General features: G+C 66.1%; 56 protein-coding genes (2 of these 56 cut by a window edge). 27 read left to right on the forward strand and 29 right to left on the reverse strand.

The window, feature by feature from the left end:
* Positions 1-371 carry the 3' portion of a phosphatidylglycerol lysyltransferase domain-containing protein gene (locus tag GUI70_RS25020; protein WP_272952876.1) on the forward strand. It extends 268 nt beyond the left edge of the window, so only the last 371 of its 639 coding nucleotides appear in the window; the start codon falls outside the window, past its left edge; it ends in the stop codon at positions 369-371.
* A gap of 333 nt (positions 372-704) precedes the next feature.
* Here GUI70_RS25020 and GUI70_RS12535 read toward each other — a convergent pair whose 3' ends face one another.
* The 3 genes from GUI70_RS12535 to GUI70_RS12545 form a co-directional block, all read right to left on the reverse strand.
* On the reverse strand, positions 705-1,508 hold the full coding sequence (locus GUI70_RS12535; protein ID WP_161882650.1) for a polyphosphate kinase 2 family protein: 804 nt from the start codon (positions 1,506-1,508) through the stop codon (positions 705-707).
* A 147-nt stretch (positions 1,509-1,655) separates the two neighbouring features.
* Entirely contained in the window at positions 1,656-2,297 is a 642-nt protein-coding gene (gene abxC / locus GUI70_RS12540) for a monothiol bacilliredoxin AbxC (RefSeq protein ID WP_161882651.1), read from the reverse strand.
* Positions 2,298-2,370: 73 nt separating this feature from the next.
* Positions 2,371-3,384 carry an NAD-dependent epimerase/dehydratase family protein gene (locus tag GUI70_RS12545; protein WP_161882652.1) on the reverse strand — a complete coding sequence of 338 codons (1,014 nt, stop codon included), beginning with the start codon at positions 3,382-3,384 and terminating at the stop codon, positions 2,371-2,373.
* Between the two features lie 105 nt (positions 3,385-3,489).
* On the opposite strand from GUI70_RS12545, the gene GUI70_RS12550 reads away from it, so the two are divergent.
* Positions 3,490-4,158 (forward strand): TetR/AcrR family transcriptional regulator, encoded by a 669-nt coding sequence (locus tag GUI70_RS12550; protein ID WP_161882653.1) that lies wholly within the window; start codon positions 3,490-3,492, stop codon positions 4,156-4,158.
* A gap of 12 nt (positions 4,159-4,170) precedes the next feature.
* Here the strand turns inward: GUI70_RS12550 and hslO are convergent, their stop codons facing one another.
* Together hslO and hpt are read right to left on the reverse strand one after the other, a co-directional pair.
* Entirely contained in the window at positions 4,171-5,082 is a 912-nt protein-coding gene (gene hslO, locus GUI70_RS12555) for an Hsp33 family molecular chaperone HslO (protein ID WP_161882654.1), read from the reverse strand.
* Positions 5,083-5,183: 101 nt separating this feature from the next.
* Positions 5,184-5,729 carry a hypoxanthine phosphoribosyltransferase gene (gene hpt / locus GUI70_RS12560; protein WP_161882655.1) on the reverse strand — a complete coding sequence of 182 codons (546 nt, stop codon included), beginning with the start codon at positions 5,727-5,729 and terminating at the stop codon, positions 5,184-5,186.
* A gap of 221 nt (positions 5,730-5,950) precedes the next feature.
* On the opposite strand from hpt, the gene trpC reads away from it, so the two are divergent.
* Together trpC and GUI70_RS12570 are read left to right on the forward strand one after the other, a co-directional pair.
* On the forward strand, positions 5,951-6,772 hold the full coding sequence (trpC, locus tag GUI70_RS12565; RefSeq protein WP_161882656.1) for an indole-3-glycerol phosphate synthase TrpC: 822 nt from the start codon (positions 5,951-5,953) through the stop codon (positions 6,770-6,772).
* A 161-nt stretch (positions 6,773-6,933) separates the two neighbouring features.
* Positions 6,934-7,761, forward strand: coding sequence for a GGDEF domain-containing protein (locus tag GUI70_RS12570; RefSeq protein WP_161882657.1), 828 nt, complete (start codon positions 6,934-6,936; stop codon positions 7,759-7,761).
* 316 nt (positions 7,762-8,077) lie between these two features.
* Here the strand turns inward: GUI70_RS12570 and GUI70_RS12575 are convergent, their stop codons facing one another.
* Positions 8,078-8,902: a helix-turn-helix domain-containing protein gene (locus GUI70_RS12575; protein ID WP_161882658.1), complete on the reverse strand. Its 825-nt coding sequence runs from the start codon at positions 8,900-8,902 to the stop codon at positions 8,078-8,080.
* A gap of 98 nt (positions 8,903-9,000) precedes the next feature.
* On the opposite strand from GUI70_RS12575, the gene GUI70_RS12580 reads away from it, so the two are divergent.
* The 4 genes from GUI70_RS12580 (at position 9,001) to GUI70_RS12595 (ending at position 13,265) form a co-directional block, all read left to right on the forward strand.
* Entirely contained in the window at positions 9,001-9,957 is a 957-nt protein-coding gene (locus GUI70_RS12580; RefSeq protein WP_161882659.1) for a phytanoyl-CoA dioxygenase family protein, read from the forward strand.
* Between the two features lie 66 nt (positions 9,958-10,023).
* On the forward strand, positions 10,024-10,818 hold the full coding sequence (locus GUI70_RS12585; protein WP_161882660.1) for an SDR family NAD(P)-dependent oxidoreductase: 795 nt from the start codon (positions 10,024-10,026) through the stop codon (positions 10,816-10,818).
* A gap of 55 nt (positions 10,819-10,873) precedes the next feature.
* A complete protein-coding gene (gene gatA, locus GUI70_RS12590; protein ID WP_161882661.1) occupies positions 10,874-12,337 on the forward strand; it encodes an Asp-tRNA(Asn)/Glu-tRNA(Gln) amidotransferase subunit GatA in 1,464 nt (487 codons plus the stop codon).
* Entirely contained in the window at positions 12,324-13,265 is a 942-nt protein-coding gene (locus GUI70_RS12595) for a GNAT family N-acetyltransferase (protein WP_202630471.1), read from the forward strand. Before gatA ends, GUI70_RS12595 begins: the two co-directional genes overlap by 14 nt.
* A gap of 74 nt (positions 13,266-13,339) precedes the next feature.
* Here the strand turns inward: GUI70_RS12595 and GUI70_RS12600 are convergent, their stop codons facing one another.
* The 4 genes from GUI70_RS12600 to GUI70_RS24350 all read right to left on the reverse strand — a co-directional run bounded on the left by GUI70_RS12600 (position 13,340) and on the right by GUI70_RS24350 (position 16,896).
* Positions 13,340-14,062: an alpha/beta fold hydrolase gene (locus tag GUI70_RS12600; protein WP_161882662.1), complete on the reverse strand. Its 723-nt coding sequence runs from the start codon at positions 14,060-14,062 to the stop codon at positions 13,340-13,342.
* Entirely contained in the window at positions 14,059-15,621 is a 1,563-nt protein-coding gene (locus GUI70_RS12605) for a GMC family oxidoreductase (RefSeq protein ID WP_161882663.1), read from the reverse strand. The genes GUI70_RS12600 and GUI70_RS12605 overlap by 4 nt, the downstream gene beginning before the upstream one ends.
* Positions 15,611-16,138 (reverse strand): hypothetical protein, encoded by a 528-nt coding sequence (locus GUI70_RS24015; protein WP_202630474.1) that lies wholly within the window; start codon positions 16,136-16,138, stop codon positions 15,611-15,613. Before GUI70_RS24015 ends, GUI70_RS12605 begins: the two co-directional genes overlap by 11 nt.
* 362 nt (positions 16,139-16,500) lie before the next feature.
* On the reverse strand, positions 16,501-16,896 hold the full coding sequence (locus GUI70_RS24350; RefSeq protein WP_237724880.1) for an LEM-3-like GIY-YIG domain-containing protein: 396 nt from the start codon (positions 16,894-16,896) through the stop codon (positions 16,501-16,503).
* A 260-nt stretch (positions 16,897-17,156) separates the two neighbouring features.
* On the opposite strand from GUI70_RS24350, the gene rpmH reads away from it, so the two are divergent.
* The 8 genes from rpmH to GUI70_RS12650 all read left to right on the forward strand — a co-directional run bounded on the left by rpmH (position 17,157) and on the right by GUI70_RS12650 (position 21,843).
* Positions 17,157-17,303 (forward strand): 50S ribosomal protein L34, encoded by a 147-nt coding sequence (gene rpmH / locus GUI70_RS12615; RefSeq protein WP_161882664.1) that lies wholly within the window; start codon positions 17,157-17,159, stop codon positions 17,301-17,303.
* Positions 17,304-17,393: 90 nt separating this feature from the next.
* Positions 17,394-17,780: a ribonuclease P protein component gene (gene rnpA, locus GUI70_RS12620; protein ID WP_161882726.1), complete on the forward strand. Its 387-nt coding sequence runs from the start codon at positions 17,394-17,396 to the stop codon at positions 17,778-17,780.
* The gene (yidD, locus tag GUI70_RS12625) at positions 17,777-18,058 is read left to right on the forward strand and encodes a membrane protein insertion efficiency factor YidD (protein WP_161882665.1); all 282 of its coding nucleotides are present in this window, start codon (positions 17,777-17,779) and stop codon (positions 18,056-18,058) included. The genes rnpA and yidD overlap by 4 nt, the downstream gene beginning before the upstream one ends.
* Before the next feature lie 55 nt (positions 18,059-18,113).
* Complete coding sequence (gene yidC / locus GUI70_RS12630) at positions 18,114-19,919, forward strand: membrane protein insertase YidC (RefSeq protein WP_161882666.1); 1,806 nt, start codon at positions 18,114-18,116, stop codon at positions 19,917-19,919.
* A 137-nt stretch (positions 19,920-20,056) separates the two neighbouring features.
* Complete coding sequence (locus tag GUI70_RS12635; protein WP_161882667.1) at positions 20,057-20,758, forward strand: S4 domain-containing protein; 702 nt, start codon at positions 20,057-20,059, stop codon at positions 20,756-20,758.
* A 3-nt stretch (positions 20,759-20,761) separates the two neighbouring features.
* Positions 20,762-21,163: a GNAT family N-acetyltransferase gene (locus GUI70_RS12640; protein WP_161882668.1), complete on the forward strand. Its 402-nt coding sequence runs from the start codon at positions 20,762-20,764 to the stop codon at positions 21,161-21,163.
* Positions 21,164-21,219: 56 nt separating this feature from the next.
* Positions 21,220-21,378 (forward strand): hypothetical protein, encoded by a 159-nt coding sequence (locus GUI70_RS12645; protein WP_161882669.1) that lies wholly within the window; start codon positions 21,220-21,222, stop codon positions 21,376-21,378.
* 54 nt (positions 21,379-21,432) lie between these two features.
* Complete coding sequence (locus tag GUI70_RS12650; RefSeq protein WP_161882670.1) at positions 21,433-21,843, forward strand: hypothetical protein; 411 nt, start codon at positions 21,433-21,435, stop codon at positions 21,841-21,843.
* Between the two features lie 8 nt (positions 21,844-21,851).
* On the opposite strand, the gene GUI70_RS12655 is transcribed toward GUI70_RS12650, so the two are convergent.
* The 7 genes from GUI70_RS12655 to GUI70_RS12685 form a co-directional block, all read right to left on the reverse strand.
* Entirely contained in the window at positions 21,852-22,349 is a 498-nt protein-coding gene (locus GUI70_RS12655) for an endonuclease dU (RefSeq protein WP_237724882.1), read from the reverse strand.
* 70 nt (positions 22,350-22,419) lie between these two features.
* On the reverse strand, positions 22,420-22,818 hold the full coding sequence (locus tag GUI70_RS12660) for an acyl-CoA thioesterase (RefSeq protein WP_161882671.1): 399 nt from the start codon (positions 22,816-22,818) through the stop codon (positions 22,420-22,422).
* A gap of 4 nt (positions 22,819-22,822) precedes the next feature.
* A complete protein-coding gene (rbfA, locus tag GUI70_RS12665; protein WP_161882672.1) occupies positions 22,823-23,107 on the reverse strand; it encodes a 30S ribosome-binding factor RbfA in 285 nt (94 codons plus the stop codon).
* A gap of 141 nt (positions 23,108-23,248) precedes the next feature.
* Positions 23,249-24,643, reverse strand: a complete 1,395-nt coding sequence (locus GUI70_RS12670; RefSeq protein WP_161882673.1) for a superoxide dismutase family protein — start codon at positions 24,641-24,643, stop codon at positions 23,249-23,251.
* Between the two features lie 11 nt (positions 24,644-24,654).
* A complete protein-coding gene (locus GUI70_RS12675; protein WP_161882674.1) occupies positions 24,655-25,920 on the reverse strand; it encodes a PQQ-dependent sugar dehydrogenase in 1,266 nt (421 codons plus the stop codon).
* 119 nt (positions 25,921-26,039) lie between these two features.
* The gene (locus tag GUI70_RS12680) at positions 26,040-26,903 is read right to left on the reverse strand and encodes a 1,4-dihydroxy-6-naphtoate synthase (RefSeq protein WP_161882675.1); all 864 of its coding nucleotides are present in this window, start codon (positions 26,901-26,903) and stop codon (positions 26,040-26,042) included.
* A 59-nt stretch (positions 26,904-26,962) separates the two neighbouring features.
* On the reverse strand, positions 26,963-28,165 hold the full coding sequence (locus GUI70_RS12685; protein ID WP_161882676.1) for a DUF885 domain-containing protein: 1,203 nt from the start codon (positions 28,163-28,165) through the stop codon (positions 26,963-26,965).
* Positions 28,166-28,209: 44 nt separating this feature from the next.
* Here GUI70_RS12685 and GUI70_RS12690 point away from each other — a divergent pair, with 44 nt between their 5' ends.
* The 3 genes from GUI70_RS12690 to glmM all read left to right on the forward strand — a co-directional run bounded on the left by GUI70_RS12690 (position 28,210) and on the right by glmM (position 34,794).
* Positions 28,210-29,493, forward strand: coding sequence for a replication-associated recombination protein A (locus tag GUI70_RS12690; RefSeq protein ID WP_161882677.1), 1,284 nt, complete (start codon positions 28,210-28,212; stop codon positions 29,491-29,493).
* A 399-nt stretch (positions 29,494-29,892) separates the two neighbouring features.
* Entirely contained in the window at positions 29,893-33,345 is a 3,453-nt protein-coding gene (locus tag GUI70_RS12695; RefSeq protein WP_161882678.1) for a hypothetical protein, read from the forward strand.
* A gap of 108 nt (positions 33,346-33,453) precedes the next feature.
* Entirely contained in the window at positions 33,454-34,794 is a 1,341-nt protein-coding gene (gene glmM, locus GUI70_RS12700; RefSeq protein WP_161882679.1) for a phosphoglucosamine mutase, read from the forward strand.
* Here glmM and aroA read toward each other — a convergent pair.
* The 7 genes from aroA to GUI70_RS12735 form a co-directional block, all read right to left on the reverse strand.
* Positions 34,791-36,152 carry a 3-phosphoshikimate 1-carboxyvinyltransferase gene (gene aroA, locus GUI70_RS12705; protein ID WP_161882680.1) on the reverse strand — a complete coding sequence of 454 codons (1,362 nt, stop codon included), beginning with the start codon at positions 36,150-36,152 and terminating at the stop codon, positions 34,791-34,793. The two genes, glmM and aroA, sit on opposite strands and share 4 nt — an antisense overlap.
* A gap of 54 nt (positions 36,153-36,206) precedes the next feature.
* Positions 36,207-36,767 (reverse strand): DUF1572 family protein, encoded by a 561-nt coding sequence (locus GUI70_RS12710; RefSeq protein ID WP_161882681.1) that lies wholly within the window; start codon positions 36,765-36,767, stop codon positions 36,207-36,209.
* Positions 36,768-36,824: 57 nt separating this feature from the next.
* Positions 36,825-37,928, reverse strand: a complete 1,104-nt coding sequence (locus GUI70_RS12715) for a glycosyltransferase family 2 protein (RefSeq protein ID WP_161882682.1) — start codon at positions 37,926-37,928, stop codon at positions 36,825-36,827.
* Between the two features lie 77 nt (positions 37,929-38,005).
* Entirely contained in the window at positions 38,006-38,998 is a 993-nt protein-coding gene (locus GUI70_RS12720) for a 3-oxoacyl-[acyl-carrier-protein] synthase III C-terminal domain-containing protein (protein ID WP_161882683.1), read from the reverse strand.
* A gap of 38 nt (positions 38,999-39,036) precedes the next feature.
* Entirely contained in the window at positions 39,037-40,326 is a 1,290-nt protein-coding gene (locus GUI70_RS12725; RefSeq protein ID WP_161882684.1) for a F390 synthetase-related protein, read from the reverse strand.
* Positions 40,319-41,167, reverse strand: a complete 849-nt coding sequence (locus tag GUI70_RS12730) for an MBL fold metallo-hydrolase (protein ID WP_161882685.1) — start codon at positions 41,165-41,167, stop codon at positions 40,319-40,321. The genes GUI70_RS12725 and GUI70_RS12730 overlap by 8 nt, the downstream gene beginning before the upstream one ends.
* The gene (locus tag GUI70_RS12735; RefSeq protein WP_161882686.1) at positions 41,164-42,117 is read right to left on the reverse strand and encodes an NAD-dependent epimerase/dehydratase family protein; all 954 of its coding nucleotides are present in this window, start codon (positions 42,115-42,117) and stop codon (positions 41,164-41,166) included. The genes GUI70_RS12730 and GUI70_RS12735 overlap by 4 nt, the downstream gene beginning before the upstream one ends.
* An 84-nt stretch (positions 42,118-42,201) precedes the next feature.
* On the opposite strand from GUI70_RS12735, the gene GUI70_RS12740 reads away from it, so the two are divergent.
* Complete coding sequence (locus tag GUI70_RS12740) at positions 42,202-43,758, forward strand: DUF4153 domain-containing protein (RefSeq protein WP_161882687.1); 1,557 nt, start codon at positions 42,202-42,204, stop codon at positions 43,756-43,758.
* Between the two features lie 119 nt (positions 43,759-43,877).
* Here the strand turns inward: GUI70_RS12740 and GUI70_RS12745 are convergent, their stop codons facing one another.
* The 5 genes from GUI70_RS12745 to GUI70_RS12765 all read right to left on the reverse strand — a co-directional run bounded on the left by GUI70_RS12745 (position 43,878) and on the right by GUI70_RS12765 (position 47,440).
* Positions 43,878-44,729 carry an SDR family oxidoreductase gene (locus GUI70_RS12745; protein WP_161882688.1) on the reverse strand — a complete coding sequence of 284 codons (852 nt, stop codon included), beginning with the start codon at positions 44,727-44,729 and terminating at the stop codon, positions 43,878-43,880.
* Between the two features lie 93 nt (positions 44,730-44,822).
* Positions 44,823-45,233 carry an Rrf2 family transcriptional regulator gene (locus GUI70_RS12750; RefSeq protein WP_161882689.1) on the reverse strand — a complete coding sequence of 137 codons (411 nt, stop codon included), beginning with the start codon at positions 45,231-45,233 and terminating at the stop codon, positions 44,823-44,825.
* Positions 45,234-45,380: 147 nt separating this feature from the next.
* Positions 45,381-46,655, reverse strand: a complete 1,275-nt coding sequence (locus tag GUI70_RS12755; RefSeq protein ID WP_161882690.1) for a DUF4384 domain-containing protein — start codon at positions 46,653-46,655, stop codon at positions 45,381-45,383.
* 92 nt (positions 46,656-46,747) lie between these two features.
* Positions 46,748-47,188 carry a GNAT family N-acetyltransferase gene (locus tag GUI70_RS12760; RefSeq protein WP_161882691.1) on the reverse strand — a complete coding sequence of 147 codons (441 nt, stop codon included), beginning with the start codon at positions 47,186-47,188 and terminating at the stop codon, positions 46,748-46,750.
* A gap of 57 nt (positions 47,189-47,245) precedes the next feature.
* Positions 47,246-47,440, reverse strand: coding sequence for a hypothetical protein (locus GUI70_RS12765; RefSeq protein ID WP_237724883.1), 195 nt, complete (start codon positions 47,438-47,440; stop codon positions 47,246-47,248).
* A gap of 299 nt (positions 47,441-47,739) precedes the next feature.
* Here GUI70_RS12765 and GUI70_RS12770 point away from each other — a divergent pair, with 299 nt between their 5' ends.
* From GUI70_RS12770 to GUI70_RS12800, 7 genes are all read left to right on the forward strand, one after another.
* The gene (locus tag GUI70_RS12770; protein WP_237724884.1) at positions 47,740-48,270 is read left to right on the forward strand and encodes a hypothetical protein; all 531 of its coding nucleotides are present in this window, start codon (positions 47,740-47,742) and stop codon (positions 48,268-48,270) included.
* A 133-nt stretch (positions 48,271-48,403) separates the two neighbouring features.
* On the forward strand, positions 48,404-49,429 hold the full coding sequence (locus GUI70_RS12775) for a DNA double-strand break repair nuclease NurA (RefSeq protein WP_161882693.1): 1,026 nt from the start codon (positions 48,404-48,406) through the stop codon (positions 49,427-49,429).
* A 64-nt stretch (positions 49,430-49,493) separates the two neighbouring features.
* Complete coding sequence (locus GUI70_RS12780) at positions 49,494-51,353, forward strand: ATP-binding protein (RefSeq protein ID WP_237724885.1); 1,860 nt, start codon at positions 49,494-49,496, stop codon at positions 51,351-51,353.
* 73 nt (positions 51,354-51,426) lie between these two features.
* Positions 51,427-51,720: a hypothetical protein gene (locus GUI70_RS12785; RefSeq protein WP_161882694.1), complete on the forward strand. Its 294-nt coding sequence runs from the start codon at positions 51,427-51,429 to the stop codon at positions 51,718-51,720.
* A gap of 27 nt (positions 51,721-51,747) precedes the next feature.
* The gene (locus GUI70_RS12790; protein ID WP_161882695.1) at positions 51,748-52,269 is read left to right on the forward strand and encodes a class I SAM-dependent methyltransferase; all 522 of its coding nucleotides are present in this window, start codon (positions 51,748-51,750) and stop codon (positions 52,267-52,269) included.
* 301 nt (positions 52,270-52,570) lie between these two features.
* Positions 52,571-54,922, forward strand: coding sequence for an ATP-dependent DNA helicase RecG (gene recG / locus GUI70_RS12795; protein WP_161882696.1), 2,352 nt, complete (start codon positions 52,571-52,573; stop codon positions 54,920-54,922).
* A gap of 302 nt (positions 54,923-55,224) precedes the next feature.
* Positions 55,225-55,358: the 5' end (the start) of a PQQ-dependent sugar dehydrogenase gene (locus GUI70_RS12800; RefSeq protein WP_161882697.1), read on the forward strand. The gene runs 1,015 nt beyond the window's last position; the window shows 134 of its 1,149 coding nt (coding positions 1-134); the start codon lies at positions 55,225-55,227; its stop codon lies off the right edge, out of view.

Genomic DNA, 55,358 nt, shown 5'->3' on the forward strand with positions numbered 1-55,358 from the left:
AAGACGTCATCCGCCGCCCCGACGCCCCGGACGGCGCGGCGGCAGCGCTGGTGGCTTACGCGCTGGGGGAGTTGCGCGCGGAGGGTGCGCGGCTCGCCACCCTGGGGGCCGTGCCGCTGTGCTCGCCGCGCCGTAGTGACCCCGCTGTCCAGGAGTCCAGACCGCTTGAAGCGCTGCTCTACGCCGCCCGCCCGCTCCTCTCGCACTGGTACAACTTCGACGGTCTGCGACAGTTCAAAAACCAGTTCGTACCGAGCTTCTGGGAAAACGAGTACCTGCTGTTGCCGGGCTGCCGTTCTCTGCCCAGCGCGGCGCTGGGGTTGCTGAGCGCCTTGCTGCCTGGCGGATTGAGGAGCCTGAAACTGCTGTGACGCTGCGGGCACTGGGTTGCTGCGGGCATTGAATCAAGCCGATACGGATCGGTAGTTGGAATCGGCTTGATAGAACCGGCAAACGCTAACCTAGCGGGCAGCTCCCTAAGGAATTTGAAAAGCTCCGCAGCAGAGGAATGGCTGTCCGCGCGAGGACTCATAGCGCGGCGCAGCAGGGGCATCAATTTATACGGGTGCTGCTCACGCCGACTATCTGCTCACGATGAAACTGCCGTTCTGCCCAAGGTGCGGGAAAGCGAAAAATACGAATTTCGCGCTATAGGCGTGCGGGCGGTGATTTCCCGACGATGTGGGAATGGACCAGAATCCGTATCAGATCGCGCCGACGGCCACGTTGGTCAAATCGAATTCCGGCTCCGGGTACTGGGGGTTCATCTCGCGCAGGGTGTCGAGCAGCAGAGTGGCGATCACTCGGTTGCGGTACCACTTGTGGTCGGCCGGAATGACGTACCAGGGCGCGGCGTCAGTGCTGGTGGCGCTGAGGGCATCCTCGTAGGCGCTGGTGTATTCCGGCCAGCGGGCGCGCTCCTTGAGATCGGAAGGGTTGAATTTCCAGTTCTTCTCCGGATCGTCGAGACGCTCTTGCAGCCGCTCGCGCTGCTCCTCGGAGCTGATGTGCAGGTACAGCTTGAGAATGCGGGTGCCCCGGCTGGCCAGCAAATCCTCGAAGTGGCGGATGTGCTTGAAGCGCTGCTCGGCTTCCTTGTCGCTGATCAGATCGTGGACCCGCGTCACCAGCACGTCCTCGTAGTACGAGCGGTTGAAGACGGCAATCATGCCTGCCGCTGGCGTGTGTGGATGAATGCGCCACAGAAAGTCGTGCTTGAGGTCTTCCTCGTTCGGCACCTTGAAATTGGTGACGATCACACCCTGCGGATTGATCAGCTCGAAGACGTGCTTGACGGTGCCGTCCTTGCCGCCCGCATCACGGGCCTGCAACACGACCAGGAGGCTCTGCTTGCTCTCGGCGTAGAGCCGGTCCTGAAGTTTGGCGAGTTCCAGGCCAATTTCCAGGGTCTCGGCCTCGCTGTCCTCGCGGCTGAGCTTGCCGGTGTCGTCGGTGGGCAGTTTGCTGAGATTGACTTTCTTGCCCACCCGGTAACGTTTGGAATCCATACACGATCTTACGGGAGGCGCGGCGCGGCGGCAGCCAAGCCCCAAGAAAGGGCGAAGGTCCAGAGGACTGGGGCGGGGAGCGCACAAGTCAAGAGCGCCGCCGCTCGCGGTGAAGGCGAGCGGCGGCGCGAGAAGCGTGTTGGGGAGTTAGAGCTGGCTGAGCAGTTCCTCGACGCGGGCCTTGAGGTCGCCCCTGGCCTGCGGCTGACCGAGCTGGTGCAGCCCGCCGTGGTAGGCGTCGGGGTCGCCGAACAGCTTGGAGAGCAGCTCGAACTCGCGCTGGCTGCGCAGGCTGGCGTCGTCGCGGAACATGTTGACGTAGCGCTCCTGGAATTCCCAATCGGGAAGCTGGCCGCCGACGTAGGCCTGCATCAGCTGCTTGTAGGGGGCGACGTTGCCTTCACCGGCAACCTGGGCCGTGTCCTGACGGCTGGGCACCTGGGCCTCGAACACCGGGCCGAGCGCTTCAGGCGTGATGTCCCAGTTGTTGACCTCGAAGGTGGGCTGGCCGTTCTTGAAGATGATGAACTGCGGCGACTGGTGCTGGAGGCCGCTCAGCTCGGCCACGTGGTTGCTGGCCGGACGCCAGTCGACGACCCGGATAAAGCCCACCGGCAGCTCGTGCTTGGCCAGGAACGTCTCCAGCACGCCGAAGCCCTGCATGGTCTTGTGGCAGGTTCCGGCCTTGAAGACGGCGGCCTGGGGGTACTGCGCCAGGAAGGTATCGACTTCCTCGGGGGTGGTCAGCGGAATCAGGACCTGCTGGGCAGTGGAATCAGTCTGGGTCATGCTGAAATTGTACTCCCCGCTTTATTAAATGAAGTGATAGCCACCACGGTTGCAGCGGTTTGGGTGCACAAATTCAAGCGAAGAGGCGCACGGCGGCCTGAGCCTGCTTGGGCAGTTGCCCGGCAAACCACTGGGCGGTGAGCCTCAGGGCCGTTTCCAGGGGCGTGTGAATGTCACCATACGCGGCCACAAACCGCTCACTGCTGACCAGATACGGATGCTGGGACTTCGGCAGCATTTCCCTGATCTCGCGCAGGGGCGGCGCGGCCAGGCTGAGTACGGGAAGCAGCCACCCCGGCAAGGCGGTGAAGCGCAGCGGCTGCTGGCTGATCTGGGCGATGAGATGCAGGACTTCGCGCTGGGTCATTGCGGGCGCGTTGGGAATATGCCAGGCTTTGCCGAACGCGCTGTCGGAGGCGGCCAGTATCGCCATCGCCTCACCGAAATCTTCGATGAAGGTCAGGGTGGTGGGCATGTCGGGATCCCCCAGAATCTGCGCGGTTTTGCCCTGCAAGACCGGCTCAAATACCCGCCGACCCAGCACCGATTGTTCGGCAGTATGCGGCCCGAAAAAATTGGAAGCGCGGGCGAAGGTGACCCGGACCCGTCCGGTTTGATGGGCGGCCAGCATCTGCTCGGTCACCCGAATGCGCGCCTGGCCTTTGCGGGTGCGGCTGTGCATCGGCAAGTCTTCGTGAATGACCTGCCCCGGCGACCCGATGCCCACCTCGTCGTACATGTAGAGGTTGTCGCCGATCACCAGTCTGGCCTGCTGGGTGGCCGCGCCCTCAAGGATGTTGCCCCACAGCACGGGGAGCTGGGTTTCCCAGGCGTGGGCGCTGTAAATGGGAGCGGCACAGTTGTAGATGACCTGTGCGCCGACGCTGACGGCTTGAGCACTTTCCAGGTCGTAGGCGTCGGCCCGCACGATCTCGAACTGCGCCTTGCCTGCAGACGGGCCGAGCGGCTCCGGCAGGCCGGACAGGTGGCCGCTGCGGTTGACGAGCCGCACCTGCTCGCCGCGCCGCAGCAGGGCCTTGAGGGTGGCGCGTCCGAGCGGGCCGGAACCGAAAATCACGTGCTTCATGGCGACTCCTTGAGGACGAAATGGGCAGCGAGCAGATTGGGAAGACCAAGCATCTGAGCAACGTTTAGTTTCTAAACGCTGTTAAGTTACGTTAGAATCTGAGCAATGTCAAGTTCTCCCCGCCTGTCGTCCCCCGCGCCTGCCAAATCGGAGCGCTACCATCACGGCGATCTGCGCCGCGCCCTGCTGGACGCTGCCCGTGCGCTGGCCGCCGCGGGCGGCGTCGAGGCGCTGACCCTGCGCGAAGTGGCGCGGCAGGCTGGGGTGTCTCCCGCCGCGCCCTACCACCACTTCAGCGACAAAAACGATCTGCTGCGGGCCGTGGCCACCGAAGCCTTTGAATTGCTAACCCGAGCGATGGCAGTAGCGGCGGAGAGCACCGACGACCCGGTGCAGCGTCTGAAAGCCATCGGCGCGGCGTATCTGGCGTTTGCCTTCGCGCACCCGGCAGAATTCCGGTTCATGTTTCGCCATGAATTGTGCCTGCCACCGGGCGTTCCCGATCCGCTGGAGCAAGCGGGTACGGCATCGTACGGGGTGTTACTGACTGCTGTCGAGGCCGCCCAGAAGAGCACTCAGGTGCGCTCAGGCTCCCCGGATACGGAGCTGTCAACGCTGGGGCTGACCCTCTGGAGCGCCGTCCACGGCCTGAGTTCTATTCTGCTGGAAAGCCCGATGTCCAAAACCAGCACACCTGAAATCGGCCAGCACCTCGCCCGCAGCGTGATCGGAAACGTGCTGCGGGGGGTGCTGACCGAAGAACAGCGGGATTGAGTGGGGTGAGGCTTAGGCCTGCGCCCGCACGTCCGGCGCGCCCAGGGCGGCGATCTCGCCAGGGGTGATCTGGTAATGCTCGTTGCACCAGTGGCACACTACTTCCTGCCCGCCGTCCTCCATCATGCTCTGGCGCTCCTGCATGCCGAAGTAGGTCAGCGAGGCCACCGCCCGCTCGCGGGAGCAGCGGCACTGAAACTGAGCACTCTGGGCCTGCGGGGCCGCCACGAAGTCGAGCCCTTTGGTCGCCCGCTCCATGACTTCCAGCAGCGACACGTTGCGCAGGTTCTCGGTAAAGCTGCCCATGGCCTTGATGTTGGCTTCCAGCGCCGCCAGGGTCTCGTCACTGGCGCCGGGCATGGCCTGCACGATCAGCCCGCCCGCGCGCGCCACCCGGCCGCCTTCCTCGTAGACGCCGAGCTGCACCGCGCTGGGAATCTGCTCGCTGGAGGCCAGATAGTAGGCCACGTCCTCGGCCAGTTCGCCGCTGACGAGTTCCACACTGCCGGTCCAGGGTTCGGCGTTGTCGAGGAGCCGGGTCACGGCCAGTTCGCCGGTGCTGCCGATCAGCCCGCTCACGTCGAGCTTGCCGTCGGTGGTTCGCAGCGGCAAATCGGCGTCCGGCTCGCGCACGTAGCCGCGCACCCAACCCTCGGCGCTGCCCTCGGCCACCAGCCAGCCCAGCGGTCCGTCGCCCTGCACCCGCAAATTCACCCGGCTGTCGACCTTCTTGCCGAGGATGATCGCCAGCAGCGCGGCGGCGCTCAGCGCCCGGCCCAGCGCGGCGGTGGCGGTCTTGCTGAGCTCATGGCGCACGCGGGCTTCCTCGACGATCTGCGTGGCGTCGATGGCCACCACCCGCAAGGTGTTGCCTGCCGCCGTGCCGCGCAGGATGTAGGAGCTTGAAGTCTGTATGTCTTGCATTACAAAATCTTATATAAGCAGACTCAGATTTAAAGTAGGAAAAGTGGGAATTGGAGAGGGGGCACGGTAGAGGCGAAGAGGCCTGTCCCGACGCCCGCCCCCTACTTCTGCGAAGTGATGAAACTCAGATTGCGGTCCTGCTGCGCCCGGTCCAGGCCGTAACCGAACACGAAGGCGTCGGGGATGGTAAAGCCGAGGTAATCAACCGGCACCTCCACCTTGCGCCGCGAGGGTTTGCTCAGTAGTGAGGCGACCTTCAAGCTGGCCGGGCCGCGCTCGGAGAGGTAGCGCAGGATGTAGTTCATGGTGATGCCGGTGTCGATGATGTCCTCGACCAGCAGCACGTGGCGGCCCGAGAGCGGGAAGCTGAGGTCCTTGACCAGCTTGACCTCGCCGCTGGTCTGCTTGGCATCGCCGTAACTGCTGGTCTGCATGAAGTCGATGGTCAGCGGAATGTCGAGTGAGCGCACCAGGTCGGCGTGAAAGAGAAACGCGCCGTTGAGCAGGCAGATCAGGTGTGGGTTGAGCCCCACGTAGTCCTGACGGATCTGGTGGGCCAGCTCATGCACGCGGGCCATCAGTTGCGCTTCGCTGATCTGTACCGGGCCGTCACTGGGGCGCAGTTGTTTTTGCTGGAACACGGTCATGCGAATCAGCCTAGAGCATTTGTTCGTTCCGTGTGCGGGGAAATGGACTCCACCCACTCCACTTCCATATGCTCTGGCACGGCTCCTGATCGCTCTGCCCAGTCATAAAAACAGACATATTTTTATGACGAATCCGCTCACGACCAGCCGCCGGACGCGAATCGGAAAACATCACCGAAACGCCGACCCCACCGGCACTTGGCGGCACTATACTCAGGCGTATGACGCCCGCTCTTTCCCCGGTCACGGCTTCCGGTATCACGCTCCCTCCGACCCGGACGTATACCGCTCCCGGCGTGCTGGGGCGCATCGTGGCCGAGCGCGGCCAGGATTACGCCGGGGCCGCCTGCGAGCTGGGCGAAGCTAGAGTGCGCGCCCGGCGCTTTCACGCGGCGCTGGCCCGACCCGGCTTGCAACTCATCGCCGAAATCAAGCGGGCCAGTCCCAGCCAGGGCCAGATCGCCCCGATTGATCCGGCAGCAGCGGCCCTGAGCTACCTGCGCGGCGGCGCGGCCTGCCTGAGCGTGCTGACCGAGCTGAGGCACTTCGACGGTTCGCCGGAAGCGCTGCACGCGGTGGTCGCCGCCGTAACGATACCGGTGCTGCGTAAGGACTTCGTCGTGCATCCGAAGATGCTTCAGGAGGCCGCCGACTGGGGAGCCAGCGCAGCCCTGCTGATGGTCAGCGTGCTGGGCGAGGACGTGGGCGCGTACCTGAGACTGGCCCACCACTTCGGCTTGGACGCCCTGGTGGAAGTGCACGACGAGGCTGAGCTGGACGTGGCGCTCGCGGCAGGCGCGGAGATCATCGGGGTCAACAACCGCGACCTGACCACCCTGGCGATTAGCCTCGCCAACAGCCCGCGCCTGATCGCCCACGCCCGCGCCGCCGGGTACGAAGGCCTGCTGGTGGCCGAGAGCGGCTACCGTACGCCCGGTGACATCGTCAGCATCCGCGCGGTGGCCGACGCCGTGTTGGTGGGTAGCAGCCTGGCCGGAAGCGGCGATCTGGAGGGCGCGGCGCGGGCATTGTTGAGCCGCTGAAGGTGGGTCTTCTGCCAGCCGGGGTAGGCGGACTTTACCGGGCCTTCAACCGCTCCCGTCTTCCGACTGAAGCTGTTGCGGATGATTTGCCCTACACCTTTACTTCATGGAGATTACGAGCCACCTATCCAGGCGGGCGAGCAGCAACGTAAGATCGGTGGATGTGGAGCCAGGCCGACCACGAGACGCTGTTGTTGACTTTGGCGGTCGCCGAGTCCCAGCAACGTCTTCTGGACCAGCTGGTGCAAGGTTCTGTCAAAACATTGACGGGGTTGACCTTGTGGCGTCAGGAGAACGGAACGCTGACGTTGCAGGGATGGTCCGGCACGTCGCACGAAGAGGGCAAGCCCGTTCCCTTGCCGGGTGCGCCGAACTATCTGCTGGGCTGGACGCCAGCCGCACCATTGCCAACTTCGGTGCAGGCCATGCTCGGTCTGCGCCTGCTGTATCTGGACGTCCTGAACGAGAAGCGCCAGTTGAGTGATCAGCTGTCGATGCTTCATCACGCGGCCCTGACCGACCCGTTGACGGGGCTGGGCAATCGACGTGCTTTTGACGCCGCTGTGGAAGCGGCGGAAGTGGCGCAAGAGGACTTTGCCGTGGTCTTCATCGACCTGAATGGATTCAAAGCGCTGAACGACAAGTTCGGTCACGCGCTGGGCGACTCGCTCCTGAGGGGGTACGGGGTTTGGCTCTCGCGCGTGACCCATAAGCGGGCCCAGGTCTACCGCCTAGGCGGTGATGAGTTCGTTGTCCTGATGCGCCGCACCGTGCTGTCGCCGGAAGCGTTCTCCGTCTGGGCAATGGACCGTCTGCAAATTCCCTTTGTCGACAATGTGAGCGCAGCGATTGGGATTGCGTGGCGCCATGAGTGTGAGGATGTTCAGGCGGTGTTGAGCCTGGCAGATGAGCGGATGTACGCGGTCAAGAAAGCGGAGCTTCCTACGACCGCCACCCACGAACGTCGGCGTTTTCGTACTTCAAATTGAACCGCAACGCCTCTGCAGAGGGTTTCGTGCTGAGGCGTTACGACACTTCAAACTCAGCAGATGAGTCTGTGGGTCTTATCGACCACTGGAAACGAACAGCAGAGGGTCGGACTTACTGACGTTTTGGCCATCCAAGCTGATTCTCCAAACGGCGAGATCTTTACTAGCCAGGGCGAGTAGCTCTCTTTGCTGATCAGCCTTTTCAGATAATGGTTCTCGTCAGCCGGAAGACAAACCTTCAATGGCTGGCCCATAATTGACTAATTGACTATAGGATTCTTGGGTCTTTAAGTGAATAAGCCACTAGCGTCACGACTCAGCCGCTGACTCCTTCGCCCCGCCGGTACGCCAATGGCGTCACTCCGCAAGCCTTCCCGAAGGCGGCGTAAAAGCGGCTGACCGAACCGAAGCCCGCTTCCAGAGCGGTCTCCAGCACCGGGCGGCGGGTGGTCAGCAGCAGGCGCTGGGCGTGGGCCAGGCGGTGTTGCAGCACGTACTCGCCGAGACTCAGGCCGAAGACCTCGCGAAACAGCGTGGAGGCGTAGTTGACGTGCAGGCCCGAAGCAGCGGAGATCTGGCTGACTGACAGCGGCGCGCTCGCGTGCGCGGCGGCGTACCGGGCGAGTTCGGCGGCGCGGCTGAGGCGGCCAGACGCCTGGACCGGCCTGCCCGTCAGTGGTCCGGCCAGCGCCAAGCGCTTGAGGCGGGCTTCGAGTTCCAGTTCGGCGATCTCCAGGCGGACCCGCTCACCCGACGCGGCGTCTGCCTCCCAGCGCGCCAGCAGGGCCGCGTCACCCACGTCTGCCGCCGAGAGCCGCACCCCACCGCGCAGCACCCCCTCGCTGAACGTTGGGGGCAGCCCGAAGCGCAGAAAGCTGAGCAGCGGCAGGGTCAGCCCAGCCATCCGGCTCCCCGGTTCGGCAGCGCTCAGCCGGTGCGGAAAGCTGCCCCAGAACAGTGCCAGTTGCCCGGTTTCCAGGGTCAGCCACTGGCCGCCGAACAGGTAAGTGATCTGGCCGTGAAGCAGCAAATTGAGTTCGATTTCGCCGTGCTGATGGGCACGCGCCATCGGCGCAGGCGAGCTGTTCCAGACGCCGAAGCCGAACTCGTTCCAGGTGGCGGGCAGCTCGGGCGGGGCCATGGGCTGAGAATACAAGAATTTTTGCGGTGAGAAGCGGAAGATCTTCCCGCGGACTCGGGTTAAGCTTGTTTGACCCCACCGCCCCACAAGGAGCCAGCATGTCCAGCCCCGCCGTGTCGTTTGAACTCTCTGCCCAGCCGCCGCAGCCGCGTCCCCTTCCGGCGGTCTCACCCTTTCATCTGACGCCCCAGCAGGTGCAGTTCTTCGACGACAGCGGCTATCTGGTGTTGCGGCAGTGGGTGACCGGCGAGCTGCTGCTTCGCCTGCAGGGTGCCGCCTCGCGCTGGATAACCGACGGCAACGCCTTCAGCGCGGCGGGGGGGCGCAGCGAGGATTACAACCTGGCCCGGCGGCAGGGTGGCGAGGCGCTGTTCAGAATCAACTACCTGCACAACAAGGGCGAGGCCGCCTCGCTGGCCCTGCTGGGCAGCCCGGCGGTGCTGGGCGTGGCCGAGAGCCTTTGCGGCCCCAACTTCGTGCCGACCTACGAGAGCCTGGTATTCAAGGCCGAGGGCGACGGCGAGCAGATTCCCTGGCACCAGGACGCCGTGCATCCACGCCAGCACCGCATCTTCAATTTCGATTTGTACCTCGACGCCTCGCGGATCGGGGCCGGGGCACTGCGGGTGGTGCCGGGCACCCAGCGCCGCCTGCTCGATCCCTGCGAGATCCGCGGCGAGTACGGCTGGGACGCGCCGGGCGTGTTGCAAGTCGAGATGGAGCCGGGCGACGTGCTGCTGCATGACGTGATGGTCCTGCACGGCAGTGAACCCACCGTCGGAAACGCGCTCAGACGCACCATCTACCTGGAGTTCCGTGCGGCCGAGCAGATCGTGGCTGAGGGTCCCTGGGACCGGCAGTGGATAGACCGTCGCCTGCGGTTGTTGCCGCTGGCGCTGGAGGCCCGCAAAGCCCTGAATCTGGGCGCTGAGTTTGCCTGGAACGTCGCGCCGGAATACCGACTCCTTCCGCTCGGCGACGGCCAGGCCGAGCTGAAGGTCGTCCACGAGGTTCACACTCCCGGCGCTTGGTGCAGTGCGGGCAGCGTGAAGTAATCGGAAAGCCGCTGAACAGCCGAGTGCGCGATTGACGCCCGCTTCCGGCAGCCTTACAGTCCAGCCATGTCCAATTCGACGAGTCAGCCAGCCAGCGGCGTGCTTTCCAGATTCCGGCTTGACGGCAAAACTGCTGTCGTTACCGGAGCCACACGGGGCATTGGCCGCGCCCTGACCCGTGCGCTGGCTGAGGCGGGGGCCAACATCGTCATCGTGGGCCGCGACGAGCAGGCCGCTCGCGAGGTGGAAGCCGAACTGGCCGAACTCGGTACCCAGACCCTGACGGTGATGGCCGAGATCACCGAGCGCAGTGCGGTGGAGCGCTTGCTGGCCGAGACGCTGGAGCGCTTCGGGCGCGCCGACATTCTGGTCAACAACGCTGGAACCTGCGTTCACCGCCCGGCCCTGGACGTGACCGACGACGAGTGGCGGCAGGTCATGGGCGTCAACGTGGACGCCCTGTGGCTGGCCTCGCAGGTCTTCGGGCGGCAGATGGCGGTGCAGGGCGGCGGCAACATCGTCAACATCGGCTCGATCTCGGCGCAGATCGTCAACCGGCCGCAGTGGCAGCCCGCCTACAACGCGTCCAAAGCAGCGGTGCATCAGCTCACCAAGAGCCTGGCTGCCGAGTGGGCACCGCTGAATATCCGGGTCAACGCGCTGGCTCCCGGTTATGTCAAGACCGACATGGCTCCGGTAGATGATCCCCAGTTCAAGTCGCGCTGGATCGACGATGCGCCGCAGCAGCGGGCCGCCCTGCCGGAAGAGCTGGGGCCAGCCGTGGTGTTTCTGGCGAGTGACGCCTCCTCATTCATGACCGGCTCGGTGCTGGTGATGGACGGGGGCTACACGCTGTTTTGAGCGCTGATCTGGGGGCTGGCCCGTCTGAACACGCTGAGGCTCTAAACTGCGGCCCATGTCTTCCGATCTCCTCCCCGAAACCCAGCTCGCCGCCCAAATCGCCGCTGCCGTGCAGGGCGGCCAGGACCCCGGGCAAGCCGCCCTGGCTGCCCGCACCCGCGCCGAGGCCGATCCATCCAACGCCCTGATCAGCTTGCTGAGCGCCGAGCAGATCGGTCAGCAGGCCGACGAGGTGTCGCGCCGTCTGGGTGCTGGCGAAACGCTGCCGCTGGCGGGCGTGCCCGTCGTTATCAAGGACAACCTGAACCTGATCGGCACCGCCACCACCTGCGGCAGCCGGATGCTGGCGAACTACGTCAGTCCCTACACCGCCACCGCTGTGACGCGCTTGCAGCGAGCCGGGGCCATTGTTGTCGGCAAGGCCAACATGGACGAGTTCGCCATGGGATCGAGCACCGAGACCGGCGCGTTCGGGGCCACCCTCAACCCCTGGGACCCGGCCCGCGTGCCGGGCGGCACCTCGGGTGGCAGCGCGGCGGCGGTGGCCTCGGGGATGGTGGCACTCTCGCTTGGCTCGGACACCGGCGGCTCGGTGCGCCAGCCCGCCGGATTTACCGGGGTCTACGGCTTCAAGCCGACCTACGGGCGGGTCAGCCGCTACGGGCTGGTGTCGCACGCCAGCAGCCTCGATCAGATCGGGCCGTTCGCGACCTCTGCCCGCGATCTGGCGCTGATTCTGGACGCCGTTAGTGGTCATGACCCGATGGACGCCACCAGTCTGGACGCCGCGCCGCAGTTCATGTCTGCTTTGGGTCAGGACATCAAAGGCCTGCGGGTGGGCGTCATCAGCGAGTCGCTGGGCGGCAACACGCCGGGCGTGGCGGCGGCGCTGGACAAGATGTTGGACGCTCTCAAGGGCCTGGGCGCAAGTGTCGGCGAGATCAGCCTGCCCACCCTTCAGCACGCCGTCGCCGCCTACTATCTGATCTCCACGCCGGAAGCCAGCAGCAACCTGGCCCGCTACGACGGCATGGTCTACGGCACCCGGGTCGATGCGGGCGACGTGAACACGTCCATGAGCGTGGCACGTGGGCAGAATTTCGGGCGCGAGGTCAAACGCCGCATCCTGATCGGCACCTACGCCCTGTCGAGCGGCTACTACGACGCCTACTACAGCAAGGCCATGAAGGTGCGCCGCTTAATCGCCGACGACTTCAACCGTGCCTTCGGGCAGTTCGACATCCTGGTGACGCCCACCAGTCCCTTTCCGGCTTTCAGGCGCGGCGAAAAGGTCAGCGACCCGGTGGCCATGTACGCCGCCGACGTGGACACGGTGGGGGTCAGTCTGGCGGGGTTGCCTGCGCTGAGCGTGCCCGCCGGATTCGAGACGGTGGATGGTGTACGCCTGCCGGTGGGAATTCAACTGATTGCTCCGGCGCTGGGCGACGAGAAACTGCTGACGGTGGCCGACGCCCTCGAGCGCAGCGGCGCGGTGAAGGTGGAACTTGCTCCGTGCTGAGTTGCCGGGCCTGAGTCAGCTTGCCGAATTCAGCTTGGCCGCCCAGCACCCTCTGACCCGCCAATGGCAAGATGATCAGACCCGGCTGGAGCGCCTCGCGGCGATTCACGGGTTCGATTTGCAACTCGCCACTGACCTTGAACTGGCGGGGCAGCGGGCTGAATTTTTGAATGTGGGTCAGGACGCGCAAGCTTTCCTCAACCGCTGGGTCAGGGTGCCGCCCGACCTTCACGCCATGCTCAGCATCCGCTTTCAGGGACTGGACGTGACCAAGCCCTTCGTGGACGCCTCGCTGCTCAGCCGCCCGCTGACCGGGCTGGACTTGCCCGCGCTGGCGGAAGTCGCCCGCGAGGTCTACGGCGCGTTCAAACCGCTTTACCTGCGGCTGTGGAGTGCCGCACCCGCCGGACACTTTGCCGGAACCCGGCCCGACAAGCGCTTTCTGGCCGCGCCGATCTCGCAGCTCATCGGGGCTCATGTGCCGCCCGAACTCGGCACCCGGCCTGCCCAGGACCTCAGCCGCTACGACGAGGCCCAGGCGGCTTACGCCGATGTGGACGCTCAGCACCCGCAGCATACTGAGCAGGCGGCCTTGCAGGACCAGGCAGATTTGCAGGAGAGCACTGAGGCTGGAACGCTCTTCGACGTGCTGGTGTGGGGCGAGTGGGCCGGGTACGTGGCTGCTACCGAAAACGCCGAGGGCGACACGCTGGGCCTGAGTGCCTACGTCGTGCAGGAGATCATTCTCGCGCCCGCCTTCCGGGGATACGGCTACGGCGCGGCCCTCAGCACCCTACTGGCCCGCTCACTGCCCGATCAAAGCCGCGTCCTGATCGGCACCGTTCACGCCGAGAACCGGGGGGCGGTCACGGCGGCGATTCGGGCCGGACGGGTGGACGTGGGCGGCTGGATTCAAGTGGCATTGTAAAGATGCCCAGTTCTGGCGTCGTTAGCAAGAATGTCTACGAGCCGCTGCCGGTGCGTCCGGGCAACTGAAGCGGGTCATTTTGTCAGGGCGTCCACCACCCGCTGGGGCAACTCCAGCGGAATCAGGTGGCCGCTGCCGTCAACTGGCTCGCCCTGCGCTCCAGGCAGTTTCGCCAGCACCCCGTCGCGGATGGTCTGCGGACCGATGGCCGGGTCGTCCTCCGAGAACAGCACCGTGATCGGCACCGTCAGCGCTCCCAGCTCGCCGCTGAGGTCCTCGCGGCTGCCCACATCGGTCCAGGCTTGCCAGGCGGCGCGGCTGGCCCGCAGGCCGTCGCTGACAAGCTGGCGCAGGTCATGCTCTGGCAGCGGCTGAAGCGCGATGTGGTGGTACTGCTTTTCCAGTGAGGCCACGTCGTTCCAGGCGGCGCGCAAGTTGGCGCGGTCCTCGTCCGACATCGGCTCGGGACCGGGCGGCGAGGGCGCGATCAGGAGCAGTTCGGTCACCAGCGCCGGGTGCCGGGCGGCCAGCAGCAGCGCCACCTTGCCGCCCATCGAGTGCGCCGCCAGTCGGTACGGCCCAGCCCTCGAGGCCCGCAGCACCTCCGCCAGATGCTCGGCCATGTCGCCGGTCGTCTGGCCTGCCCGGCCCAGGTCGGCAGCGTCGCCGAAGCCCAGCAGGTCGGGGGTCAGCACCCCGGCACGTAAGGCCAGCTGGCCCAGCACCCGCCGCCACAGCCGCCCGGAGGTGCCGAAGCCGTGAACCAGCGCTAGCGGGGCGGCAGTCGGCCCGCTCACGCGCCCACGCGCACCCAGTCTGTCACCAGGTCGCCGATCAGCGCGTCGGCGGTGCGTAGGCTCAGCGCCATCTGGGTCAGGCTGGGGTTGACGCTCAGCGAGCTGGGAAAGGTGGAGTTGTCGCAGATCCACAATCCCGGCTCGTCGTGCACCCGTCCGAAGGGGTCGGTGACGCTGCTGACCGGGTCGTGGCCCATCCGTGCCGTGCCGAGGGTGTGGGCCGCCCTCGGCAGTGCCCAGACCTCGCGCGCGCCAATCCTGGCCCACAGCTCACGCATCAGCGCCTCGGCGTGGGCGCTCATGCGGCGCTCGTTGTCGCCGAAACTGAAATGAATGCGCGGCTTGGGCAGCCCGCGCCCGTCCAGCTCGTTCGAGAGTTCGAGAAAGTTGTGTTCATACGGCAGGCACTCGCCCAGCACGTTGATTCCGGCGACATGGTTGTAGTGGCTCAGGTGCTCGGTGAGCGCCGCGCCCCACGCCCCACCGCCGCGCGCATACTGGGTGGCGTAGGTCACCGGCATGACGCCCAGCGACTGGAGCAGGTAGCCGCCGACCAGCCCCGGCACTCGGTGGGTGTCCTCGCTGATCAGGCCGCCGGGAATGCCCTTGTAGGGGCGCAGATCATCATCCATCAGCCCCCAGACCTGCACGCCCACATGGGCCATGAAGTTGCGGCCCACCTGCCCGCTGCCGCTGGCCAGTCCGCCGAGCAGCAGCAAGCGGGGCGTTTCGATGGCTCCGGCGGCCAGCACCACCCGCTCGGCCCGCACGCTCAGCATCTGGTCGCCTTGTCGGTAGTGCGCGCCGACCACCCGGCCCCCCTCGCGAATCAGATTCGTGACCTGCGCCCCGCTGACGATGACGGCCCCGCGTGCCTCGGCCAGCGCCAGATACGTCACGTCGAGGCTGGCCTTGGCTCCCGTCGAGCACCCTGCCTGACAAAAGCCCCGGTTGGAGCAGGCAGGGCGCAGACCGTAGCCTTCCTGCTGCTGCGGGCGGCTCAGCGCGGCGTTGGCCGCTGGGAAGGTGCGCAGACCCAGTTCATGGCAGGCCCGCTCCATCAGGAGGGCTGCGCCGTTGAGCGGGAGTGCCGGGTGAGGGTACGGCTGGTTCCGGGGCGGTCCCCAGGGGTAGTCTGCCGGGCCGGACACGCCCAGGAACGCCTCCACCTCGTCGTAGTACGGCGCGAGGTCGGCGTACTCCAGCGGCCAGTCCACGCCCTCTCCGAACTCCTGAAACAGCTGGAAGTCGTCGGGCTGGGCACGTGGGGTGTAGGCGGTGTAATGCAGGGTCGAGCCGCCCACCCCGCGCCCGGAGTTGTTGCGCCCGAAGGCCAGCGGGTCTTTGCCCGCCGAGAGCCGCTCGTCCATCCAGAAGAGGCTGGCCTGCGCCACCTCGTCGGTGGGCATCTCGGCAGGCTTGTGGCGTACCCCGGCTTCGAGTGCAGCCACTCGCAGCCCCGCCGAGGCCAGCCGGGCCAACAGCGGCGCGCCGCCCGCTCTGGTGCCGATCACCAGCACGTCAAGGTCGGTGAGCGACGCCCTCAGGTCATTTGCCATAACGGATCTCACGCGCTTCCAGCTCGTTCGGCCCCACCTGTGGCCAGCCGGGCGCATCCATGAAGCCTGCGTAGCCGAAGCGGTACTGGGTCAGCGGGTGGGCCATGAAACCCTCGGTCAGCTCAGCGAGCAGGTCTTCGAAAGTGTGCGGGTGGCGGCGCTGAAGATCGTGCAGGGTGGCGTCCTGCGCTTCAGGAGCCAGGATCTCGAAGTTGGTGGGCAGGGCGGCCAGCAGTTCCCTGTAGGCCTGGCCGTCGGGCGGGGTGTCGGCGAAGCGCCAACCGTCGGTCTGCCGCAATTGAAGGCGGTGGTCGATCAGGCCACTGAGATCCAGCTCTGCCGGGTCGTGAGGGACCAGCCGGACGGCCACCGCACGCAGACGGTCGAACTCGGCCTCGGTGAAGTGCTGGCGCTCGTAGCGGGCATCCAAGCGGGCCAGCAAGGCGGCGCGGGTGGGAGCCGTCACCGCCGGGGAAGCCAGCGCCGCCAGAATCTCGTCGCGCTCGGTGGCGCTCACTGCAGGCCGCTGGGGAGGGTCATGGCGTTCATTCCTGCCAATCTGCCAAACCCCGCCGCGCTGCTCGGTAGGGTTTGATGCTTTGTCTCGGGATTCAATTCAGGCGTTGACGTACAGCACAGGATTCTGGACATTCCGGCTCAGGTAGGTCCGCACCGAGTGTCCCCGAGAGCGGCGGCGAATTTCACCGGCGCGACGTGGCCGGAAAATTCCAGCCGCCCCGGCGCATTCATGTCCTCGGCTGAGCGCACCACGCTCTCGAACACGGCGAGAGCGAACCGGACGGTGCTGGACCTGACGGCGGCCACCTTCCAGCCGCCGCGCATCGCCTCGTAGAGTTCCAGGGCACTCAGCTGATGTCGTTACTGCTGATTGATCCGGATCAACAGCACCGGATCGGCGGCGTAGTAAGCGCTCAACTCGCTCAGGGGCATCCGACCTAGCCCGGCGCTTTTCCAGCCGTGTACTGCATTGGTCAGGAGGCCGAGGCCCAGCAGATCGATCACGGCGGCCTCGATTCGTAGGGTCGTTTCCTTGTCTAGCAGGTGGTGGGCCAGAATGTCGATCTGCGGCGCGAGATTCAGGTCACGCAACTCGCGCCGCACCTGAACGTTGCGTGACTCGCCCGCTTCGCTGAGGTGCACCAGCACCCGCTCGCCCTGACCCTCGCCAACGTAGAAGACGGCACCCGTGCGAGGATTGAGGTAGACGTAAAAGCCGAGCTGAGTGGCGACTTCGGGAGGGAGGAAGGGAGCCATAGCGGCCACGGTAGGACGAAAGGGAAAACAGAGAACTGAACGGCGGCCTTTCGATTGATGACCCTCTGACGTTCCCGCAGAGTTCGCTTCCGTGACCCTCAGCCGGAGTGGAGAGCAGGTTGCCCAGGCACAGTAGCGCTGGCACCCCTGCACGCCGCTGTGCTACACTCTCCGAGTTTGCCCGAAAACTGGGCGAGTTGCCATGTCTGGCTGGCCCCTGCTCCAAGCGGCGGGCCGCGCCGTGAGAAAGGAGAAGTTTCATGAAGCGTACCTACCAACCCAACAACCGCAAACGCGCCAAGACCCACGGCTTTCGCGCCCGCATGAAGACCACCGCTGGCCGCGCCGTGCTGGCCCGCCGCCGGGCCAAGGGCCGTCAGCAGCTGACCGTCGCCGACGAGAAGTAAGCCGCGAGTCTTCGCCGCTGAGGTGATTCACTGATGCCCCCTTCCAGCGCCACTGCCCCGGCCCCGCGCCCAGCAGTGGCGCTGGTTTCGTTGCGTGGCGAGCGTGAGTTCCGCAAGGTGCGCCAGCACGGGCAGGTCATCCGCCACGCGCTGTTTACCCTGCGGGTCACCGATTATCGTCCCCGCTACGGTGAAACCTGGCAGCCGCGCGCCATCATTGGCATTGTGGTGCCCAAAAAAACCCTCAAGCTGGCGGTCAAGCGCAACCGGGTGCGCCGCCGTGTCCGCGAGGCGTTGCGGACCTTGCCGACGCTGCCGCCCTGCCGGGCCACCATTCATCCTAATGTGGCGGCGCTGAGCGTGCCGTTCGGGGAGCTTCAGGCGGCGCTCGGCGAAGCGCTGGCGGGCGACTTCAAGAACCCAAAGAAGAAGCCCGCCCAGAAGCCCGCCCAGAAGCCCGCCGGACCCGCTTCGTGAGCGCCCCCGCCAGAGTGATGGTGCGGGCGGTGCGCGGGTACCAGCGCCACCTCTCGCCGCTCAAGGCCGCGCCCACCTGCCGCTTTACACCCACCTGTAGTCAGTATGCTGCCGAGGCTATCGAGCGTCACGGCGCAGTCAAGGGCGGGTGGTTGGCCCTGTGGCGCATCGCCCGCTGCCAGCCGTTCAACTCCGGCGGCGTCGATCTGGTGCCGGAGGTGTTTCCCCGCAGGGGGCCACCGACGCCAGCCCGCGCCCACGACCCGTCCGCCGACTGAGCCGAACTCAGCCAATCCAGACCCATCCGCTTCCACCAAATGAGAGAGTGAGACTATGACAACGCCCCCGCGCTCCGGCGCTCGCAACTGGCTCTACGGCACCGCGCTGACGGCGCTGGTCCTGGTCCTGACCGGCTGTGGGGTCGGGCAGCCGGGATCGTTCGGTCACGTCTTGCAGTCCGGCTGGATCCAGGCCGACATCGACGGCAACGGCACCAAGGATCTGATTGCCCAGACCAACTTGGCCGACGTGGTGTTCAACCCCGAGGGCGAGATCGTCGGCTGGTTCGTGAAGGTCAACCCCGGCTCGCAGCTCATCAAGACCAACAACGACGGCAGCTACAACCTCGATCAGCTCAAAGGCGGGCTGTCGATCAATCTGGTGGGCGGGCGCAACGGCAGCGACAACAAGCCGCTGCTGATCAGCGGGCGCAAGGCGCTGGAAGTCGGGCTGGCGGGCAACACGGCCAAGCCGGTGGCGCAGGCTCCCAAGACCGATACCGACCTCAAGCAAAACCGCCTGAGCGCCACCTTCGTCTACACCCAGGGCGGAACCACCGTCACCAAGACCGTGGTGCTGCACCCCCGGCAGTTCAGCATTCAGGCTGACGTGAACGTGACCGGCGCGGGGGCGGGCGCGTATACCCTCAATTTCCCCGGTTTGGGCACCACGGCCAATCCCGAGGTCAAGGCGCTGGCTGCGGGTACGGCAACTCCCACCACCACGGCGGGCACCGTACCGAATGCCAGCTACGCCGCACTGCAAACGTCCATCGCGGGTCTGCTGCACAACTCGCAGACGGCGGCGGCGCTCCTCATCCGCCCGCAGCAGGGCGGTCAGGGCGGCACGCCAGTTCAGGGACCGCTGAACGTGACCACCGCTGGCGGCACCGACGCCCGGCTGACCGTCAACGCGGCGGGGCCGCTGGCCCTCGACATCTACGGCGGCAAGAACGAACTCGTCCATTTGTATCAGGGCGGCTACACTGAGCTGCCGGGTGTCTTCAGCCCCAATGTCTTCGGCTACATCAGCCTCTACATCGCCAAGTTCATGGTCTGGCTCTACAGCTTCTTCGGCAACTGGGGCCTGACCATCCTGGTGCTCACGGTCACGCTGCGGCTGCTGATCTGGCCCCTGATGCAGTCGCAGGGCCGCACCACCGCCAAGATGCAGATGGTACAGCCGCTGATGAAGGAAGTGCAGGAAAAGTACAAGGACGACCCGGCCAAGGTGCAGGCCGAAACCATGCGGCTTTACCGCGAGTACGACGTGAACCCGGTGGGCTGCCTGAGCATGTTCATTCCGCTGCCGATTTTGTTCGTCCTCTACGGCACCATCCGCAACTTCGAGTTCGACCAGGGCCTGTGGTGGCTGCCTGACCTGTCGATTCCCGATCCGTTCTGGATTCTGGGCATTCTGTACGTCTGCGCCAACCTGCTGCAACTCTACGTCTCGACCCGCAAGGCCCCGCAGATGTTCAAGCAGCAGGCCGTGATGTACCTGTTCTTCGCCTACTTCGCCCTGACCTTCCCGGCGGGCGTGACCCTCTACTGGATCATCGGCACCCTGATCGGCACCGGCCAGCAGTACCTGATCAACAAGCAGGTCGAGGCACACATGTCCACGGGGCTCCAGAAAGCGGAGAAGAAGATGGCCACCAGCGGCGCGAATACCGTCAATCTCGGTAAGGGCGCTCCGGTCAAGGTAACCCCCGTCAAGACCGTCACGGTGGAGCAGAGCGGCAAGCCGTCGAGCAGCAGCGCTCCGGCCAAGCCCAGCGGCTTCCGTGCTGTTCTGGAGCAGGCTGCCCGCCAGGCCGCCGAGCAGCAGCGCCAGCAGCAGGAAAAGAAAAAGAGCTGAGCTGCCCTGTCCCGAAAAGTCCCCGCCTGGAAATTCCGGCGGGGCTTTTTCAGTCGGTCGTGGGAAGGCCTGATCTTTCTCCACGGACCATTTCCCACCCAACAGTTCCGGCTTGCCACTTCCCGTATCCTGCTTCAATGACTGCCAAACCCTTCAAGCTCCAGACCCTGATCGCCCAGGCGGCGGGCGGGCGCGTGGTTCGCACCGCCTTTATCGAAGCCGACGAGATCGACCGCCGCATGCTGCACAACGACGAGATCAAATCGGTGATGGCGGGCGGCTTTCCCGATGCCCGGCGGGTGGTGCTGACCTTGCATCCGGCGCACATTCCCTCGGTCGACAGCGGTGTGACGGTGTACCGCGTGACCCCGCAGACGCCCGGCTGGGATGCCCAGGACTTCGGCGTGGCGTTGCGGCGCGCGGGACTGCCCGAAGACGCCCTGGGCGACGTGCGCGAGGACCGCAGCTCGTTTCTGGTCGCTGCGACCGGCAAGGCGGCCAAAACGCTGGCCGAACTGACGGCGTTGGGCGGGCGCGAGGTGGACATTGAGGAAGTGGGGGAGAGTGCCGGGCGCGGCGCGAAGGTACGGGAAGTGGTCGTGCCGTCCATGCGCATCGACGTGGTGGGTGCAAAAGGCTTCGGGGTCAGCCGGGCCTACTTCCAGCAGGGTGTGGAAACCGGCAAGGTGCGCCTCAACGGACAGGTGGCCCGTGCCAGTGCCGAGATTCGGGAGGGTGACAGCCTCGCCGCCGAGGGGCTGGGCCGCATCGACTTCCGGCGGGTGGTGAATGAGACGCGGCGCGGGAATTACAAGGTGGAGCTGAATGTCGAGAAGTGAGCGGTGATTGCGTACAGCGCTGATCCCCACGCCCTCACGCCCGAGCAATTGACGGGCTTTTTCGTCGGCTGGCCCAACCCGCCGCGTCCTGAAACCTTGCTGCGCTTATTGCAGTCGAGCTTCCGCGTCAGCCTCGCCCACGACGGCGAACGGGTGGTGGGCTTTGCCAACGCCATCAGCGACGGCGTACTGAGCGCTTACATTCCGCTGCTGGAAGTCTTGCCTGAATACCAGGGGCGCGGCATCGGCAGCGAAATCACCCGGCGGCTTCTGGCCGAACTCAGTCACCTCTACATGGTAGACGTGATGTGTGACGATGAGGTGGCTCCCTTCTACGAGCGCCTGGGGTTGCAGCGGGCCGGAGGGCTCATTCGGCGCAACTATGCCCGGCAGTCTGGGGAGTGATTTTTTCAGCGCTTTTCACCGAGATCAGAGACCGAAAACGCTGGGCGAGTGCCGCCATGAACCTCTTCTTCGGGCTGGAGCTGGGCACTCTGTCGGTGGGCGCTGTCCTGGGTGCGCTGGCACTGGCAGGCTTGTTTCGGTGGCGCGGCCTTCAAGCCATGCCCGAAGGTGTGACACTTTCTCATTTTCCGTACTTCATGCGTCAGTTGGGGTAGCAATTCGCCCTGTCGCCGGCGGAGGTCGGTCTCTTCTTCACCCTGCCTCTCTGGTTGCTTCGGCGCTGGCTGCCACTGTGGGCAACGGTCTTGCTGATAGTGGGGCTGTTCGGCGCGGCCCATGACGCCAGACCACACGTTACCCCGCTGCTGTTTCTCGCCATCGTGGTGGTGGTTGGTGTGCCCACCGTGACCCTTTCTCTGGTGAGGGGCTTCTGGGCCGCTGTCGGCTGGCACTTCGCCTGGAATCTGCTGCTCGGTCCTGTCTTTGGTCTGATCGTCGCCGGACAGGAGATTTTCGGCTGGTTGGACTCCTCTACATCGGGCGCGGCGCTCTGGACGGGCGGCTTATATGGCCCGGAAGGCAGCTTGACCGCCTGCCTCGTCAATGGGGGTCTGTTCGGCTGGATGCTCTGGCAGGTCTTGCGAAAACGCCTCAGTCTGGAGCTATACGAGCGCGCTTAAAAGTCCACTCACGCCCGGCCCCGACTGTGCCCCGTGCCCACACCGCCCGCGATCAGGTGTGCCGAGCGCAGCGGTTCGGGGATATTCCCGGTCAGCGTCAGGTGGTGCAGCGCCACGCCCGCATCCTTGAGACTCAGGTTGACGCGCTGCACCCACACGCCGCGCAGCTCTTCCATCGGCCCCAGCTTCTCGATCAAGCGCCACTTGCGCTGTCCGCCTGGCACCTTGTCCAGCAGCGCGGCGCGGATCCGCTCCATGTCCGGCTCGCGGCGGGCGACGACCATCACCGGCAGGTCCGTTTCGCGGCTGAGCTTGTGGGCGTCCACGACATTGAAGCCCGCCAGTGCCACACCCTGAAGCAAGATCAGGTGCAGGTGGGGCCGGAACAGCGACGTGTCGACCAGCCGGGTCAGCTCGGTGGTGCTGTTGCGCCCGTCGCGCCGCACCTTGCCCGACACGACGCCGTGCAGGGTGGTCTGGGCATAGATGGTCCCGATGATTCGCACGTCGCCGCGCCACTCGCGCTCAAATGGCAGGTCTCGAAGCCGATGGCGTGGGTGAAGGCGGGCAAGCGCGCTAGCCTCCGCGCAGGTGCGGCAGGATATCGTCCGGAATGCGGACGATTCTGTACTGCCGGTCGGTCGTGATGTGCTGCGTCTTGCCCGTCGCCACCAGCGTCTCGCCGCGCCGCAGGGTGTAAGCGAACGTCACGGCCCGCGACTGCACCGCTTCCACTGTGGTGGTCAGCGTCAGCAGGTCGTCATAGCGGGCGGCGGCGCGGTAGTGCACTTCCAGACTGGAGAGCATAAAATACAGGCCCCGCGCCTCAATCTCGCTGTAGGGCACGCCGAGCGCGCGCATTAGCTCGCTGCGCCCCACTTCGAACCAGATGGGGTAGTTGGCATGGTGGGCCACCGCCATCGCGTCGGTCTCGGCGTAGCGCACCCGGATGGGGGTGAGCTGCTCTACCGCCATACCTTCACCACTTGCGGTCGTCCGCCGCGAAGAATTCCAGAAGCGGTGTGCGGCGCATCTTGACCGCCTGGGCGACCTGGCGCTGCAAGTGGCCGCGTGCGTTGTGCAGCGCGTCAAGCAGCACGTCCATATCGCCCATCGACGACACGTACACGCGGGCCTGCACGAAGTCCGGCGTCAGGCTGACCGCCTCCACCGTCACGATCAGCGGCACGCGTGGGTCGCTGAGGCTGCCGATGGCGTCAGTCAGCACCCGCACCAGCTGGGATTCCACCTGCTGCGGCTTCACGGCCGGTCCTGGCGAGCGGGGAAGAGAACAGGAGACACAGAAGAAACAAAAATCATTTCGTCATGCTAGCCCATTGCGGCGCACGGAAAAGGGCCGGAAGCCAGCCATCAGCGGCGTCCCGGCCCATACATTGCCCGGCGACTAGAACTTCTTGAAGCGCGTCAGCTTGAAGGGCGTTTCCGGCGTGCCGTCCGTCAGTTTGTCGAGCTGGCTCTGGGTGCTGACCAGATCGCCACCCACCATAATCAGGGTGCTGGGGTAGCGCAGGCCCCGCGCTGGTTCCTCGAGCGTCAGCTGACCGCTGGCGTAGTCGGCGCTGAGCTGCACCTTGCTCACCACCTGGTCGGCGTTGCGGGCCACATACAGGGTGCGTCCGTCGAGCAGCAGGCCGTCACCGTGCACCAGCCCGCCCATGACCTTCTTTACCGCCTTGCTGCGGGTGTCGATGCGCCACAACTCGCCGGTATTGAGCTGCACCGTCAGCAGGTAGCGCCCGTCCGGGGTCGCCACGATGCCGTTGAGGTTGATGCCGGGGCCGTACTTGATCGGTGTCTGGCCCAAATCGAGCCAGGGTTCGATCTTCATGTCCCTGACGCGCCACAGCATGGGCCGAGTCGAGTCGGTCACGTAGACGCTGCCATCGGGTGTGGGAATCAGGTCGTTGAGGTACGGATCGGGGCTGGGCGGCGTCATCAGGGTGGCGACGGGCGCACCGTCGAGGGAGAGAATACTGACCGCGCCGGTCGCACCGCCCGCCACCCACAGGCGTCCCTGGGCGTCCACCTTGAGGCCCAGCGCTGAAGCCCGGCCCAGCGCGCCGCCCCTGGAAAAGAGGCTGGTTTCTCCACTCTGGGCATTGATAGCGTAGATGTCGCCGGTGGCGGCGCTGCCGGTAAAGATCAGGCCGCGCGCCGCGTCGTAGGCCACGCCCTCGGGGAAATCCTGGGCGCCCGGCAGCGGGTAATCGCGGGCAGCGAAATTGTCACGCGTGATGATCCCGCAGCGCTCGCGCGCCCCGCTCATGCCAGAGGGGTCGGTGTTGTAATCGTCGGGCTTGGCGTGAATGACGATGGAGCGGTTCAGTATCCCCGTCATGCCGGTCAGGCTCACTTTCTGGGTCATGAAGCTGGCCGAGCCTTTGCCGTCCGCGCCCACGGTGATTACCGGCAGATCGCCGCCGTGACCGTACTTGTCGTCCGCTGTGGGGCTGTCATGGTTGTGGCTCATGCCGGGGTCAAAGTGCCCGCCCGCGCCCCCAAACGGCACGACCATGTTCACGGCGGGGTCAATGCCAGGAGTGCAGCGCCCGTACTCGTGAATGTGCATGCCGTGCTGGCCTGGCGTCAACCCGCTCACCGTCACCGTCACCTGCACGCCCATCCCCATCTGCTTGAAGGTGGCTTGCCCCAGAACCTGCCCCGCCGAATCACGCAGCGCGGCGGCGGCACTGAGCGGCGCGGGCGGCATAGTCATCCCAGCTCCACCCGCCGAGGCGAGACCGATCGCCAGCAGGCCGATCAGGGCGGCGCGCTTCATCGCTGTGCTCCTCATTTCTGGCCTCCGGTATAGAGCACGCGGTAAAGAACGCCGCTCTGGTCGTCAGTAAACAGCAGCGAGCCGTCGGTGTACTGCGCCACGCCTGCCACCCGCCCGAACTGCTTCCAGGTGTCGCCTTCTTGGTACACGAAACCAGAGATGAAAGGGGTGATGGTGGTGGGTTGATTGTTACTGAATGTGACGTGGGCGATCTGGTAGCCGCTCGGCTCGCTGCGGTTCCAGGATCCCCGGTAAGCCACGAACATGCTGTTCTTGTAATCGGCGGGAAACTGATTGCCGGTATAAAACGCCGCGTCGATGGCCGCCGCATGGGCGGTGTAGTTGAGCAGGCTGCCCTGGGTCTGGGCGCAGTACTCGGCCTTGGTCACCTTGCCGGGCATGCTGCTGAGGTTCACGTAGGGATCAGGGTTCTTGTCGCCGTAACAAAATGGCCAGCCGTAGTTCTTGCCGCGCTCGATGACATTCATCTCTTCCGGCGGGATGTTGTCGCCGTGCCAGTCGCTGCCCTGATCGAAGCCGTAAAGCACGCCCGTCACTGGATGCCAGCCGAAGCCGATGGTGTGGCGCAGGCCGCTGGAGTAGATCTCGCGGCTCTTGCCGTCGGGGCTGATGCGCAGCATGGTTGCCTCCTCGGGGTTGGGCGTGCGCGAATCGTTGTTGGTACTGCCGAAGGCCGCGTAGAGGTAGCCGTCTGGCCCCCAATGCATGCCGCGCGCGCCGTGCTGCCCGGCGTCGGGAAAGCCGTCGGCGAAGACACGCGGCACGCTCAGGCTGCCGTCTTTGGCCATGTCCATCACCCAGATGGTCTTCTCGGCGGCCACGTACAGCTTGCCGCCGCGCACCGACATCCCGTGCGCCGAACTCATGTTCTGGGCCACCCGCTTACGCTCCACATTCTCGATCTGGCCGTCGCCGTTCACGTCCTTGAGGTACCACACGTCGCCCTGCTTCATGCGGCTGAGGTAGATGCCACCGTCCGGCATGACCAGCAGGCTGCGGGCGTTGCCCAGGCCTGTCGCCATTACCTTGAGCTGGAATCCGGCGGGCACCTTGAGACGGCTGAGTTTGTCGGGCGTGAATTCCAGCGCCACTGGCTCCAGACGGGTCGCGGTGACTGTGGCGGCGGGTTCTGGGGGGATGATCGGCTGGGGCGTGGGGGGCGTCTTGGGCGTGGTCTGGGCTGGCAGCGTCTGGGCCAAGCCTATGCTCAGCGTCAGCGCCGCACCGAGGGCCAGCAAACAGCGTCGGGAAGTCATGCTGAGCAGCATGCGGGAGGGGCAGGAGTAAAAATTGACGAAACCTCACCTTATTGGGAAAAACTCAAGGTCAGATGGAATCGTCTTGAGGTAATCCTGGCACTTGTCTGAGTCGAAAATTAAGCTGGATTCACAAACAGCGGCAAGTCGCTGGCCCTTGCCGCGCCTGCCGCCACCGCCCGGCGGTGCAGTTCCTGTACGGCTCGCACCCCTTCTGCACCCACATCAAGGCTGAAGTCGTTCACATACAGATCAATGTGCGCCTGCATCACCTCGTCGGCCATTTCCAGGGCGTGTTGCCGGATGTAGGCTTTGGGTTCCTGCGGGTGGGCATACGCATATTCCAAGCTGGACCGCACCGCCTGATTCAGTGCCCACTGCATCTGGGCGGGCAGATCACGGCGCACCAGAATCGCACCGAGCGGCAGCGGCAGCCCGGTGTCTTTTTCCCACCACGCCCCCAAATCGAGCAGTTTGGTCAGCCCGTGCTGCGGGTAGGTAAAGCGCGATTCGTGGATGATCAGCCCGGCGTCCACCGGAACGCCGCCGAGTTCGCCGCGCTCGACGGCGGGCATGACCTCGTCGTAGCGCACCCGCAGCACCTTCACCTCCGGGTAGACGATTTTCAGCAGCAACTCGGCGGTGGTCAGCGCGCCGGGCGACAGCACCGTCTTGCCGTTGAGGTCGCCGAGTTCTTCCCGCGCCACCACCAGTGGCCCCACGCCGCGTCCCAGCGCGCCGCCGCTCCTGAGGGCCACGTACTCGTCCATGACCTCGAAGTAGGCCCGGTAACTGATCTTGGTGATGGGCAATCTTCCCGCGCTGGCCCAGTCGTTGAGCGTCTGCACGTCTTCGAGCACCTCGCGCACCGGGGCCGGGGTGGCGACCTTGCCGTGCGAGAGGGCGTAGAAGATGAAGGTGTCGTTGGGACAAAACGAGTAACCGAGATCGAGGGGTGCGGGCGTTGGATCGGCGCTGGTCATGCCTCCAGGCTACGCCGGGCAGAGTGGGGCAAATGGGCTGGGCGCGGGAGTGGGTTCGTTCAGCTGCGCAAAGCTCCCGGTGTCAGCGGCTCGGTCAGCAGTTGCCCGAACGTCACCGTGCCGCGCTTCACGGCTTCCCGTACCAGGGTGCCGCCCACGCTGTAGGTGAAGATGTAGGCCCGGAAGGTCGGCTGCGCGATGAACTCCAGGCTCTTTTGCGCCCGCTGCGGCGTGGCGGCGTTGTAGTGCCGGAATAAGTCCAGCACTTCCTTCTCGGGTGCGCCGTCCGCGTGAAGCAGCATCGCGGCGTGGCCCGAGACGCCCTTGAACTTCTCCTTGAGCTGAGCCAGGCGCAACGCTTCTCGCACGGCGTCGGGATCGATTCCCGCCACGCTTGCCAGGTCGCCGGTCAGCCACGCGGCCACCTCGTCCGGCGTCATCACGGCGTCCAGCGCGTTTACGGCAATGCCCTCGCTGACCACGCACTCCGGCGCGTTGATGAGCTGAATGCCGTGCTCGAACCAGCCCTTCTCGCGCACCAGCCGGGCCTCCTTGGCGGCGTGCTCGGTGTGGTGGCCGGGGTAGCCTTCGTGGGCCAGCAGATCGGGCAGGCCAGTCAGCGTCACTGGCAGGTCAGTGTTGATGTCGATGCGGCTTTGCAAATTGCCCAGCGGCCAGTTGTAGCCGCTCCAGGGCTGATTCTTCACCAGCCCGATGCTGAAATTCTCACCGTCCGGCAACCCGAACTGCTGGGCCGTGCGCCGCCGCAGCTCACTCAAGATGGGTTCGGCCACCCGCAGCAGCTCGCCCGGCGACACCGTCACCCGTGAGCGCACCGCTTCCTCGCGCTCCTCCAGGCTGCCCTTGCCCGGCAGGGCGGCGTCGAGTTCCTTGAGGGCCGTGTCGAGTTCGCTCAGGTCGGCCCGCACCGGGTCGATGTCGTAGAGACCGCGCACCTCGTCGGCGTACGGCAGCCGCTCTCCGGCCAGCATCCGTGCCAGGGTATGCATCGCCCGTGTCTGTGCGACTAGAAAGGCGCGGCGGCTGGGGTCGGGCTCGGCCTGCACATCATGGTGCAGCGCCCCGGCCTCGCTCGCCAGGTCGGTGGTCGGGCGCAGCGTGCGGTCGGCCAGATCGTCGGGGCCGCCGTAGCCGTCGATGAAGCCGGGCGAGTGGGCGTCGAGCGCGTGCGCCAGACGGATGTAGCGGCGGGCGAGGTCGTCAGGAACCGGGGCGAGGGCAGCGGAAGCAGGCTTAGTCATGTTCGGCAGGATAGCCCCGGTCCGCCTCCCGTATCCTGCCGGGCGTGACCCTTTTCGATCCGCCCGCTCCGCTGGCCGAGCGCCTGCGCCCCCGCAGCCTGGCGGAAGTGGTGGGCCAGCACCACCTGCTCGGCCCCGGCAAACCGCTGACCCGCACCCTGGCCTCCGGACGGCTGGGGTCGTTCATTCTGTGGGGGCCGCCGGGGGTAGGTAAGACCACCCTGGCCCGCTTGATGGCCCGCGAGGTCAGCGCACACTTCATCCCCCTCTCGGCGGTCTCAGCGGGTGTCAAGGATGTGCGTGAGGCCACTGCCGAGGCCGAACGCCTCAAGGGACGCGGCATGCGGACCATCCTCTTTCTCGACGAGATCCACCGCTTCAACAAAGCCCAGCAAGACGCCCTGCTGCCGCACGTGGAGTCGGGCCTGCTGACCCTGATCGGCGCGACCACTGAGAATCCCAGCTTCGAGGTCAACCCGGCGCTCCGTTCACGCGCCAGGACATTGGTGCTCGAAGCGCTCAGTCAGGAGGATGTGCGCGGCCTGCTGGAGCGCGCCCTGAGCGATCCGCGCGGTTTGCCCGGTGTCGCAGCCCAGCCGGAAGCGCTCGACCTGCTCGCCCGCTTGGCTGACGGCGATGCCCGCCGGGCGCTGAGTACCCTGGAAGTCGCCTCGACGCTGGCTGACCCCATCACGCCCGAAGCCGTCACCGAGGCATTTGGCCGCCACCTGCCGCAGATGGACAAGGGCGGCGAGGATTTCTACAACCTGATTTCCGCTCTGCACAAATCGGTGCGCGGCAGCCATCCCGACGCCGCGCTCTACTGGCTGGCCCGCATGGTGGAGGGCGGGGCCGACAGCTTGTACGTGGCCCGCCGGATCGTGCGGATGGCCGCCGAGGACATCGGACTGGCCGATCCGCAGGCGCTGCGGCTGGCGATTGCCGCGCGCGACACCGCCGAGTTTCTGGGCAGTCCCGAGGGCGACCTGGCGCTGGCACAGGCGGTGGTCTACCTTGCGCTCGCGCCCAAGAGCAATAGTGTCTACACTGCTTGGAAAGCGGCCCTCAACGCCGTGCGTGAGGGGGAGCACCTGCCGGTGCCGTTGCACCTGAGAAATGCCCCCACTGCCCTGATGCGCTCGCAGGGTTACGGTCAGGGCTACGCCTACTACTTCGACGATCCCGAAGGCAGCTTCGCCCAGACCTATTTGCCGGAAGGCCATGACCTTACCCTCTACCGCCCGGATGGGGAAGGCTGGGAAACAAAGGTCAGAGAACGCTGGCGCAAGTTACAAGCCGCACATCGGGGCGAGCCGGAAAGTGAATGAGAAAAACTTGAACTGTTCTTTAGGTGTTTATGGTAAATCGGTCAGACAACGCTCAGGTTGAGAAAATCATATTCAGCTTCTCGGACAGCCGGAAGATGATTCTAACGCGAGAGACACTCGCGCGCCTCTTAGAAATCCCATTTCTTGCTGCTTCTCATGAGCTATACGGTACTGAAATCCGTGCTGCGGCGAGTTTTTTGTGTTGACACTGCTCATCCCCCTTCGTATACTCTCCTACAGGATTCACATTCTTGCCGGAGATGTGGAGTGGGTGAGTGCAGCGGGGGATACAAGAAAGCAGGAAACTCGGCAACTGCTTTTGGACGCCTCTCAGTGTACAATCACACTCGGCATGAACAGAGCAACAATGAGAAACCGCCTTTTCCACGGGAGGAAAGCATGAAGAAGAAATTTGGCCTTTTGGCCCTCACTGGCGTCATCGCATTGGCGTCCTGCTCACAGGGAACTACGCCTGGCGTAAGTTCCTACGATCTCACGGTCAACCTGACCGGCGACCTGACCTCAGGTAACTTTGCTGTGACGGGTACGGACACCGCCACTGTCAGCGTTGCTGGTGGTACCGGCAAGGTCAACCTCAAGAAGGGTACCTACACGGTCACTGCCCCGACCGTGGCCGGTTACACCTTCTCGCCGACCAGCAGGTCGGTCGACCTGACCACCACCAACCAGACGGTAACTTTTACTAGCACGAAAGATGCCGTGGTAGTAACACCGCCTGGGCAGACCACCGCGGTGTTGACCATTGACCTGGAAGGCGTGAGCAAAGCGCCCGTGACCATCAAGGATTCCAAGGGCGCTGTGGTGGCGGGTTACAACAACGTTCTTGTCGCCGACAACGACACGGTCACCCTGCCCAGAGATATTTACACCATCATCGCTGGCGACGTGACTGGCTTCACCGCCCCCAGCGGTAGTGTGGCGGCCAACCTGACCGGCGGCAATGCCACGGCCAAGCTGACCTACACGGCCGTGAGTACGACAACGCCTGTAGTCCTGAGCACCATCAAGATCAGCAGCCCCGCCAACGGCGCGACCGTGCCGTTCGGGCAGACCCAGGTCACCTTCGCCGTCACCGGCAACCTGACCGATGTGGTCTGCACCGTCGGCGGTGTGACTGTGCCCGCTCCTGGCGTGGGCGCGAGCGGCGGCCTCTGCACCATCAGCATTCCTGACGTTGCGGGTCCTGTCATCGTCACGGTCTCGGGTAAAGACGGCAACAATGCCAATGCTCCGGTGAGTGACAGCGTCGTGGTCAACGTTGCTGCCTCTAACCCGAACCCGACCACGGGCCCGATCCAGTTCGACCCGGCCCAGCAAATCGTCTTGGGCGCGGACGGTACGGTTGACGACAGCAAGAACGATGCCGCCGATATCACCGCCCGTGTCTTCACCAATAACGGCTGGCGTGACCTCGGCCAGGGCCTCTCGACGGGCGGTGCGCCCACTTCGGACGTTTACACCTACGTCAAGGGCACTGTGAATGTCAACTACGCGGCTCCGGCTGGCACCACCAAGGTGGAAGTCCTCCTAGCCCGCACCACCGGCACTGACGTGCCCACCGCTGACGATATTCAGGCAGCTGATGTCCTCAATGTGGATACCAACGCTGCTGGTACGGCCAGGACTGTCACCACCGCCTTCGACAGCACCAAGCTCGGCGAATTCCAGGCCGTGCCGGAGTGGTTGGTCGTTCGCGTCAACAGCACCCAGCTGTACTTCCGCCGCGTCGTGGCAGACAACACCGCGCCGCAGCCTGCCCGCCCCGACTTCGAGGGTGCCAAGCAGGCCAACTCGAACGTCATCCGCAACTTCCGTGGTATTCAGAACAACAACTTCGCGCGCGGCGCAGTTGATGTGTTCACGACCAACCGCGATCTGCAAGACCAGCCGTTTGGCCGCGCTCCGCAGACCAGCACCGTCGCGCAGCTGCGCCCTTCAGGCTTTGAGAGCATCCGCTACTTCCTGGTGCCCTCAGCGTTGGTCGACCTGACCCCTGGCCTGCGTGACAGCGACGGCGTGCGCGTTGCCAAAGCGATCCGCTACGCCTTCAAGACCGGCCAAGGCGTCATCGCCAGCGCGCCTCAGCTCTCCGTCGGTGCGTCGGGTGACTTCCGCACCCTGTTCGACAGCAGCACCACCACCGTCTGCACCGGTGGCGTGCCCGTCACGTCTCCCAAGGCTGCTGGCTTCGTGCCCGACGGCAAGTACCGCCTCTATGCCCTGACCCGCGACCAGATCGGCAACGAAGCGGCCAGCCCCGAGTACCAAGTCGTCACCTTCGACAACGTCGGTCCCAATGTGTCCGGCCTGACGGTGCGCGACGCTTCGCCGCTGCCCTTCCCCTCCACCAACCCTGCACGCTTCATCAGCGACGTGGCGCAGTTTGGCGGAGCTACTATCTCCGATCTTGGTATCGGCTTTGATCCCAGTGCGCCATTCGTGGCCAACATTGGTAGTAAGCAAATCTCTCTGAACGTGACCAACATCGCCAACCCCGTCAACGGTGTGGTCGGCTCGGTGGTCTTGGGTGCGACCACCTTCGACACCAACCCGATCAGCGACGGTCCGTACAGTGTCGGCCTGAATTCGTTCACCGACGCGCTGGGCAACCTGCCTACCTACTGCGCTCCGCAGGCGCTGATTATCGATAACACCGATCCTACCGTCACGTTCAACCGTGTCTCTTCGGCTGGTGTGGTTGAGAGCGGCACGCCTCAGAGCGTCGAGACCCTGGCCAGCGACTCCACCTCGGGCATCTACACCAGCATCCTGTTCTGGAACGACTTCGCTGGTGCTGACGCTGCCCAGACGCGTACCCGCGCCAAAGGCTTTGTCGGCGCGCCGGTTGAAATCAAGCGTGTCTACAAGGATCTTGATCTGACGGCTGGTGACGGCAGCCAGACCAACGTGGCGAACAATGCCACCTGGAATGCGCTGTATCCGGTGGCGACCTACAACGTCTTGCCCTACCCCCCGCTGGCAATGAACCTCAATACCATCGCGGTTGACCGTGCCGGTAACGCTAGCGTCTTGACTCGTGGGTTGCAGGTAACGCCGCGCATCACCAACGTTGCCAACCAGACGACCAATCTCCCCAACATCCCGCTTCCCTTCGTCTTGCCGACCCTGGGCAACTCGGATGGTTACCGTTTTGACCGCGCCGCCAATCATCAGCCCACGGCTTCGCGCTTCATCAATCCGGTTAATGCCAACGGCACCACCTTGACTGACGCTGGCAAGCCGCTGCTCTTTGGCGCGACCCTGCCCAGTGAGGACGCTGTGCTGTCACTGGCTGTCAGTGGAACCGCAACCCAGAACGGCTTTGGTTCAACCCAGACCGGTGGAGTCAGTGCTGGTGCTGACAAGATCAACGCGGTCACCGGCTACGGTGGCTTTAACCGCAACGACTGGGCCAAAGTGCTGACTTACCTCAACACTCGTCCCACGGCTAACCTGAATACGTTCCAGGTCGCCGACCCCAGCCTGGCCTTCCAGAACAACCTGGAGCTCGGTGCGAATGTAACCAACAGCAACCTGTTCCAGGCCCGTGTCGATTCACGGACCCTGAACGACGGCGGTACTGCGCCTTCGGCACGGCAGGCTGCGCCCTGGTTCAAGCTTGGCGACCTCAGCACCGCCAACCAGTTCTACAGAGTTGACAGCGACCTGCTCAACAACCTGTACTGGACGCGCGGATACGACAGCAGCACATACGGCTACCTGATTGCTGATAGCAAGGTACCCCTCAACGCCTTCTACGACGAGATCACTGGCATCGTCACCGATACCGCTGGTTCGTACAACTTCTACGGAGAGAAGACGGGCCGCTAACCCCAGCCCAGTTCCACTTAAAAGGTCCCCTTCATTGGGGACCTTTTTTGTTGTCTGGGCTGTGCAGCGTGTGGGGCGAGGGTGGTGGGTGTCCGCTATCATGCAGCCATGACCAGCCTTCCCACTCCTCAGCGCCAATTCTTCGGCACCGACGGCATTCGCGCCGTGGCGGGCGAACATCCCCTGACCCCTTTATGGGTGATGCAGCTCGGTGCGGCGGCGGGCGAGGTGCTGCGGGGGCGTCACCTGCGCCCCAGCGTCGTGATCGGCAAGGACACCCGTCAGAGCGGCGACATGCTCGAAGCGGCGCTGGCTGCTGGGCTGACCAGCCGGGGCGTCAACGTGACCCACCTGGGCGTGCTGCCGACTCCCGGCGTGAGTTACCTGACCCGCGAACTGCAGGCCGACGCGGGCGTGGTGATCAGCGCCTCGCACAACCCCTACCAGGACAACGGCATCAAGTTTTTTGGAGCCACCGGCGAGAAGCTCAGCGACATCCTGGAAGCCGAGATGGAGGCCATGCTTAGCGGCGTGGCCGACCTCGCGCCCGTGACGGGCGTGGACATGGGCAGCGTCACCAATTATACCGAGGCCGAGCGCCTGTATGCCAGCTTTCTGCGCTCGCACGCGCCAGACCTGTCGGGCCTCAGAATCGCTATGGACTGCGCCAATGGAGCGGCCTACCGGGTCGCGCCGCGCATCTTCCAGGCGGCAGGTGCGGACGTGTTCGCGGTGTATACCAACCCCGACGGGCGCAACATCAACCGCAATTGCGGTAGCACCCACCTGGGCCACCTCAAGCAGTTGGTGTGTGGCGATAGTTTCGATCTGGGCGTGGCCTTCGACGGCGATGCCGACCGCTGCCTGTTCGTGGACTCGCGCGGCAATGAGATTCACGGCGACCACATGCTGCTGCTGGCCGCCCGCGCCCGCAAGGAGCGCAGCGTCGTGACCACCATCATGAGCAACATGGCTTTGGAAGTGATGCTCAAGGAAAGCGGGGTGTCCCTGGAGCGCACTGCCGTCGGCGACCGCTACGTCCACGAGCGGATGCAGGCCAAGGGGCTGACTCTGGGCGGCGAGCAGAGCGGCCACATACTGTTTTTGGACGTGTCGCCGACCGGGGACGGGGTGCTGAGCGCTTTGATGACCCTCAAGGCCATGAGACAGCTTGGGACCACGCTGGATACCCTGCACGACGAGCTGGTGATGTTTCCGCAGACGCTGATCAGCGTGTCCGTCAAGGACAAGCAGGCCGTCAGCAGTGACCCCCAGGTGCAGGAGGCGCTGCGGGCGGCGGAAGTGCAGCTCTCGGGCCGGGGCCGGGTCAATGTGCGGGCCAGCGGTACCGAGAGCCTGGTACGCGTGATGGTGGAGGGCCAGGACGCCGCCGAGATTCACGACCTGGCGCGGCAACTGGTGGCCGTGATCGAGGGCTCTGGCGTCTAGCGGGCGTCAGTCTTTAAGTACTCGAACTCGGCTCCCAGGGTTTCCAGATGCCGGAAAAACAGCGGGTAACTCTTGCGGATGTGGTGCGCGCCGGTGATGGTGATGGACCGCTCGGCGCGCAGGCCCAGCAAGGTCAGCAGCATGATCATGCGGTGGTCGCCGTGGCCGCTGACTACCACGTCGCCTGCCAGTGACGACGTGCCGGTGATGCTCAGGCTGCTCTCGGTTTCGCTGACACTCAGGCCGAGCTTTTCCAGCTCGCGGCGGGTATCCGAGATACGGTCACATTCCTTGAGACGCAGGGTGAACACGTTTTCCCAGGTGGTCGTGCCCTGGGCACAGGCGGCAGCGGCGCACAGGGCCTGCACCGCGTCGGTAAAGCCGTCGCCATCGCGGGTCACGGCTCTCAGCGGCTCCCCGCCGCGCACCGTTAGGCTGTCGCCTGTGCGCTCAATGTCCGCGCCCATCTCGCGCAGCACCGCGACGGCCTCGCGCTCGCCCTGAAGGTCGTTTTCGCGCAGGTTGCCGAGCCGCACCTCGCCCGGCAGAATCGCCGCCGCCGCCAGAATTGCCGCCGAGCCGGGGTAGTCGCCCGGCACCATGACCCGCTCGGCGCGGTACGGCTGTCCACCGGGAACGCGGATGCGCGACAGGTCGTCACTCGAACTGGCCCGGATGCCGAAGGCCGCCAGGGTGTCCAGCGTCTGGCGCAGCGGGGCGTGGCTCTTGATATCGCCGGTCAGGCGCAACTCCAAGCCTTCGGGCAGCAGCGGTGCGAGGAACAGCAGCGCCGAGGTGTACTGGCTGGACTTCTCAGCCGAGACTTCGACCATGCCGCCGCGCACCGGGCCGCTGATGGCAATCGGCAACCTGCCGCCGTCGCTGCTCACCTGCGCGCCCAGCCGTTCGAGGGCTTCGAGCAGATCGCCCTGGGGCCGCTTGCCGAGCGAATCGGGATAATCGGTGACGAAGGTGGTGCCGGTGGTCAGGCCCGAGACGCCCATCAGGAAACGCGCCACCGCCCCCGCATTGCCGGGGTTGAGGGTCACGCCCGATGCAGGAGCCGCTCCGAAGCCGCGAATGACGGCGTCCTCACCGACGAGTTCGACGCCCGCGCCCCAGTCCTTGAGGCAGCGCAGCATGGCGGCGGCGTCCTCGCTCCGGGCCACGCCCACGACGCGCACCGGGCCGTTGCTGCTGGACTCGGTGAGGGCCGCCGCCAGTAGAAAGCGGGTGGTGTAGTTCTTGCTGGGCTGGGCACGCAGTGTGCCGCGCAGCTCGCGGGCCGGGTGAACCCGCACGTCGAAAGTGTCGGGCAAGCCGTCGGCGTGGGCGTGGGGAGGATGCAGGGCGGTCATGGAAACAGGGTAGCGCCCACAGCGTGCCCAGCCGCCGGGGTTGAGCAGATACGTTTACGGTTTCTGCCGCATCGCCGCGTTGAAGGCTGCCGACCCGCCCCGCCCGATGCTCAGCGTCTGCCACTCGTCGCCGCGTAGGGTCTTGACCAGCAGCACCAGTTGGTAGACGTGCCCGCTGTAGTGCATGACCTGGCGCTGCACCGCTTCCAGCAGGGTGTGCGTCTCGCCCCGGATGCTCAGCGTGCGGGTCAGGTCGGCAGGGGAGAGGTGATCCAGCGCGTCCAGAAAGACCGCCCAGCCTGCCTCCCAGACGGCCCAAAGTTCGTCGGCACTTAAATTGCCCTCCTCAAACTCGGCGTCGCGGTTACGGCCAGTGGTCTCGCCGTCCAGCCCAGCGGTGTAACCGTGTCTCAGGCCCGCCCAGCGCGAGTGCATGTTGCCGCCGAGGTGCTGCACGATGACAGCAGCCGAGTTACCGCCCGGCGAGAGGACCGTGTGCCAGTCCGTCTCCGGCAGTTGCGTCAGTGCGCCCTCACCCAGCTTCTTGAGGCCACGCATCCGCGTCCGTACGTCCATCAGGTAGAGGTGGGCCACATCAGGCTGAGCTTCAGTCATGGTCCATTGTCTCGCTGGATGGAGACAGGGGCAAGGGCATTCTCACCTGGCACCAAGCTACTTCTGCGGATAAGTGCGCCCCTTCCAGGTCACTTGCCGTCTCAGCGCCCGGCGATACGCGGGCAGGGCCAGCAGCGGTGTGAAGGGCGCGAGCAACCCTTCGGCCAGATCAAGCGGGTGGCGGCGGCCCGTGACCAGATTGACCAGACTGCGCTCCAACAGCCCGGCCAGCCGTAGGCCCAGCACGGCCCGTCCACCCGGCAGCAGCCAGGGCAGGGTATAGACCGCCAGGTGCCAGAGGCCCGACAGGATCAGCAGCGGGCGCGAGTGCAGATGAATCGCCAGCGAGTTCTTGCCGAAGCCCGTCACCGAGGCCAGGTAACTGCCGTACATGGTGACGCCCACCGCCGACGCGCCCAGCGCCAGGGTCAGCCGCCCGCCCTGCCCCTTGAGGCGGCGGGCCAGCTGGGTGTCCTCCAGAATCTGCGCCCGCACGCCGCTGTAGCCCCCGACCCGCTTGAAGGCGGCGCAGCGAAAAGCCATCAGCTGGCCGTTGCCGGTGCTGAGGCTCGGCTGCGGCCAACTGACCATCGGGTACGGCAGGTAGCACAGCACCACCGCGTCCACCAGCGGCGTCAGGAAGCGTGCGCCCAGCGTCAGTCGTTCGGGCCGGGGCAGCACGCTCAGCAGATCGGCGTGCTTGTCGTCTAATTCATGCAGAATCGCGCCGAGCGCGCCGGGCTTCCAGGCCACGTCGGCGTCGGTGAAGATCAGCACGTCGCCACTGGCCGCCTCGCCGAGTTGCTGACAGGCCCAGGGCTTGCCGTACCAGCCCTCCGGCAGCGGCTGGCCCCGGATGACGCTCGCGCCCAGGGCGCGGGCCAGCTCCGCCGTGCCGTCGCTGCTCTGGTCGTCAAGCACGATCACCTCGTCGGCACCCTGGGCCAGCAGCCCCGGTAAGGTGCGCGGTAGGTTGTGGGCCTCGTCGCGCGCCGGAACCAGCAGCGACACGCGTGGGCGCAGGGATGCTGCTGGCGTCTCACGCGGGTGCAGGCGCGGAAAGGTGAGGGCATTGGTCAGCAGCACCGCACCTTTGACGGCGAGGAACGCAGCAGCAGTGCCGAGGTAAAGGGAGAGCAGGCGGGAAGGCGGGCGGGGCATGCAAGCGGCAGTTTAGAGTCTGGGCCGCGCCGGAAGCCGGGGGAAAAGGTACGGAAGGAAAGGAGCTGGGTTGCTGCTCACAGCGTCACGATCAGCCCGCCCGCCGTGAGGCCCGCGCCGGTGCCGACCAGCAGCAGCGTGTCGCCTGCTTGTGCGTGGTCCCCCGTCAGCGCTCGGTGCAGGGTGAGCGGCAGGCTGGCAGCGATCACGTTGCCGAGCGTCGGCAGCGTCACTTCTATCCGGTCCTCGGGCCAGCCGTAGCGCCGCATCAGGGCCAGGCCCGCCGCGCTGGCCTGGTGCGGAATCACCCGGTCAATGCCCGGCAGCCCGGCGCTGAGGCCGGGGCGCAGCCGCTCCAGAAAGCCCGGTACCACCCGGCTGGCGAGTTTCAGGATGCTCAGGCCGTGCATCTCGAACAGGTAATCCTCGCGCTGGATGCCGCGGGGGCTGCGGTCATTGAGCAGGCTGCCCCCGCCCCGGATCTGGGTGTGGGCCGCGCCTTCCGGGTAGGTTTCGAAGCGGGCGGCGTGCAGACCCTGGGCCGCGTGCTCGGCAGGCCCCAGCAGCACTGCCGCCGCGCCGTCTCCGATCAGCAGGCTGCTCTCGGCCTCAGCGAAATTCAGTCCCAGGCTGCCCGACTCGCTGCTGATGATCAGGATGTAGCGTGCTCGCCCGGTGCCGATCAGCAGGGCGGCATGCTGGAGGGCCAGCAGAAAACTCAGGCAGGTGCCGTGCAGGCTGTAGGCGGCCAGTCCGCTCGCGCCGAGTTCGCGGGCCAGCAGCGCCGCGCCGTCGGGAATCGGCTGAAGCTGGCTGCCGGAGGCGTTGAGCAGCACGTCCACCTCGCCGATATCGAGCTGGGCTGCCGAGAGCGCTTCCCGGGCCGCCCGAGCACCGAGCGCCAGCGCCGTTTCGCCTTCCGAGAGCCATCTCCGCTCACGCACTCCGCTGCGCGCCTCGGCCACGCCAGCGGGCACGCCGCACAGGGCCGCCACCTCCGCCGTCGTGACCACCCGCTGCGGCAGCGCCTGGGCGGTGGAGAGGATTCGAAACGGCAGCGAGGTGGTCATACGGTCAGTTTGCGCCAAATCGCGGCGGCGCGCATCACTCAATGCCAGCTTTGCACCACCCGCCGCCGCTTGGCTCCCGGCGGGTCGGGCCGCAGCGGGCCGAACATCAGCTCGATGTCGCCCACGCCCGAGCGCGCCAGGGCCGCCCTCACCTCGCGCTCCGCTCCTGCCCGCAGGCCAGGCAAGTCCGGGTCGAGCTGAAGGTGTAGCTGGGCCGCGCCCACCTGTTCGGCCCGGTACTCGCGCAAATCGGCGACCCGGTTGAGCGCGCCCCGCACGAAGTCCGGCCAGAGGGTGAGGCGAGCACCAGAGGCCGAGGGCAGGTTCAGGGCGTCGTCCTGCCGCCCGGCGATGCGCGCCACCCGCCGGGCCGCCTGCCCGCAGGTGCAGCCCGGCGCCAGCACCAGCAGATCGTTGAGGCGGTGACGGATCATCGGCTGGGCGCGGCGGCGCAGATCGGTCAGCACCGGGCGCAGATACCCGCCCTCCAGCGGTTCGAAGTCGAAGTGGACGTGGGCCTCGTTGAGATGCAGGTGGCCGTGCGCGCAGGGCAGGGCCAGCAGGCCCTCGGTGGCCTGGTACACCTCCACCACCGGGCCGAACCCCGCTTCCAGGGCGGCGCGGTCGGCGTCTTCCAGCACCTCGGCCACACTGACGACCCGCTCGGGGCGGGCGGTGGCCCCGGCGTCGAGCAGCGCGCGCAGCACGCCCGGCGGGCCGATCAGCAAGGTGGGCCGGGCAGCGCTCAGGCGCTCGGCCAGTTCATCTATGGGCCGCAGCAGATCCAGGAACTTGAAGTGCAGGCGCGAGCTGCCCACGCTCCGGTAAAGCTGTCCCTCGGCCCGCAGCACGAAGGCGACCCGCTGACGCCGCAGCAGCCCCGCAGGCCAGCCTGGCAGCAGGTGGCGCAGCACCACCCCGGCCCACTGAAGGCGCTCGGCGCGGCTGACCAGGAAAGCCCCCTGGCTGCCGCTGGTGCCGCTCGACAGGCCCACCGTCAGGTTTCCGGGCAAACTGGGCGAGAAGTCGCGGGTGTCCTCGGCGCGGCGGGCGAGTGCCAGCACGCCTTCCAGCGTGACCCCGGCGGTGTTGAGCGTGCCGAAATTCGCCATCATCTCGGCCTTGCCGATCGGAGGAAGTTGCCGCCACTGGTCCACGCCCAGTCCCGCTTGCCGGAAGCGCTCGGCGGTATACGGGCTGTGAACCGCCACCCAGCGCAAATGTTCGGCAGCCAGCCGGGATTGGTGGCGTTCCAGCACGGCACGGTCACGAAACAGCAGGCGGCCCTCGTTGAGCGCGTGGCCCAGCACCGTCAGGCGATCAAACATCGTGTTCCGGTTCCGGTGCATCGTGGCTGACGATCACGCGGGTCCGGGGATGCGCGGCGAGCCAGTCGCGGAGGTGCTCGCGGCTGCGCTGGCCCTGCACCGCGTCCCAGAACAGCACATTGGACAGCGCGTGGCCCGCCTCGCCGCTGCGGGCGGCTTTCACGCTCCAGGCGGCGTCGCTGGCGAGTAGGGTCAGGCCGAGGCCGTTCCCGTCCAGCGCAGCGGCGTCTCGCGTGCGGACCACCAAAGCGATCATGCCCGGCGCGTGGCCCGGCACCGGCAAGGCGTAGACGCTGCCGTCGCCGAACACGTCGGCCACCGTTTCAAACGGAGCGAAGGCAGGTGGGGCAGGCTCGAAGGTCAGTGCCCGACTTCGGGCCTCGAAATCGGGTGGCAACAGTTCCGGCAGGAAGGCCCGCCGCACCGCCCGCAGGCCGCGCAGGTTCCGCAGCGGCGGGTAGGCTCCGGCGTCGAGGTGAAGCTCCGCTGCCGGGAAGTCGCGCAGCGCCCCCACGTGGTCGGCGTGCAGGTGCGAGACGATCAGGTGCCGCACGTCCTGGGCCGTGATGCCCAGGCGGGCAAGCTGGGCCAGCGGCGTTTGCCAGGGCCGCAGGCGCACCGGCGTGACCAGTCCGTAGAGCAGGCCCGGCCAGCGCCGCATCAGCGCCGGGACCCGGAAACTGTAGCCGGTGTCGAACAGCACCGCGCCCCGCGCCGGGTGCAGCAGCAGCGCAAAACCGGCCGGGTAAGCCCGAACCCGCCAGGCTGCGCCGCGCTCGGTCAGCGCCGCGATGTTCAGGCACTCGCCTGCCGAGAGGGGCACGACCCGTACGGCGGTCATGTCAGCCCCGCCAGCACGGCGCTCAGGCCCTCGCTGGGGCTGACGACCGGCGCGTAGCCCAGCCCTTCACGGGCGCGGCGGAGGTCCAGCGTCATGGGCCGGGTCAGCAGTCTCAGGCCGCTGGCGGTGACGGGCGGTTCCGGCTGGCCGGGGCGCAGGCGGTAGACGCCTTCCAGCAGCGTGGCCGCCCCCTCAGCCAGCTTTGCTGGAACGTAGCGCGTCGGGCGCGGCACTTGCAGCGCGTCGGCCAGCTGATCGAGCGTGGCCCAGATTGGCACGCTTACCCCATCGGTGATGTTGAACACCCCGGCAGCGTGTCCTTCCAGGGCCAGTCGCGCGGCGTGAATGACATTGTCCACGTGGGTCAGCTCGGTGTGAACTTCGTGGTGGGTCAGGCGGGGCAGTCGCCCGGTTCGCAGCGCCCGCGCCAGCCGGGGCAGCAAGCTGGCATCGCCGGGACCGTAGAGGCCGCGTGGTCGCAACAGGGCCGCGCCGGGCATGACGGCCTGCACGGCCAGCTCGGCCAAGTATTTGCTGCGGGCGTAGAGGCTGTCGAAGCGTGGTCCGATCGGCGTGGATTCCGGCACCTGATGGCTCAGACCGGTGCCGTTGTAGACGCTGGGCGTGCTGACATGCACGAGCCGCAGCCCCCGCTGAGCGCAGGCCCGCGCCAGCTGAGCGCTCACCTGCACGTTGTCGGCGTGGAAGTCGGCCCAGCGGCCCCACAGCGCCGAGCGGGCGGCGCAGTGCAGCACGGCGTCTACCCCTTCCAGCAGCGTGCCGGGATCGTTGCGGAGGTCGGCACGCTGGAAGCGCACCCCTGCTCGCTCCAGCCCCGCGCCGCGCACCGTGTTCCGCCCAGTGCCGATGACGCGGTGGCCCGCCTGTACCAGCGCCCGCGCCGCTGCGCCGCCCAGGAAACCGGTGGCTCCCGTGACCAGAATTCGCATGCGTCCAGCATAGGGGGTGCGGGCGAACAATCAGGCCTTACACATCATACACATCACACTCACGTCACTTATGCTGGTAGAACCATGACCGAGCCCCCCGCTCCGCTCGCCAGCCCACTGACCGTAGTGCCGCCGCCGCCTGCGCCCCGCGATGCCCTGCCGCTGGCGCTCACGGCGGGTCTGGCGCTGCTGGCGCTGGCGCTCACTTACCGCTCCGACGGAGCCGGGCTGAACGTGGCCCTGATCGACGCCGCCCTCAGCGGAGCATTAATCTGGACCGTGCGCTACCGGGGCACCCGGCCCCAACCCGCCGCTCTGCTGGTACTGGGCCTGGGGCTGGTGTGTGCCCTGGGCCTGGTCTGGCGCGGCGGCGATCTGATGACCGGCCTCAATGCGCTCGGCGCGCTGATGGCCCTCAGCCTCGGGGCGGCTTTCGTGCGGCTGCCGGGGCTGGCGCGGCTGGGCACGGGTGAGGTCCTGACGGCCCTGCTGCTCAGCGGCGGGCGGGCAGTGTACGGCTTTCCCACCGCGTTTTTCCGGTTTCCCTGGGCGCGGCTGCGCGGCGGACTGCGCCAGCGGCAACAGGGCGGGCGCGTCCTGGTCGGCGTGCTGCTGACCATTCCGGTGCTGTTGGTATTCGGGGCGCTGCTCGGCTCGGCCGACGAGCGCTTCGGAAAGCTTCTCGCGCGGCTGCTGACCTGGAACCTCGGCGACCTGCCCAACTTGACCCTGCAACTGGGATGCTGGCTTTTTTTTCTGGGCGGCTTCAGTCACGCCGCCCTGCTCGCGCGCCGCGCCGCGCCGGACCTCTCGGATGTGGAGCGCGCCGTTCCCAAGCTTGGATTGATCGAGCTCGGCCTGCCGCTGCTGAGCCTCAGCTTGCTGTTCTGCGTGTACCTGGGTCTTCAGGCCAGTTCTTTTTTCGGGCGTGATCTGGAGGCGGGCCTGACCTACAGCGCCGCGGCCTGGCAGGGCTTCGGTCAGCTCGCCGCCGTCGCTGCGCTGACACTGGCGCTGCTGCTGCTCAGCCACACCCTGTTGCGGCGCGAGTTGCGCCTCAACCTGGCCTACCGGCTGATCGGCGCCGCCGTGCTGCTGCCGCTCTCGCTGCTGATCGTCAGCGCTTACCTCAAGCTCAGCGCCTACATCAGCGCCTACGGCCTGAGCGAAATCCGGGTGCTGGGCGCGCTGTTTCTGGGCTGGGTTAGCGTGTCGCTGCTGGCCTTCGCGGTGCTGGGCTGGCGCGGGCGGCTGGAGCGCTTCGCCTACTTCAGCCTCATCAGTGGTCTGGGGTTGATCGCCGGGCTGAACGTGGTCAATCCGGGCCGCCTGATCGCCGCCGTCAACATCCAGCGCGACGTACAGGATGTGCGAACTGCTGAGCGCGGCAGCCGTCAGGCCGCCAGTTTCTCCCCCTTGCTCGACCTGGGCGCGGACGCCGTGCCGCTGATCGTGGCCCACCTTGGTGCCCTGACCTTCCCCGGTGGCGCGCTCTCCACCGCTTCCGGCCAGGACCTCAAGCCCTCGCGGGGCCAGGCCGAACAGCGCCTGCGTGAACACTTCCCACCCTCAGCCGACTGGCGAAGCTGGAACTGGGCGCGCTGGCGGGCACAGCAGCAGGTAGAGCGACTGGGATACTGAGCGCTGTGGGGCGCGGTGCGGCATGAGCGCACAAAGAGGGGCCAGCGCACCGATGGCGGCTGGCCCCTCCTGCTTTCCGGCTCCGCGCTGTCTGCCACGTCTCCAATTCGTTGCGGACTTCAGCTTTTCAGCGTCTGGTTGACCCACTGCTTCATCGGCGTGGTGGGCCGCCCGATCAGCTTGCTCAGATCGCCACTGTCGGTATAGAGTTCGCCCTTTTCCAGGTGGGTATCGGCGTCGGCCAGCTTCTCGGCCAGCGGCGCGGGCACGCCGAAGCCCCGGAGCAGCTCGGCGTAGGCGGCTTCACCCATATTCTGATACGCCACCGGGCGGCCACTGGCAGCCTGCACCTCGGCGGCCAGCTCACCCAGCGTGAACGCCTGATCGCCGCCGAGTTCGTACACGGTGTTGTCCTGATCGGGCAAGGTGAGTACCGCCGCCGCTGCCGCCGCGTAATCGGCGCGGCTGGCGGCACTCACCCGCCCTTCGCCTGCGCTGCCCGGCAGTGCCCCGAACTGGGCGGCCTGCGCCACGTTGTAGTTTTCCAGATACCAGCCGTTGCGTAGGAACACGAAGGGAACGCCGGAAGCCCGGATGTCGGCCTCGGTGGTCTGGTGGTCGGCAGCCAGGCGCATCTTGTCGGTGGCCGCGCCCAGAATGCTGGTGTAGGCCAGCAGCTTGACCCCGGCCGCTTTGGCGGCCTCGACGACGTGGCGCTGCGGAGTGGCCCTATCCGCGACATCGTTCGACGAGATCAGCAGCAGCTTGTCCACACCCTGTAAAGCGGGCCCCAGCGTCTCGGGCTGGGTGTAGTCGGCGCGGCGCACCTGCACGCCTCTGGCGCTCAGGTCGGTGGCCTTCTGGGGGTCGCGCACCAGCGCCACGATGTCGGCGGCGGGGGTGCCCAAATCGAGCAGGGCGTGAATGGTCAGCTGGCCGAGGTGGCCGGTGGCTCCGGTGATGGCGATCATAAGACTCCTATGTCGTTCAGGTGCTGAACGGGGTGGGGGAGAGGACGGATTTGTGAGGTGTATAGAAATGCCTTACACCTGAAGCCAAAAAAATCAGCCCGCTTGCTTGAGGGACGCACTCACCTCGGCCAGCGTGATGTGGGCGAGTCGAGCTTCCAGCGCGGCCTGGGCCTGTCCAAAGACATCGTCGAGCACCCCCTGAATCCTGGCCCCCACTGGGCAGGCCGGATTGGGGTGCGGATGGATTTTGAGCATGCTGTTCGGCGCTTCGGCGGCCCGGTACACGTCGAGCAAGCTGATCTGCGAGGGCGGGCGGGTCAGGCGAGCGCCCGGCACGCCGCGCTGGGTGTTGAGCAGCCCGCTGCGGCGCAACAGCCCGGTCACTTGGCGAATAACCACCGGGTTGACCCCCACGCTGCCTGCGATGAACTCCGAACTCAGGGCTTCGGCCGAGGAGTCGATCAGCGACAGGATATGGACAGCGATGGAATAGTGGCTGTTCATGGTGTCGGCCCTCCCATGCCTTGTAGGTATTTTACTTACATCTTGGCGAATGTCAAGAACGGTCCATTCTCCTGGTCGATCGGTGAACTGCAACACCGGGTGAAACCGCGTTCGGCAGCTTCACCCGGTGGCGCTGATTTGCGCTGGTTACTTCCGGTACACCTGGTAACTGCCGTTCTGAAAGCGGATGCTGCCGCCCTCGAAGTCGCCCGCCCAGCCGCCGTTCATCAGGAACTGGTCGCGGACGGGGAAGCCCAGGAAGCTGCCGGAGCCGCCGAGGCCCTGGTATTTTTTGAGCAGGTCGCCGGTCAGCCAGAAGGTGCCGTATTTCTCCGAGAAATACAGCGCTCCGCTTTGAAAAAAGCCGTAGAGGCCGGTGCTGCCGTAGGTGTTGCGGGTGATGATCTTCTCGTCGCCCGCCGCCCAGCCCAGCCGGGTGGGGGGTTTGGTGCCGCCGCTCTCGGCCTGACTCAGCGCCAGATAACGCTCCAGAATGCGTCCGTGCACGGCGTAGGCCCGGTTGCTGCCGTCGGCGTGCAAGATGACAGCGCGTCCGTAAGCCGCCGCTCCGCTGAACTTCTGCCACACGCCGGTGCCCCAGCGCGACACGTAGCTCTCCGCGCTGCCGAGGGCCTGTGCGCCGCTGGTGCGGTCGAAGGCTTCGCGCACGGCGCTGTCGAAGCTGCCGTCGGCGCGCTCGCCGGGCTGAATGGTGGTGACGGGGGTGGGTTGCACGGGCAGCGGCTGGACCGGCGCGGGTTGGACTGGTGCAGGCTGCACGGGCGTGGGCGGCGGCACCAGCACGACCAGCGGGCCGGTGGCCTGCGGATTGCCCTGACCGCGCACGCCGACGCCGTAGTAGGTCACCGCTGTGACCCAGTCCTGGGCATCGAGGTCACCCACCGCCCCCGACAGCACCTGACCGAGCTGGGTTTCATTTTGCACTGTCACCGAGGCGAAGCCCTGTGCTCCGGCAAAGCTGGCCACTTCCGAGAGGTCGAGCGGGGAGCGGCTGGCCAGCGCCAGAATCCGGTCCTGACCGCGCGGGCCGCCCACCGTCAGGGTGTACTTTGCGCCCTGGCCGGGAAAGACCGTGCGCTGCCCGGCCGCCACGAAGTTGCCCTGGGGGCCGTCGTAGCCGTTGGGCACGAACAGACTGATCTCGCCCGCGCTGTTGACGTCGAACAGGTACACGTAGGCGTCCTGGGTAACCTGCACGCCCACCCGGATCGCCTCGCCGATGCGGTAGTTGGCCGTGCCCCGGCCCTGGGCGTCCTTGCCCACCCACACCCGCACGCCGAGCGAGGGCTGCGCCGGGTTGACGATGATGCTCTGCGGACTGAGGGTGGCTCCGCTGGCGTGGGCAGGAGCGGCGAGGAGGGCGGCAGACAGGGCCAGCAGCAGAATTTTCGTGGTGGGCATAGGGAACCTCCAGACAGCAGAATTCAGATACTGCCCACTGTTGGCCCGCTGCCTGACTCAAAGCTGAACGGCGCGGCGATGTGAAGGCCGCGTCAGCTTCGGCCCGGCCCGCGCTGCACTTCCCAGCGTCCATGCTGTTGCCGGTAGCCCAGCTTCTCGTTGACCCGTAGCATCGCAACGTTGGCGGTGTGTTTGTGGGTACGCACGCACATCACGCTGTCCGCTTTCGAGCGCCCGAGCAGTTCCGTTTTGAGCGCGTAGGCCAGATCTTGCCCGCGCGCGGCCTCACGCACGCTAGTCATCTGGTTGTAGGCCATGCCGGGAAGGTTCAGCGCTGCTGTAAAGCCGAGCAGTTCAGTGTCCCGGCGCGCGCACACCAGCCAGTCTGGATGCAATTGCGGATTGAACTGCAACGCTTTGCGGGCCGTCTCCCAGGACCATCTCGGCAGGCCCTGGGCGTCGGGTGTCTGGGCGAAGGTGTCGATCAGCAGGGCCGTGAGTTCGTTCCAGTCGCTCTGACTGGCCCGCGTCATATCGCCGAGTTCAACGCCCGGTGGCAGCGGCGCGCGGTTTGGGTCAGGGGCGAAGGTCTACGGATTGAGGACGCTCTCGAAGCGGTGGGCGTGGAGGGCAAAGCCCCGTCGCTCAGCCCAGGCCAGGCCCGCTGAGTCGTCGTCTTCGATGTTGGCCTCAGCGCCGATCTGTGTCCGCGCCCGCGTGCCTACGGCTGCACCCACAAGCCCAGCCGTACCGAGCCGGGCGGGCCGAAGTCGTTGGGTGCCCATTCGCACACGGCCAACACCTCTGAGCCAGCCTCGATCAGCCAGTGGGCCTGGTGGGGCAACCGCCCGGCGCGGGCCTTCAGGCTCGCCAGGTTACGCTACGGCCCAGCAGTGCGGCGTAGAGCGGCAGCAGGTGGGGCAAGTCATTCGCGACAACACGACGGGGCACCGTAGAAGACCTCAGCATCGCCTTCAGTGTAAGGATGCTGTGACAGTCAAGCTGTTCGGTTTCTGACGCAGGTGTGAGGCTTCCTCATGTTTGACACATCGTCAGATGCGGGCCAGCCGTTACGCTGAGGATCATGAAGCGTCTGTCTCAGGGAGCGGTCACCGTGTTTTTCGGCTTGATGGCCACGGGGTTGGCCCAGGCCGCCACGGCCCAACTGTCCAATTTGCCGCTCAGCGTGGAAACCAGCGACAGTCTGCTGACGCTGACCCCCGCCGCCATCCAGAAGATCTACCCGGTCCAGAGCCGCCCCGAAGCGGTCTTTCTGACCAACGACAAAAAAGTGACGATGGGTTTTGAGTGGCGTCAGGCCGCGCTCAAGCCGGGCGAGGTCAGCGGGCTGGTCAACCAGTTCCCCGCCGTCATCAAGGCGCAGGTGGCGGGCCTCAAGACGCTCACGCCCAAGCTGCTCACCATTCAGGGCACCCCCTGGGCGCAATTCATCTACACCCTGGCGGGCAAGAACGGCGACTTGCGCCGCGAGATGCTGGTCACCAGCGCCCAGGGCCGCATGCTGATCCTGAACGTGGATTCGTCGGTCAAGGATTACAGCACCAACGACATCGCTGTGCGGACCTTCGTCAACGGCATCAAGCTGTCGCAGTAGGGCTCAGATACGGGGCTAGGGCCGGGGCTGCCGCGAGGTGGCCCTTTGTGTTGCCGCCTGCGCCACGTTCTGCTTCCAACAAAACTTCAGGTCCAAACACCGCTTCCAAACATCAGCCGCTAGAATGCCCGGCATGCAGATTCGTCTCGACCCCTGGCCTGTGGACACCTTCGACGGCCAACTGACCCTCACGCCGTTTCAGGGCGAACTGATTGACGTGGAGACCCCCCGATGGGCGGCCATCGCGCCCCGGCCCATTCCCCAGCGCCTGACGCGGGTGTATGTCGTGGACGGCAAGCAGCGCATGGAGGCCCGGCTACACGTCACCGACGATGCCGGGCGAGAGGGGCACGCCGGATTCGGAGCGTACGTGGCGGGCGCGGTCGATCTGTGTCCGCACGGCTCGCGCCAGGCCGAACTGCTGAGTGTCCGGGCGCGGCGTGTGCTGGCCCACGCGCCCGATCTGGGGGTCAGTCCGCTGCGGCTCTCGCCCCGGCACCCGCAGACCGGTGAACTGAGTTACGCGCTCCTGGCGACCCAGCCGGGCGGCCACCCCAACGCGCCGCTTCAGGCCGTGCAGGGGGCCATGCTGGCGCACGAGCAGGAACTCTCGCACGGCCTGGCCTCCGCCGTGCCGTTCGACGACACCGACGACCGCGAGCACCTCACGGCGCTGACCATTCAGGACGGCACCCTCCGCTCCCAAAACCTCGGCGGCGCGGTGGTGGGCTGCGTCAAGACCATCCAGACGCTGTATCTGCCCACCGACCGGGCGCAACTGCTCTCCGAACTGCGGCCCGGCGAGCGCACCCCGATTCTGCATATGCGCTACGACAACAACCGCGTGGTGCGCTTCATCTGGTACGTGCGGCTGTGCCAGGCGGCCTTTTATCAGCACCCGATGTCCGGTGTGATGCGCCTGGAAATGTACGCGCCCGAGGACAGCGACTTTTTGCCGCCCATCGTCCGGCAGGTGGCCAACCTCAGCGGTGAGCTGCTGTGCAAGCTGGCCAGTCAGGCGCACAAGGACCCGCGCGCGCCGCAGAACCTTATTCCCACGGCGGCCCTGGAGCAGGCCATGGGCCGCGCGATGGGCAGCCTGGATCTGGTGACCCGCCGCATCCGCTCACACCTGGCCCGCGAACTGGGCGTGGTGTGAAGATGCAGAAAGCAAGACGGTATTTCCGGCAACCAGGGAGGGTCGTCTCCAGGCGGTCAGCCGCATGACCCAGAACCTCTCTCTCGGCGGCCCGCTGGCCCCTGACCTGCCCGAACGCATCGGCATGGTGCTGGGCACCGAGGACGCCACGCCCACCATCTTCTGGTTCGCGGTGTCGAGCGGTGCGAGTGTGCAACTCGACGATCTGGTGGTGGTCGAGACCCTCAAGCCCAACGGCCAGCCAGTCCACTTCTACGGGGCAGTCGACAATGTGCGCAAGCGCCACGAGGGCGTCACCTTCGAGTCGGACGTGGAGGACATCGTGGCCGGGGTGCTGCCCGCCTCGGTGAGTTACGCCGCCCGAGTCCTGGTCACCCGCGTGGACCCCGAGGATTTCATTCCGCCGCAGCCGGGCGACGTGGTGCGCCACGCGCGCGGCAAGGCGCTGGAGATGGCCCTCAGCGCCGACAAGATGGAGGAGGCCGCCTTCCCGGCGGGCTTGATTGCCGACGGGCAGGTGCTGCCACTCAACTTCCGCTTCATCAACGGCGAGTCCGGCGGCCACATCAACATTTCTGGCATTTCTGGGGTCGCCACCAAGACCAGCTACGCCCTATTCCTGTTGCACTCGATTTTCCGCAGCGGCGTGATGGACCGGGTGGCCCACAAGAGCGGTGGGCGGCAGGCCGGGTCGGCGGGCGGCAAGGCCATCATCTTCAACGTGAAGGGCGAGGACCTGCTGTTTCTGGACAAGCCCAACAGCAAGGTCGTGGACCGGGAAAACAAGGCCCGCCACACCAAGGGCCTGACCGCCGACCGCTACAGCCTCCTGGGGTTGCCGATGTCGCCGTTCCGGGACGTGCAATTTCTGGCTCCGCCGCGTGCCGCTGGCGTGGGAGGCGCCATCGTGCCACACGTGGACCAGCGCGCCGAGGGCGTGACCCCGTTCGTGTTCACGCTGCGCGAGTTCTGCCTGCGCCGGATGCTGCCCTACGTGTTTTCCGACGCGGCGGGCAGCCTCAACCTGGGTTTCGTCATCGGCAATATTGAGGAGAAGCTGGCCCGGCTGGCATCGGACGGTACGGGCGCGGCCCTGCTCGTTTCCGACTGGGACCCGGTGCAGTCCGAGGAGGTGCCCGACGACGTGCAGTTCGACGCGCTGGGCAAGGTCAGCCTGCAAACCTTTCCGCAGCTCATTTCTTACCTCGAATACAAGCTGCTCGAACAAAACGACGGCGAGGGCGATTCCAAATGGGTGCTCAAGCAGTCGCCCGGCACGCTGAGGGCCTTCGTGCGGCGGCTGCGCGGCGTGCAAAAGCACCTCACTCCACTGGTGCGCGGCGACCTCAGCCCGCAGCAGGCCGACAAGTACCGCCCCAACCTGATCAGCGGTGGCTTCCAGATGAGCGTCGTCGACATTCACAACCTCTCCGGCCCGGCCCAGATGTTTGTGGTGGGGGTGTTGCTGCGCGATCTGTTCGAATACAAGGAGAAAAACGGGCGGCAGGATACGGTGTTCGTGGTGCTCGACGAACTCAACAAATACGCGCCGCGCGACGATTCCAGCCCGATCAAGGATGTGCTGCTCGACATCGCCGAGCGGGGCCGCAGCCTGGGCATCATCCTGATCGGCGCACAGCAGACCGCCAGCGAGGTGGAGCGCCGGATCGTTTCCAACGCGGCCATCCGGGTGGTGGGCAGGCTCGATCTGGCCGAGGCCGAGCGCCCCGAATACCGCTTTTTGCCGCAGAGCTTTCGCGCCCGCGCGGGCATCTTGCAGCCCGGCACCATGCTGGTGTCGCAGCCAGACATTCCCAACCCGGTGCTGGTCAATTACCCGTTTCCGGCCTGGGCCACGCGCGGTGACGAGGTGGGGGAGAGCGGCAAACCTGTGATCGAGGAAGGCGAAGCGTGGCTGAACTGATGAACGGCTCCGGCACTCTTTGACAGGCTTTTGACAACTTGGCGGCTAGGCTGAGGGCAGGAGGAAGTCGACTATGCCCAGGGCGCAGGCTGGCGAGGGATTGACCGGAGCCGTCATCTTCATCACGGCGCAGATGCCCGGCGGTGTGGTCCTCGACACCCAGGGTCTGCGGCACGCGCCCATCAGCCGCGACGACCTGTTGGTGATTGAGGCGAATCTGCGGCTCTTTGAAGCCTCGCGCTCATCAAGGACCCGCTGGCCGCCCAGTACATGCGTCAGGCTGCCCAGGACCGACTGGGCCAACAGGCTGCCAAGCTGCTGGCAGACGAGCAGCCCCGCTGAGTGGCACGGTTTGAGCAGCACGTAAGCCCCGGGCCTGTCCTAGACTTCCCATATGGACCCTGCCGATGCCCAGCGCCTGATCGCCGCCGCCGTGGAGCCTGCCGAAGCCTGGGCCGACCTGGGAGCAGGCAGCGGCACCTTCGCGGCGGCGCTCTCGGCCCTGCTGGGGCCGGACGGCTCGGTGCTGGCCATCGACAGAGATATCCGTGCGCTGGGGCGCGTGCGGGGTGTGGCAGGCGGCGCAGCGGTGCGGACGCTCGGGGCCGACTTTACCGCCCTGCCGCTGATCCCCTTGCAAAACGGCCTGCTCCTGGCCAACGCGCTGCATTTCTTCAAGGATCAGCGCGCCACGCTCGAACGCTTGCGCGGCTTGCTGCGGCCACCAGGCAAGCTGGTCGTGCTGGAGTACGACCTTGAGCGCAGCTCCCTCTGGGTGCCTTACCCGCTCTCGTTCGCCAAGTTGCAAAAGCTCTGCGCCGAGTTGGACTGGCCCGCGCCGCGCAGGCTGGCCGATCAGCCCTCGCGTTGTCAGCGCTCCGGAATGTACTCGGCGCTGATCACGCCCCTGGCCTGAGCCGCCCGAGACCAAGCCGCCGAATGTTCAGGCCATTTTCGTGCGGCGACACCGCCTTTGATAATCCTTCGACGCCCGGTGGCGCTCACTGAGGCCAGGTCAGGCCCCCCTCCATTCCGTGGGCGACGACAGCAATCTGGTCAGCAAGCGGCAAGGCGGGGTGGCACTGCGGGTGTCCAAGGTGATCTGCTTTTATACCTGCGACTGAGCACGCTCGCGACTGAACAGCCCTCGGACTCGTCGACCCTCTCCGCGCTTCGGCCCATTTGCCCTCACCTTGCGCCGCTAAACTGCACCCTGTATGCCCACCCTGCCCGAACTGCGCGAAAAACTGAGGCGTCCGCTGGAACTCGAACGCCTGCGCGGCTATGAGAACAGAGCGGTGGCAGGCGGCCTGGAAAAGCTGCTGGGCGGCCCGATTGCCGGTCCCTTTCCGCAGGTGCGCGAAGCTTTGCGCGGCTACGACGACCTGAGCATTCCCGAGCGCGAGCAGGCGCTGAAGCAGGCGCTGGGCCTGCTACAAGATGGCCCGCCCAGAGCGGTGAGCGCTCCCAAGGTGGCCCGGCAGGACGCTCCGGTACCCGCTCTTCCGGCAGGTGCGGTGCTGATACCCGGGACGCCGCTCGCGCAACTCGACTGGGGACACGGCGGCCTGAAAAAACTCACCGGGCTGGGCCTTCAGACCATGCGCGACCTGCTGCACAACTATCCGCGCCGCCACGAGGACCGCCGCGCCCTGCCCTCGATTGCCGAGATCGAGGACGGCGCGCGGGCCACCGTCTCGGGCGTGATCGTCTCCAAGACCCGCCGCAGTCCGCGCCCCGGCATGCAGATTCTGGACGCGGTGCTGCAAACGGGGAGCGGCGAGCGCGTCAAGGCGACCTGGTTCAATCAGCCCTGGGTTGAGAAGAACCTGCGCGAGGGCGCGAAACTGATTCTGACCGGGCGGGTCAAGCGCTTCGGCAAGTCGGCCCAGCTCGGCGTGGAGCACATGGAGCTGCTTGAGAGTGGTGGCGCGGGCGGCAGCCTCAGCACCGGGCGAATCGTGGGCGTCTACGACAGCAAGGAGGGCGTCAGTCAGGATTTTTTGAGAAAGGCGGCCCAGACGGCCCTCTCACGCTACGACACGGGCGATTACCTGCCCGCCCACTGGCGCAAGCAGTGCGAGCTGACCGATCTCGCCGACGCCCTGAGCGGCATTCACTTTCCACACGATGAGGCGCACCTGGCGCGCGCCGATCACCGCCTGAGATTCGACGAGTACCTGTTTCTGGAACTGCGGATGCTGCTTCAGGGCGAGGACGCGGTGCTGCTGGGCAAGCGCTTTACCGCCACCGACCGCGACATGCAGGACTTCGAAGCGGGCCTGCCGTTCCGCTTCACCGGAGCGCAGCGCCGGGTGCTGCACGAGATCGCCGACGACATGCGCAGTGAGCGCCAGATGGCCCGGCTGGTGCAGGGCGACGTGGGCAGCGGCAAGACGGCGGTGGCCGCCTGCGCCCTCTACCTGGCGGTGCGCGACGGCTACCAGGGCGCGCTGATGGCCCCCACCGAGATTCTGGCGCGCCAGCACTTCGTCAACATGCAGAACTACCTCGCGCCGCTGGGCGTGCGGGTGGGCCTGCTGATCGGGGCACTGACCCCCAAGCAGAAGGCCGAGATGCAGGCGACGATTGCCAACGGTCTGATCGACGTGGTGGTGGGCACCCAGGCACTGATTCAGGAAAACGTGAGCTGGGCCAATCTGGGCCTAGCTGTCGTGGACGAGGAGCACCGCTTCGGCGTGGCCCAGCGCCGCAAGCTGCTGGCGGGCCGCCCCGACGTGCTGGTGATGTCGGCCACCCCGATTCCGCGCAGCCTGGCCCTGACCGCCTACGGCGACCTGGAACTCAGCATCATCGACGAGCTGCCGCCGGGCCGCACGCCGGTTGATACCAAACTCCTGCAAGATACCCACCGCACCCAGGCCTACGGCTTCGTCATGACCCAGATCCGCGAAGGGCGGCAGGCGTTTGTCGTCACGGCGCTGATCGAGGAGAGTGAGACCCTGGAACTGCTGGCCGCCACCCAGCTCGCCGACGATCTGCGGGTGATCTTGCCGGAAGCCCGTATTGACCTGCTCCACGGCAAGATGGCCGCCGCCGAGAAAGACGCCATCATGGAGCGCTTCCGCGAGCAGCAGTTCGACATTCTGGTGTCCACCACCGTTATCGAGGTCGGGGTGGACGTGCCCAACGCCTCGGTGATGGTGATCGAGAACGCCGAGCGATTCGGCCTCTCCCAGCTCCACCAGCTCAGGGGCCGGGTCGGGCGCGGCAGCGCCAAGAGCTACTGCGTGCTGGTGGCGGGTGAGCATTCCCAGAAAACCCGCAAGCGCCTCAAGATCATTGAGGGCAGCACCGACGGCTTCGTCATCGCCGAGGCCGACCTCAAGCTGCGCGGCCCCGGCGAGCTGCGCGGCACCCGTCAGAGCGGCATCCCCGACCTCAAGCTGGGCGATCTGGTCAGCGACGTGGCGATCATCGAGGCGGCCCGCGACCTCGCCAAGCACATTCTGGCGCACGACCCCACGCTCAAGCACCCGCGCCTGTCGGGGTTGCGCGAGGAGTTGCAGGCCCGCAGTAACCAGGTGGCCTACCGCGAGGTGATCTGAGTGAGGGTCCGCGCTGGGGTTGGTGTGGACTGGACGTTAAGGTCCGTTCATCCGACTGTGACAACCATGTGACGTTGTGTACGTAACATAGTTGTCACAGCGCACAATTTAAAAGCGGGCCGAGTGAAGTCCGCCGCGCAGCAGGAACCCTTCTTAAGCCTCAAGCCGGAAGTGGTTTCTTCTTTTTGGCTCCCGTCACTCAAGAGTTGGCCGAGAACCGATGCTGAGGACAATCTCCGGAACCTGCCTGCCGCTTCACGCACCTGACCCAGCTGTCTCATCTGGCCGCGCTCTCCTGAGCCATGACCGTTTCTCCGCTGAACCCAGCCCGGCTGGGCCTGCTCTTTGCCCTGAGTCTTGCTCTGGGGGCCTGCGCCTACGTGCGCGGCCCCAATACCGCTGCGCCGGAGCTTGGCCTGACGCTGCCCGCCGGATT

The sequence above is a fragment of the Deinococcus alpinitundrae genome (assembly GCF_009982895.1).
GTDB lineage: Bacteria > Deinococcota > Deinococci > Deinococcales > Deinococcaceae > Deinococcus > Deinococcus alpinitundrae.

Coding starts and splice junctions, on each gene's coding strand:
- GUI70_RS12535 (WP_161882650.1), bottom strand. CDS start 1,508: ATGGATTCCAAACGTTACCGGGTGGGCAAGAAAGTCAATCTCAGCAAA.
- abxC (WP_161882651.1), bottom strand. CDS start 2,297: ATGACCCAGACTGATTCCACTGCCCAGCAGGTCCTGATTCCGCTGACC.
- GUI70_RS12545 (WP_161882652.1), bottom strand. CDS start 3,384: ATGAAGCACGTGATTTTCGGTTCCGGCCCGCTCGGACGCGCCACCCTC.
- GUI70_RS12550 (WP_161882653.1), top strand. CDS start 3,490: ATGTCAAGTTCTCCCCGCCTGTCGTCCCCCGCGCCTGCCAAATCGGAG.
- hslO (WP_161882654.1), bottom strand. CDS start 5,082: ATGCAAGACATACAGACTTCAAGCTCCTACATCCTGCGCGGCACGGCG.
- hpt (WP_161882655.1), bottom strand. CDS start 5,729: ATGACCGTGTTCCAGCAAAAACAACTGCGCCCCAGTGACGGCCCGGTA.
- trpC (WP_161882656.1), top strand. CDS start 5,951: ATGACGCCCGCTCTTTCCCCGGTCACGGCTTCCGGTATCACGCTCCCT.
- GUI70_RS12570 (WP_161882657.1), top strand. CDS start 6,934: ATGTGGAGCCAGGCCGACCACGAGACGCTGTTGTTGACTTTGGCGGTC.
- GUI70_RS12575 (WP_161882658.1), bottom strand. CDS start 8,902: ATGGCCCCGCCCGAGCTGCCCGCCACCTGGAACGAGTTCGGCTTCGGC.
- GUI70_RS12580 (WP_161882659.1), top strand. CDS start 9,001: ATGTCCAGCCCCGCCGTGTCGTTTGAACTCTCTGCCCAGCCGCCGCAG.
- GUI70_RS12585 (WP_161882660.1), top strand. CDS start 10,024: ATGTCCAATTCGACGAGTCAGCCAGCCAGCGGCGTGCTTTCCAGATTC.
- gatA (WP_161882661.1), top strand. CDS start 10,874: ATGTCTTCCGATCTCCTCCCCGAAACCCAGCTCGCCGCCCAAATCGCC.
- GUI70_RS12605 (WP_161882663.1), bottom strand. CDS start 15,621: ATGGCAAATGACCTGAGGGCGTCGCTCACCGACCTTGACGTGCTGGTG.
- GUI70_RS24350 (WP_237724880.1), bottom strand. CDS start 16,896: ATGGCTCCCTTCCTCCCTCCCGAAGTCGCCACTCAGCTCGGCTTTTAC.
- rpmH (WP_161882664.1), top strand. CDS start 17,157: ATGAAGCGTACCTACCAACCCAACAACCGCAAACGCGCCAAGACCCAC.
- yidC (WP_161882666.1), top strand. CDS start 18,114: ATGACAACGCCCCCGCGCTCCGGCGCTCGCAACTGGCTCTACGGCACC.
- GUI70_RS12635 (WP_161882667.1), top strand. CDS start 20,057: ATGACTGCCAAACCCTTCAAGCTCCAGACCCTGATCGCCCAGGCGGCG.
- GUI70_RS12645 (WP_161882669.1), top strand. CDS start 21,220: ATGAACCTCTTCTTCGGGCTGGAGCTGGGCACTCTGTCGGTGGGCGCT.
- GUI70_RS12660 (WP_161882671.1), bottom strand. CDS start 22,818: ATGGCGGTAGAGCAGCTCACCCCCATCCGGGTGCGCTACGCCGAGACC.
- GUI70_RS12670 (WP_161882673.1), bottom strand. CDS start 24,643: ATGAAGCGCGCCGCCCTGATCGGCCTGCTGGCGATCGGTCTCGCCTCG.
- GUI70_RS12675 (WP_161882674.1), bottom strand. CDS start 25,920: ATGACTTCCCGACGCTGTTTGCTGGCCCTCGGTGCGGCGCTGACGCTG.
- GUI70_RS12680 (WP_161882675.1), bottom strand. CDS start 26,903: ATGACCAGCGCCGATCCAACGCCCGCACCCCTCGATCTCGGTTACTCG.
- GUI70_RS12685 (WP_161882676.1), bottom strand. CDS start 28,165: ATGACTAAGCCTGCTTCCGCTGCCCTCGCCCCGGTTCCTGACGACCTC.
- GUI70_RS12695 (WP_161882678.1), top strand. CDS start 29,893: ATGAAGAAGAAATTTGGCCTTTTGGCCCTCACTGGCGTCATCGCATTG.
- glmM (WP_161882679.1), top strand. CDS start 33,454: ATGACCAGCCTTCCCACTCCTCAGCGCCAATTCTTCGGCACCGACGGC.
- aroA (WP_161882680.1), bottom strand. CDS start 36,152: ATGACCGCCCTGCATCCTCCCCACGCCCACGCCGACGGCTTGCCCGAC.
- GUI70_RS12710 (WP_161882681.1), bottom strand. CDS start 36,767: ATGACTGAAGCTCAGCCTGATGTGGCCCACCTCTACCTGATGGACGTA.
- GUI70_RS12715 (WP_161882682.1), bottom strand. CDS start 37,928: ATGCCCCGCCCGCCTTCCCGCCTGCTCTCCCTTTACCTCGGCACTGCT.
- GUI70_RS12720 (WP_161882683.1), bottom strand. CDS start 38,998: ATGACCACCTCGCTGCCGTTTCGAATCCTCTCCACCGCCCAGGCGCTG.
- GUI70_RS12725 (WP_161882684.1), bottom strand. CDS start 40,326: ATGTTTGATCGCCTGACGGTGCTGGGCCACGCGCTCAACGAGGGCCGC.
- GUI70_RS12730 (WP_161882685.1), bottom strand. CDS start 41,167: ATGACCGCCGTACGGGTCGTGCCCCTCTCGGCAGGCGAGTGCCTGAAC.
- GUI70_RS12735 (WP_161882686.1), bottom strand. CDS start 42,117: ATGCGAATTCTGGTCACGGGAGCCACCGGTTTCCTGGGCGGCGCAGCG.
- GUI70_RS12740 (WP_161882687.1), top strand. CDS start 42,202: ATGACCGAGCCCCCCGCTCCGCTCGCCAGCCCACTGACCGTAGTGCCG.
- GUI70_RS12745 (WP_161882688.1), bottom strand. CDS start 44,729: ATGATCGCCATCACCGGAGCCACCGGCCACCTCGGCCAGCTGACCATT.
- GUI70_RS12750 (WP_161882689.1), bottom strand. CDS start 45,233: ATGAACAGCCACTATTCCATCGCTGTCCATATCCTGTCGCTGATCGAC.
- GUI70_RS12755 (WP_161882690.1), bottom strand. CDS start 46,655: ATGCCCACCACGAAAATTCTGCTGCTGGCCCTGTCTGCCGCCCTCCTC.
- GUI70_RS12760 (WP_161882691.1), bottom strand. CDS start 47,188: ATGACGCGGGCCAGTCAGAGCGACTGGAACGAACTCACGGCCCTGCTG.
- GUI70_RS12765 (WP_237724883.1), bottom strand. CDS start 47,440: ATGGGCACCCAACGACTTCGGCCCGCCCGGCTCGGTACGGCTGGGCTT.
- GUI70_RS12770 (WP_237724884.1), top strand. CDS start 47,740: ATGAAGCGTCTGTCTCAGGGAGCGGTCACCGTGTTTTTCGGCTTGATG.
- GUI70_RS12775 (WP_161882693.1), top strand. CDS start 48,404: ATGCAGATTCGTCTCGACCCCTGGCCTGTGGACACCTTCGACGGCCAA.
- GUI70_RS12780 (WP_237724885.1), top strand. CDS start 49,494: ATGACCCAGAACCTCTCTCTCGGCGGCCCGCTGGCCCCTGACCTGCCC.
- GUI70_RS12785 (WP_161882694.1), top strand. CDS start 51,427: ATGCCCAGGGCGCAGGCTGGCGAGGGATTGACCGGAGCCGTCATCTTC.
- GUI70_RS12790 (WP_161882695.1), top strand. CDS start 51,748: ATGGACCCTGCCGATGCCCAGCGCCTGATCGCCGCCGCCGTGGAGCCT.
- recG (WP_161882696.1), top strand. CDS start 52,571: ATGCCCACCCTGCCCGAACTGCGCGAAAAACTGAGGCGTCCGCTGGAA.